Source organism: Streptomyces sp. NPDC093544 (assembly GCF_040683495.1).
Lineage (GTDB): Bacteria > Actinomycetota > Actinomycetes > Streptomycetales > Streptomycetaceae > Streptomyces.
Genome location: NZ_JBFBEA010000015.1, coordinates 179,591 through 235,566, shown reverse-complemented (window position 1 = coordinate 235,566; position 55,976 = coordinate 179,591). Strand labels below are relative to the sequence as shown.

General features: G+C 70.1%; 53 protein-coding genes, 1 pseudogene and 1 riboswitch (2 of these 55 running past the window's edge). Of the genes and pseudogenes, 15 read left to right on the top strand and 39 right to left on the bottom strand.

The window, feature by feature from the left end; genetic code table 11:
- A protein-coding gene (locus AB0N66_RS24050; RefSeq protein ID WP_365438585.1) for a PLP-dependent aminotransferase family protein crosses the window boundary here: on the bottom strand, nt 1-897 show its 5' portion. The gene continues 606 nt to the left of window position 1, outside the view; the window shows 897 of its 1,503 coding nt (coding positions 1-897); its start codon is at nt 895-897; the stop codon falls past the left edge of the window.
- A gap of 30 nt (nt 898-927) precedes the next feature.
- On the opposite strand from AB0N66_RS24050, the gene AB0N66_RS24045 reads away from it, so the two are divergent.
- From AB0N66_RS24045 to AB0N66_RS24030, 4 genes are all read left to right on the top strand, one after another.
- Nucleotides 928-1,686 (top strand): hypothetical protein, encoded by a 759-nt coding sequence (locus AB0N66_RS24045; RefSeq protein ID WP_365438583.1) that lies wholly within the window; start codon nt 928-930, stop codon nt 1,684-1,686.
- Nucleotides 1,683-2,450 (top strand): glycerophosphodiester phosphodiesterase, encoded by a 768-nt coding sequence (locus AB0N66_RS24040; RefSeq protein ID WP_365438581.1) that lies wholly within the window; start codon nt 1,683-1,685, stop codon nt 2,448-2,450. The genes AB0N66_RS24045 and AB0N66_RS24040 overlap by 4 nt, the downstream gene beginning before the upstream one ends.
- Before the next feature lie 42 nt (nt 2,451-2,492).
- On the top strand, nt 2,493-3,842 hold the full coding sequence (locus AB0N66_RS24035) for an MFS transporter (RefSeq protein ID WP_365438579.1): 1,350 nt from the start codon (nt 2,493-2,495) through the stop codon (nt 3,840-3,842).
- Nucleotides 3,843-4,099: 257 nt separating this feature from the next.
- Complete coding sequence (locus AB0N66_RS24030) at nt 4,100-4,474, top strand: RNA polymerase-binding protein RbpA (RefSeq protein ID WP_164314920.1); 375 nt, start codon at nt 4,100-4,102, stop codon at nt 4,472-4,474.
- Between the two features lie 189 nt (nt 4,475-4,663).
- Here the strand turns inward: AB0N66_RS24030 and fxsA are convergent, their stop codons facing one another.
- The 4 genes from fxsA to AB0N66_RS24010 all read right to left on the bottom strand — a co-directional run bounded on the left by fxsA (nt 4,664) and on the right by AB0N66_RS24010 (nt 8,868).
- Complete coding sequence (gene fxsA / locus AB0N66_RS24025; protein ID WP_365438577.1) at nt 4,664-5,239, bottom strand: FxsA family membrane protein; 576 nt, start codon at nt 5,237-5,239, stop codon at nt 4,664-4,666.
- 191 nt (nt 5,240-5,430) lie between these two features.
- Nucleotides 5,431-6,222, bottom strand: a complete 792-nt coding sequence (locus tag AB0N66_RS24020; RefSeq protein WP_365438575.1) for a polyprenol monophosphomannose synthase — start codon at nt 6,220-6,222, stop codon at nt 5,431-5,433.
- Between the two features lie 543 nt (nt 6,223-6,765).
- On the bottom strand, nt 6,766-8,379 hold the full coding sequence (locus tag AB0N66_RS24015; RefSeq protein WP_365438573.1) for an amidohydrolase: 1,614 nt from the start codon (nt 8,377-8,379) through the stop codon (nt 6,766-6,768).
- Nucleotides 8,380-8,427: 48 nt separating this feature from the next.
- Nucleotides 8,428-8,868 (bottom strand): Lrp/AsnC family transcriptional regulator, encoded by a 441-nt coding sequence (locus AB0N66_RS24010; protein WP_081223282.1) that lies wholly within the window; start codon nt 8,866-8,868, stop codon nt 8,428-8,430.
- Nucleotides 8,869-9,134: 266 nt separating this feature from the next.
- On the opposite strand from AB0N66_RS24010, the gene AB0N66_RS24005 reads away from it, so the two are divergent.
- Nucleotides 9,135-9,572 (top strand): hypothetical protein, encoded by a 438-nt coding sequence (locus AB0N66_RS24005; RefSeq protein ID WP_365438571.1) that lies wholly within the window; start codon nt 9,135-9,137, stop codon nt 9,570-9,572.
- Nucleotides 9,573-9,603: 31 nt separating this feature from the next.
- On the opposite strand, the gene AB0N66_RS24000 is transcribed toward AB0N66_RS24005, so the two are convergent.
- Nucleotides 9,604-10,752 carry a phosphotransferase family protein gene (locus AB0N66_RS24000; RefSeq protein WP_365438569.1) on the bottom strand — a complete coding sequence of 383 codons (1,149 nt, stop codon included), beginning with the start codon at nt 10,750-10,752 and terminating at the stop codon, nt 9,604-9,606.
- A 13-nt stretch (nt 10,753-10,765) separates the two neighbouring features.
- Entirely contained in the window at nt 10,766-12,016 is a 1,251-nt protein-coding gene (locus AB0N66_RS23995; protein WP_365438567.1) for a hypothetical protein, read from the bottom strand.
- A gap of 197 nt (nt 12,017-12,213) precedes the next feature.
- Between AB0N66_RS23995 and AB0N66_RS23990 the strand changes: the two genes are divergently transcribed.
- Complete coding sequence (locus AB0N66_RS23990; protein ID WP_365438565.1) at nt 12,214-12,477, top strand: hypothetical protein; 264 nt, start codon at nt 12,214-12,216, stop codon at nt 12,475-12,477.
- On the opposite strand, the gene AB0N66_RS23985 is transcribed toward AB0N66_RS23990, so the two are convergent.
- Nucleotides 12,440-13,612, bottom strand: a complete 1,173-nt coding sequence (locus AB0N66_RS23985; RefSeq protein ID WP_365438563.1) for an acyl-CoA dehydrogenase family protein — start codon at nt 13,610-13,612, stop codon at nt 12,440-12,442. The two genes, AB0N66_RS23990 and AB0N66_RS23985, sit on opposite strands and share 38 nt — an antisense overlap.
- A 348-nt stretch (nt 13,613-13,960) precedes the next feature.
- Here AB0N66_RS23985 and AB0N66_RS23980 point away from each other — a divergent pair, with 348 nt between their 5' ends.
- On the top strand, nt 13,961-15,232 hold the full coding sequence (locus AB0N66_RS23980) for a glycoside hydrolase family 18 protein (protein ID WP_365438561.1): 1,272 nt from the start codon (nt 13,961-13,963) through the stop codon (nt 15,230-15,232).
- 82 nt (nt 15,233-15,314) lie between these two features.
- On the opposite strand, the gene AB0N66_RS23975 is transcribed toward AB0N66_RS23980, so the two are convergent.
- Entirely contained in the window at nt 15,315-15,980 is a 666-nt protein-coding gene (locus AB0N66_RS23975; protein WP_365438559.1) for a TetR/AcrR family transcriptional regulator, read from the bottom strand.
- A gap of 120 nt (nt 15,981-16,100) precedes the next feature.
- Nucleotides 16,101-16,253: an SCO1431 family membrane protein gene (locus AB0N66_RS23970; RefSeq protein ID WP_365438557.1), complete on the bottom strand. Its 153-nt coding sequence runs from the start codon at nt 16,251-16,253 to the stop codon at nt 16,101-16,103.
- A gap of 224 nt (nt 16,254-16,477) precedes the next feature.
- On the opposite strand from AB0N66_RS23970, the gene AB0N66_RS23965 reads away from it, so the two are divergent.
- The gene (locus tag AB0N66_RS23965) at nt 16,478-17,959 is read left to right on the top strand and encodes a M1 family metallopeptidase (protein WP_365438555.1); all 1,482 of its coding nucleotides are present in this window, start codon (nt 16,478-16,480) and stop codon (nt 17,957-17,959) included.
- Between the two features lie 45 nt (nt 17,960-18,004).
- On the opposite strand, the gene AB0N66_RS23960 is transcribed toward AB0N66_RS23965, so the two are convergent.
- Entirely contained in the window at nt 18,005-19,396 is a 1,392-nt protein-coding gene (locus AB0N66_RS23960; RefSeq protein WP_365438553.1) for a peptidase C39 family protein, read from the bottom strand.
- A 245-nt stretch (nt 19,397-19,641) separates the two neighbouring features.
- Between AB0N66_RS23960 and AB0N66_RS23955 the strand changes: the two genes are divergently transcribed.
- Together AB0N66_RS23955 and AB0N66_RS23950 are read left to right on the top strand one after the other, a co-directional pair.
- Nucleotides 19,642-20,262, top strand: coding sequence for a hypothetical protein (locus AB0N66_RS23955; RefSeq protein WP_365438651.1), 621 nt, complete (start codon nt 19,642-19,644; stop codon nt 20,260-20,262).
- A gap of 434 nt (nt 20,263-20,696) precedes the next feature.
- Nucleotides 20,697-22,559, top strand: coding sequence for an AAA family ATPase (locus AB0N66_RS23950; RefSeq protein ID WP_365438551.1), 1,863 nt, complete (start codon nt 20,697-20,699; stop codon nt 22,557-22,559).
- A 138-nt stretch (nt 22,560-22,697) separates the two neighbouring features.
- Here the strand turns inward: AB0N66_RS23950 and AB0N66_RS23945 are convergent, their stop codons facing one another.
- The 10 genes from AB0N66_RS23945 to AB0N66_RS23900 all read right to left on the bottom strand — a co-directional run bounded on the left by AB0N66_RS23945 (nt 22,698) and on the right by AB0N66_RS23900 (nt 32,075).
- Nucleotides 22,698-23,795 (bottom strand): hemolysin family protein, encoded by a 1,098-nt coding sequence (locus tag AB0N66_RS23945; protein ID WP_365438549.1) that lies wholly within the window; start codon nt 23,793-23,795, stop codon nt 22,698-22,700.
- A complete protein-coding gene (locus tag AB0N66_RS23940; RefSeq protein WP_365438547.1) occupies nt 23,792-25,117 on the bottom strand; it encodes a hemolysin family protein in 1,326 nt (441 codons plus the stop codon). The genes AB0N66_RS23945 and AB0N66_RS23940 overlap by 4 nt, the downstream gene beginning before the upstream one ends.
- Before the next feature lie 199 nt (nt 25,118-25,316).
- Entirely contained in the window at nt 25,317-25,772 is a 456-nt protein-coding gene (locus tag AB0N66_RS23935; protein WP_365438545.1) for a PH domain-containing protein, read from the bottom strand.
- A gap of 14 nt (nt 25,773-25,786) precedes the next feature.
- On the bottom strand, nt 25,787-26,644 hold the full coding sequence (gene hisG / locus AB0N66_RS23930; protein WP_365438543.1) for an ATP phosphoribosyltransferase: 858 nt from the start codon (nt 26,642-26,644) through the stop codon (nt 25,787-25,789).
- 51 nt (nt 26,645-26,695) lie between these two features.
- Entirely contained in the window at nt 26,696-26,968 is a 273-nt protein-coding gene (locus AB0N66_RS23925; RefSeq protein WP_006378313.1) for a phosphoribosyl-ATP diphosphatase, read from the bottom strand.
- 34 nt (nt 26,969-27,002) lie between these two features.
- Nucleotides 27,003-27,488 (bottom strand): 6,7-dimethyl-8-ribityllumazine synthase, encoded by a 486-nt coding sequence (ribH, locus tag AB0N66_RS23920; RefSeq protein ID WP_365438541.1) that lies wholly within the window; start codon nt 27,486-27,488, stop codon nt 27,003-27,005.
- Nucleotides 27,489-27,516: 28 nt separating this feature from the next.
- Nucleotides 27,517-28,806, bottom strand: coding sequence for a bifunctional 3,4-dihydroxy-2-butanone-4-phosphate synthase/GTP cyclohydrolase II (locus AB0N66_RS23915; protein WP_365438539.1), 1,290 nt, complete (start codon nt 28,804-28,806; stop codon nt 27,517-27,519).
- Nucleotides 28,803-29,447, bottom strand: coding sequence for a nicotinamide mononucleotide transporter family protein (locus AB0N66_RS23910; RefSeq protein WP_365438538.1), 645 nt, complete (start codon nt 29,445-29,447; stop codon nt 28,803-28,805). The genes AB0N66_RS23915 and AB0N66_RS23910 overlap by 4 nt, the downstream gene beginning before the upstream one ends.
- Nucleotides 29,444-30,046: a riboflavin synthase gene (locus AB0N66_RS23905; RefSeq protein WP_365438536.1), complete on the bottom strand. Its 603-nt coding sequence runs from the start codon at nt 30,044-30,046 to the stop codon at nt 29,444-29,446. Before AB0N66_RS23905 ends, AB0N66_RS23910 begins: the two co-directional genes overlap by 4 nt.
- A 153-nt stretch (nt 30,047-30,199) precedes the next feature.
- A riboswitch (FMN riboswitch) is annotated at nt 30,200-30,330 on the bottom strand.
- Between the two features lie 503 nt (nt 30,331-30,833).
- Nucleotides 30,834-32,075 carry an ROK family transcriptional regulator gene (locus AB0N66_RS23900; protein WP_365438534.1) on the bottom strand — a complete coding sequence of 414 codons (1,242 nt, stop codon included), beginning with the start codon at nt 32,073-32,075 and terminating at the stop codon, nt 30,834-30,836.
- A 138-nt stretch (nt 32,076-32,213) separates the two neighbouring features.
- Here AB0N66_RS23900 and AB0N66_RS23895 point away from each other — a divergent pair, with 138 nt between their 5' ends.
- Entirely contained in the window at nt 32,214-33,422 is a 1,209-nt protein-coding gene (locus AB0N66_RS23895) for an MFS transporter (RefSeq protein WP_365438532.1), read from the top strand.
- Here AB0N66_RS23895 and AB0N66_RS23890 read toward each other — a convergent pair.
- Both AB0N66_RS23890 and AB0N66_RS23885 read right to left on the bottom strand, forming a co-directional pair.
- Complete coding sequence (locus tag AB0N66_RS23890) at nt 33,382-33,843, bottom strand: acyl-CoA thioesterase (protein ID WP_365438530.1); 462 nt, start codon at nt 33,841-33,843, stop codon at nt 33,382-33,384. The two genes, AB0N66_RS23895 and AB0N66_RS23890, sit on opposite strands and share 41 nt — an antisense overlap.
- A gap of 97 nt (nt 33,844-33,940) precedes the next feature.
- Nucleotides 33,941-35,206, bottom strand: coding sequence for an alginate lyase family protein (locus AB0N66_RS23885; protein ID WP_365438528.1), 1,266 nt, complete (start codon nt 35,204-35,206; stop codon nt 33,941-33,943).
- A gap of 121 nt (nt 35,207-35,327) precedes the next feature.
- Here AB0N66_RS23885 and AB0N66_RS23880 point away from each other — a divergent pair, with 121 nt between their 5' ends.
- Nucleotides 35,328-36,719 (top strand): solute carrier family 23 protein, encoded by a 1,392-nt coding sequence (locus tag AB0N66_RS23880; RefSeq protein WP_365438526.1) that lies wholly within the window; start codon nt 35,328-35,330, stop codon nt 36,717-36,719.
- Here the strand turns inward: AB0N66_RS23880 and AB0N66_RS23875 are convergent.
- Nucleotides 36,701-37,825, bottom strand: a complete 1,125-nt coding sequence (locus AB0N66_RS23875) for a glycoside hydrolase family 6 protein (RefSeq protein WP_365438649.1) — start codon at nt 37,823-37,825, stop codon at nt 36,701-36,703. The two genes, AB0N66_RS23880 and AB0N66_RS23875, sit on opposite strands and share 19 nt — an antisense overlap.
- Before the next feature lie 173 nt (nt 37,826-37,998).
- On the opposite strand from AB0N66_RS23875, the gene AB0N66_RS23870 reads away from it, so the two are divergent.
- Nucleotides 37,999-38,682, top strand: coding sequence for a DUF5995 family protein (locus AB0N66_RS23870; RefSeq protein ID WP_365438524.1), 684 nt, complete (start codon nt 37,999-38,001; stop codon nt 38,680-38,682).
- A gap of 17 nt (nt 38,683-38,699) precedes the next feature.
- Here the strand turns inward: AB0N66_RS23870 and AB0N66_RS23865 are convergent, their stop codons facing one another.
- The 7 genes from AB0N66_RS23865 to AB0N66_RS23835 form a co-directional block, all read right to left on the bottom strand.
- Nucleotides 38,700-40,394, bottom strand: coding sequence for an NAD(P)/FAD-dependent oxidoreductase (locus AB0N66_RS23865; RefSeq protein ID WP_365438522.1), 1,695 nt, complete (start codon nt 40,392-40,394; stop codon nt 38,700-38,702).
- A gap of 51 nt (nt 40,395-40,445) precedes the next feature.
- Nucleotides 40,446-41,234 carry a carbon-nitrogen hydrolase family protein gene (locus AB0N66_RS23860; RefSeq protein WP_365438520.1) on the bottom strand — a complete coding sequence of 263 codons (789 nt, stop codon included), beginning with the start codon at nt 41,232-41,234 and terminating at the stop codon, nt 40,446-40,448.
- Nucleotides 41,235-41,556: 322 nt separating this feature from the next.
- Nucleotides 41,557-43,038: an HAD-IA family hydrolase gene (locus tag AB0N66_RS23855; RefSeq protein WP_365438518.1), complete on the bottom strand. Its 1,482-nt coding sequence runs from the start codon at nt 43,036-43,038 to the stop codon at nt 41,557-41,559.
- A 51-nt stretch (nt 43,039-43,089) separates the two neighbouring features.
- Nucleotides 43,090-44,181 (bottom strand): ABC transporter ATP-binding protein, encoded by a 1,092-nt coding sequence (locus tag AB0N66_RS23850; RefSeq protein ID WP_365438516.1) that lies wholly within the window; start codon nt 44,179-44,181, stop codon nt 43,090-43,092.
- Nucleotides 44,182-44,185: 4 nt separating this feature from the next.
- Entirely contained in the window at nt 44,186-45,010 is an 825-nt protein-coding gene (locus tag AB0N66_RS23845) for an ABC transporter permease subunit (RefSeq protein ID WP_365438514.1), read from the bottom strand.
- Nucleotides 44,998-45,894 carry an ABC transporter permease subunit gene (locus AB0N66_RS23840; RefSeq protein WP_365438512.1) on the bottom strand — a complete coding sequence of 299 codons (897 nt, stop codon included), beginning with the start codon at nt 45,892-45,894 and terminating at the stop codon, nt 44,998-45,000. Before AB0N66_RS23840 ends, AB0N66_RS23845 begins: the two co-directional genes overlap by 13 nt.
- Nucleotides 45,891-47,045: an extracellular solute-binding protein gene (locus AB0N66_RS23835; RefSeq protein WP_365438510.1), complete on the bottom strand. Its 1,155-nt coding sequence runs from the start codon at nt 47,043-47,045 to the stop codon at nt 45,891-45,893. Before AB0N66_RS23835 ends, AB0N66_RS23840 begins: the two co-directional genes overlap by 4 nt.
- 211 nt (nt 47,046-47,256) lie before the next feature.
- Here AB0N66_RS23835 and AB0N66_RS23830 point away from each other — a divergent pair, with 211 nt between their 5' ends.
- Nucleotides 47,257-47,997 carry a GntR family transcriptional regulator gene (locus AB0N66_RS23830; protein WP_365438508.1) on the top strand — a complete coding sequence of 247 codons (741 nt, stop codon included), beginning with the start codon at nt 47,257-47,259 and terminating at the stop codon, nt 47,995-47,997.
- A gap of 92 nt (nt 47,998-48,089) precedes the next feature.
- Here AB0N66_RS23830 and AB0N66_RS23825 read toward each other — a convergent pair whose 3' ends face one another.
- From AB0N66_RS23825 to AB0N66_RS23810, 4 genes are all read right to left on the bottom strand, one after another.
- Nucleotides 48,090-48,542 (bottom strand): Lrp/AsnC family transcriptional regulator, encoded by a 453-nt coding sequence (locus AB0N66_RS23825; RefSeq protein WP_365438506.1) that lies wholly within the window; start codon nt 48,540-48,542, stop codon nt 48,090-48,092.
- Between the two features lie 10 nt (nt 48,543-48,552).
- Nucleotides 48,553-50,019: an amino acid permease gene (locus tag AB0N66_RS23820; RefSeq protein WP_365438504.1), complete on the bottom strand. Its 1,467-nt coding sequence runs from the start codon at nt 50,017-50,019 to the stop codon at nt 48,553-48,555.
- A gap of 347 nt (nt 50,020-50,366) precedes the next feature.
- On the bottom strand, nt 50,367-50,762 hold the full coding sequence (locus tag AB0N66_RS23815) for a hypothetical protein (protein WP_365438502.1): 396 nt from the start codon (nt 50,760-50,762) through the stop codon (nt 50,367-50,369).
- Between the two features lie 121 nt (nt 50,763-50,883).
- Nucleotides 50,884-52,323: a GuaB1 family IMP dehydrogenase-related protein gene (locus AB0N66_RS23810; protein ID WP_365438500.1), complete on the bottom strand. Its 1,440-nt coding sequence runs from the start codon at nt 52,321-52,323 to the stop codon at nt 50,884-50,886.
- Between the two features lie 475 nt (nt 52,324-52,798).
- On the opposite strand from AB0N66_RS23810, the gene AB0N66_RS23805 reads away from it, so the two are divergent.
- Nucleotides 52,799-53,704 carry a TIGR03620 family F420-dependent LLM class oxidoreductase gene (locus AB0N66_RS23805; protein WP_365438498.1) on the top strand — a complete coding sequence of 302 codons (906 nt, stop codon included), beginning with the start codon at nt 52,799-52,801 and terminating at the stop codon, nt 53,702-53,704.
- A 181-nt stretch (nt 53,705-53,885) separates the two neighbouring features.
- Here AB0N66_RS23805 and AB0N66_RS23800 read toward each other — a convergent pair whose 3' ends face one another.
- The 4 genes and pseudogenes from AB0N66_RS23800 to AB0N66_RS23785 all read right to left on the bottom strand — a co-directional run.
- Nucleotides 53,886-54,311, bottom strand: coding sequence for a barstar family protein (locus AB0N66_RS23800; RefSeq protein ID WP_365438496.1), 426 nt, complete (start codon nt 54,309-54,311; stop codon nt 53,886-53,888).
- Nucleotides 54,308-54,400 (bottom strand): annotated as a pseudogene (locus AB0N66_RS23795) (ribonuclease domain-containing protein); the annotation flags it as partial. The gene AB0N66_RS23800 and the pseudogene AB0N66_RS23795, both read right to left, overlap by 4 nt.
- 58 nt (nt 54,401-54,458) lie before the next feature.
- Nucleotides 54,459-55,115, bottom strand: a complete 657-nt coding sequence (locus AB0N66_RS23790) for a maleylpyruvate isomerase N-terminal domain-containing protein (RefSeq protein ID WP_365438494.1) — start codon at nt 55,113-55,115, stop codon at nt 54,459-54,461.
- A gap of 155 nt (nt 55,116-55,270) precedes the next feature.
- Nucleotides 55,271-55,976, bottom strand: the 3' portion of a protein-coding gene (locus tag AB0N66_RS23785; protein WP_365438492.1) for a sugar-binding domain-containing protein. It continues 338 nt past the right edge of the window; 706 of the gene's 1,044 nt are visible here — the last part of the coding sequence; its start codon lies beyond the right edge, outside the window; it ends in the stop codon at nt 55,271-55,273.

Here is a 55,976-nt window from a genome sequence, read left to right as displayed (position 1 = left end):
TTCGCTCATCGTCTCGTCCACGACGAGCACGGTCCCCGCGGACCGGGCCGCGTCCACCAGCACGCGCCGCCGGTCCTCGTCGGCAAGGGCGCCCGTCGGGTTGTGGAAGTCGGCGACGACATAGGCGAGCCGGGGGGCCGAGTCACGCAGGACCTGCCGCCAGCGGTCCATGTCCCACCCGGCGAGTCCCTCGGCCATGGCGACGGGCACCAGCCGGGCCCCGGCCTCGCGCATCAGCTGAAGGATGTTGGCGTACGAGGGCGACTCGACGGCGATCCGTTCGCCGCGCCCGGCGAAGAGATGACAGATGGCGTCGATCGCCCCCATCGCCCCGGTGGTCACCATGATCTGTTCGGGCATGGTCGGAATGCCGCGCGCGGTGTAACGCTCGGCGAGCATCGAGCGCAGTGCGGGCAGTCCGGCGGGATAGTCGCCGTGCGTGTGCGCGTACGGCGGCAGTTCCTCCAGAGCGCCCTGGACGGCCCGGGTGAGCCATGGCTCGGGTGCGGGCAGCGCCGCGCAGCCGAGGTCGATCATGGACCCCAGGGCCTCGGGCGGCAGCGGCTCAAGTCCGCGCGCGGGCAGCGGATTGCCCGCGGGCACGGCGGTCCAGCTGCCCGCTCCACGGCGGGACTCCAGGAACCCTTCGGAGCGCAGCGCCTCATAGGCCGCGGCGACCGTCGTACGGCTGACGGACAGCGACAGCGCGAGTTCCCGCTCCGCGGGCAGCCGCGCGGCGACCGGCACCCGGCCTTCGAGTACGAGCAGCCGGATGCCGTCGGCGAGTGCGCGATAGGCGGGCGGGCGCCGGGAGCCGGGCCCGGCGGGGCGCTCCTGTTGGGAGTTGAGCAGCCGGGCGAGCTGAGCGGCACCCACCGCCGAAGTCCACTGCGTCATGATTCCCAGTCCACCTTCCCTGAATTGGCCATGGATGCGATGACTTCTCAAGCCACAGAGTGTCATGTGTCAGGCCACGACGACCACCACAGGGGGCTTCTCTTGTCCACGCGCTCCACCCGCTCGGAACCCGGACTCCGCACGACCGGGCGGCTCCCGCGCCGGCTCGTCCAGCTGTACGCCGGCCTGGCGCTGTACGGCGCGAGCTCGGCCCTGCTCGTGGAGTCCGGCCTCGGCCTGGAGCCCTGGAACGTGCTGCACCAGGGTCTCGCCGAGCTGACCGGCCTGACGATCGGCGTGGTGTCGATCTTCGTGGGCGCGGCGGTACTGCTCCTGTGGATCCCGCTCCGCCAGCGCCCTGGCCTGGGCACGGTCTCCAACGTCTTCGTGGTCGGTATCGCCATGGACGGCACACTCGCCCTCCTGCCCGACACGCACACCCTGGCCGTACGAATTCCACTTCTGGTGGCGGGCATCGTGCTGAACGGCGCGGCGACCGGCCTCTACATCACCGCGCGTTTCGGTCCGGGGCCACGCGACGGCCTGATGACGGGTCTGCACCGGCGCACCGGCCGCTCGATCCGCCTGATGCGCACGGTCATCGAAGTGGCGGTCGTCGCGACCGGATTCGCCCTCGGCGGGACGGTCGGTGTCGGCACCGTGCTGTACGCGGTCGCGATCGGCCCGCTCGCCCAGTTCTTCCTGCGCGTGTTCGCCGTCCCCACGGCACCGGACGGCAGCACGGTGGTTGCCACCGGTCAACCGGGGCGCGCCATACTTCCCGGGTGAGCACGCGCATACGCCACCCGTATCTCGACCACCCCGGCCCGATCGCCTTCGCACACCGCGGTGGGGCGGCGGACGGTCTGGAGAACACCCTGGCCCAGTTCCGGCGCGCGGTGGAGGCGGGGTACCGCTACATCGAGACGGACGTACACGCGACGGCGGACGGCAAGCTCGTCGCCTTCCACGACTCGACCCTGGACCGGGTGACGGACGGGGCGGGCCGGATCGCGGACCTCCCGTGGGAGGACGTGCGCCACGCGCGCGTGGCGGGCAAGGAACCGGTGCCGCTCTTCGAGGAGCTGCTCGAAACGTTCCCCGAGGTGCGCTGGAACGTCGACCTCAAGGCCGAACCCGCCCTGCACCCCCTGCTCAACCTGATCGGCCGCACCGACGCCTGGGACCGCGTCTGTGTCGGCTCGTTCTCCGAGGCGCGCGTCTTCCGCGCCCAGCGGCTGGCCGGACCGCGCCTGGCCACCTCGTACGGCACCCGGGGCGTCCTGGGGCTACGGCTGCGCTCGTACGGCATACCGGCCGCGGTGCGCAGCTCGGCGATCGCCGCCCAGGTGCCGGTGTCCCAGTCGGGCGTGCCGGTGGTCGACCGGCGCTTCCTGCGTGCCGCCCACGCGCGCGGGCTGCAGGTCCACGTGTGGACGGTCAACGACGCGGATCGGATGCACCGGCTCCTGGACCTGGGAGTCGATGGCATCATGACCGATCACATCGACACGCTGCGCAGGGTCCTGGAGGACCGGGGTACCTGGGTCTGAGCCCTGCCGCGCGGTCCGTTCACGGAGAAGCGAGGGGCGCGGGTGGGCACTGACACCGTGCGGGCGGAGGCGGCCGACGAGGCCGCCGAGCGGCGGCGCGAGCAACACGGCTGGTACATGTACGACTGGGCGTGCTCCGTCTACTCGACGAGCGTGCTCACCGTGTTCCTCGGCCCCTATCTGACGTCGGTCGCCGAGGCGGCGGCGGACGTGGACGGTTTCGTGCATCCCCTGGGGATACCGATCCGTGCCGGTTCCTTCTTCGCGTACGCGGTCTCGGCATCCGTCATCCTGTCGATCTTCGTGATGCCGATGGCGGGCGCGGCCGCCGACCGCACGGGCCGCAAGAAGCCGCTGCTCGCGGCCGCCGCCTATGTGGGTGCCGCGGCCACCACGGGCATGTTCTTCCTGGACGGCGACCGCTATCTGCTGGGCGGCCTGTTGCTGATCATCGCCAACGCCTCGCTGGCCGTGTCGATGGTCCTCTACAACTCCTACCTGCCACAGATCGCCCCGCCCGAGGAACGCGACGCGGTCTCCTCCCGGGGCTGGGCCTTCGGCTACGGGGCGGGCTCACTCGTCCTGGTCGCGAACCTGATCCTGTTCACGGCCCACGACAGTTTCGGCCTCTCGGAGTCGACGGCGGTGCGCGTCTGTCTCGCCTCGGCGGGTGTCTGGTGGGGCGCCTTCACCCTCGTACCGCTCAAGCGCCTGCGCGACCGCCGTACGGCCCCTGCCGGGACAACGTCCACGCACGGATGGCGGCAACTGGCGGCCACCGTGCGCGACATGCGCGGCAAACCGCTCACCCTCTCCTTCCTGCTCGCCTACCTCATCTACAACGACGGCATCCAGACGGTCATCTCACAGGCCTCGATCTACGGATCGGAGGAGCTGGGTCTCGGTCAGTCGACGCTGATCGTCGCCATTCTGCTGGTGCAGGTGCTGGCGGTCGGGGGCGCCCTGGGCATGGGCCGTCTGGCCCGCAGGTACGGCGCGAAACGTACGATCCTCGGCTCGCTCGTCGCCTGGACCGTGACGCTCGGCGCCGGGTACTTCCTGCCCGCCGGCGCGCCCGTCTGGTTCTTCGTCCTGGCCGCCGGCATCGGGCTCGTCCTGGGCGGCAGCCAGGCGCTTTCGCGCTCCCTGTTCTCGCACCTCGTGCCGAGCGGCAAGGAGGCCGAGTACTTCTCCGCCTACGAGATGAGCGACCGCGGCATGAGCTGGCTGGGCCCCCTTCTGTTCGGGCTCACCTACCAGCTGACGGGAAGTTATCGGGACGCGATCATCTCGCTGGTGGCCTTCTTCGTCATCGGGTTCGTGCTGCTCGCGAGGGTGCCGGTGCGGCAGGCGATACGCGACGCGGGGAATCCCGTACCCGAGAGGATTTAGCGCCAGAGGCCAAAGGCCGGTAGTGTACGCGTTTGGCCTGCCAGGCGTACCGTTACTGCGCGTCAAGATACTGAAACGCCGGGTTACATCTGCTCTCAGATGTGACAAAGCGGGCGCAGGTGGGTACAACAAGGGGCGGCTACGACGGCGACGCATGGCCCGGAACGGGAATCTTTACCGCCGACCGGACGTTGACCGGATGACGACGACAGCGACAAAACCTGTCCTGTGGGCGACAAGCCCGGGAGGCACGATTCATGAGTGAGCGAGCTCTTCGCGGCACGCGCCTCGTGGTGACAAGCTACGAGACGGACCGCGGCATCGACCTGGCCCCGCGCCAGGCCGTGGAGTACGCATGCGAGAAGGGACATCGCTTTGAGATGCCCTTCTCGGTCGAGGCGGAGATCCCGTCCGAGTGGGAGTGCAAGGTCTGCGGGGCCCAGGCACTCCTCGTGGACGGCGACGGCCCTGAGGAAAAGAAGGCCAAGCCCGCGCGTACACATTGGGACATGCTGATGGAGCGACGCACCCGAGAGGAACTCGAAGAGGTCCTTGAGGAGCGTCTGGCGGTTCTGCGCTCCGGCGCGATGAACATCGCGGTACATCCGCGGGACAGCCGCAAGTCCGCGTAACCCCCTCCGGGGTTGGGCGGCATACCACGAACGCACGCAGCCGCGGGCGCCGTACCTGATGGGTACGGGGTCCGTGGCTTTGTGCGTTTCGGGGACGGCCGGAGGATGCGGGCCCTGACGCCCGGAGCGTGCGGGCTCGGACGCCCGGAGCGTGCGGGCCCCGGGGCGCGCAGCCCCAGGGCGAGCCACTCAGCCGTTCAGCGGCGGGCGCGGGCCCTGGTCCTGCCGACCCGCGTCGTCCCTGATGACCTCGCCCTGGACGACCTTGCCGTCGGGTTGGCGCATCCGCGCCTGCTGGAAGGCATCGCCCAGCGTGCCGGGAGGAGCCGCCGCGATCTTGCGCTCGATCGTCCGCTCGGCGTAGCGGCTGAGGGCCTTCTGGACCGGCGGGATCAGGAGGAGGAGACCGACGGCGTCGGAGATCAGGCCGGGGATCATCAGGAGGAGGCCGCCGAGCATCATCAGGCCGTTGCCGTCGCTCCTGCCGGTCCCGCTCGCGGGAGCCACCCCGCTCTGCTGCTGTTGCAGCGTCTCGCTGAGGTTGCGGAAGGCACGGCGCCCGGCCCGCTTGATGATCACGGAGCCGAGGATGAAGGCCGCGACCAGCAGCAGCAGGACCGTGAAGCCGCTCGCCGCCCCCGCGACCACGGTCAGCAGCCAGATCTCCAGCACCAGCCACACGGCGAGGCCGAGGGGCAGGAAGGTGCGCAGCCGCGAGCGCCGCGGGTGGGCGGGGTACGTGGGAGTCGGAGCGCCAGTCGTCATGTTCCCAGTGTGCCTGGAGGCGGCTCAGTACGGGATAAGCGGACGATCAACAGCACCTGTGGACCGAGGACGGAACCTGTGAAAGCCGGGGCGGACACGAGAAGCCGTACGCCTGTCGATGTGAAAGGCCGTACGCCTGTCGATGTGAAAGCTGGGGCGGCACAAGAAGCCGTACTCCGATCGAATCGCCGTCAGAGGGACTTGCGCCCCGTGATCCGCCCGACCCGCTCCCCCACGCCCCACGTGGTGACCCGCCACAGGGCCTCCACCAGGATGTCCTTGCTCATCTTGGAGTCCCCGAGCTCCCGCTCCACGAAGGTGATCGGGACCTCGACGACGTGATAGCCGGCCTTGACGGCACGCCGGGCCAGGTCGACCTGGAAGCAGTACCCCTGGGAGGCGACCTCCGTGAGGCCGAGGCCTTCGAGGGTCTCGCGGCGGAAGGCCCGGTAGCCACCGGTGACGTCGCGGATCGGTACGTCGAGCAGGACGCGGGAGTACAGGCTGCCGCCGCGCGAGATGAACTCGCGGGACTTGGGCCAGTTCACGACCCGCCCGCCCGGCACCCAGCGCGAGCCGAGCACGAGGTCGGCGCCCTTGAGGGCGGTCAGCAGGCGGGGCAGCTCCTCGGGCTGGTGGGAGCCGTCGGCGTCCATCTCCACCAGTACGCCGTAGCCGTGCTCCATGCCCCAGCGGAAGCCCGCGAGATAGGCGGCGCCGAGGCCTTCCTTGCCCTTGCGGTGCAGCACCTGGACCTGCTCGTCCTCGACGGCCAGCTCGTCGGCGAGTTTGCCCGTGCCGTCGGGGCTGTTGTCGTCCGCCACCAGAACGTGCGCCTCGGGCACGGCGTTGCGCACCCGGCCGACGATCTTCTTGATGTTCTCGGCCTCGTTGTAGGTCGGAATGATCACCAAGGCCGTACCGAGCGGGCCGAACTGTCTCCCCTGGGCTTCCGCGGCCAGGGTCCCGTCGCCGTCGTTCACTGCTGCCCCTTCGAGTACGTACGCAGAGGTCCACCATAGTGGCCGCAACCTGCACTGCCACGCCGTGGCGGTAGTACGGGGGTGTCGATTCGCCAGGAGGCGGGTGGGACGAAAACCCGCCTGGCGCAGCACGCGTGCTGCGGATCGGGGCCCGGCGCCCTTCGGGCCGACCAGGGACCCGCTGGCTGCGGGTCGACCAAAAGCCGTTGTCTACTGAACGTCCGGGCCCCACCCGGGTCGCACCTGCCGACTTGTCGGAACGTTTCCTTCGCCTCTCGCTGCGTGGGTGCTGGGCCTGGCTCCCAGTGGTGGTGCGCCGGTGCGGCACACCGCCCCTGACCCAGCGGCGCTTCGAGGCCGCGCGGAGGTTCCCCGGTCGGACGTCCGGTGGTGGACCCGGCCGAACCTACCCGCCACCTGCGGCCAACTGTCAACAGCCGTTTGACCTGCGCTTTTTCCCTCAAACGCCTGGTCAGTGCGGAGGATGCGCAGGTCGCGCGACGGGGCGGCGGGCGGTGATCCGAGCCGCGCCACCCCGGGACATCACTCGTTAGGCCGTACGAATACCGTCCGACCGCCCACCACGGTGCGCAGGCAGACGGGCAGGTCGTTGCCGGGGGTCAGATCCGGCAGCCCGGGGGTGCCGGAGCGAGGGTCGGTGGACCAGCGCGCGACCCGGTCGTCGGGGGCCTGCACGACGAGGTCCTCGGTGCGCCACACGGCGTAGTCCGCGGGCGCGCCCGGCACCAGGACACCCGCGTCGTCCCGTCCGACGGCCCGCCAGCCGCCGCGCGTATGCGCCGTGAACGCGGCGCGAACCGACACCCGGTGCTCGGGCGTGCGGTGGAAGGCCGCGGCGCGGAGGGTGCCCCAGGGGTCGAGCGGCGTGACCGGGCTGTCGGAGCCGAAGGCGAGCGGCACGCCGGTGCGCAGCAGGGCCGCGAACGGGTTGAGCGTGCGGGCTCGCTCGGCGCCCAGGCGCTGGGTGTACATGCCGTCCTCGCCGCCCCACAGCGCGTCGAAGGCCGGCTGCACGGAGGCGGTGAGCCCGAGTTCGGCGAAACCCGCGATGGTCTCCGGAGTGAGCATCTCGGCGTGCTCGACGCGGTGCCGGGCGCCGCGCACGCGGGCGAGGCCGACCTTCTCGGCGGCAGAACGCACACCTTCGACCACGGACGCCACTGCGGCGTCCCCAATGGCGTGGAAGCCCGCCTGAAGGCCCGCCTCGGTGCACGCGACGACATGGGCGGCGACGGCTGCCGCGTCGAGGTAGGCGGTGCCGCTGTGGTCGGCGTCGGCGTACGGCTGGTGCAGACAGGCGGTGTACGAGCCGAGAGAGCCGTCCACGAAGAGGTCACCGGCGGCGCCGGCCGCGCCCAGGGCCCGCGCCTTGTCGACATCCTGTTCGGCCCAGTAGCCCACGACCCGGGGGCCGGGCTCCTCGGCGGCGAGCCGCAGCAGCCCGGTGAAGTCGTCCTCGGAGGAGATGTCCGGGCCCGCGCACTCGTGGACGGAGCCGATACCGAGCGAGGCGGCGTGGGTGAGCGCGGCGCGCTGGGCCTGTGCGCGCTGCTCCCCGGTGATGGCGCCGAGGGCGGCCCCGCGGACGGCGTGGTGAGCATCGCGGGTCAGCGGACCGTCCTGATACCCGGTGCGTTCGGTGACCCCCGGCACGAGGTTCAGGAGCGCGGTGGTGACCACGGCGGAGTGCACGTCGATGCGGGAGAGGTACAGCGGGCGTCCGCCGGTCGCCTCGTCGAGTTCGGTACGTGTCGGAGGGCGCCCGCCGGGCCAACGGGCCGCGTCCCAGCCGTGTCCGAGGAGGACCCGGTCGGCGGGCCGGGCGGCGGCGAAGTCCCGTACGAGTGCGAGCGCCGCGTCCAGGGAAGGGGCGTCGGACAGGTCCAGGCCGGCGAGTGCGAGGCCGGTGGCGGTGGTGTGCACGTGTGCGTCGGTGAACGCCGGGGTGACCAGGGCGCCTTCGAGGTCCACGATCTCGTCGACCCCGTCCGCGAAGGCGTCGGCCGCACCTTCCGAGCCGACCCAGGCGACCTGCCCGCGTTCGACGACCATCGCGGTGGCGAAGGGATCGGCGGGACTGTGGACTTCTCCACCGCGCAGCAGCACGGTGTCCGACGAGGCGGTGCTCTCACTCATGGGGAACAGTCTCGCCCCTGTCGACACCCGCCCCGCGCCGGGGGCGGTTCAGATCCGGGGCGGCCGCGCCTCGTACGGCGTCGACAGCACCACCGTCGTCCGTGTCGACACTCCCGCCAGGCTGCGCAGCCTGGCGAGGAGCTCCTCCAGTTCGTGCGGGGTCGAGACCCGTACCTTGAGGATGTAGTTCTCGTCGCCCGCGACGCTGTGGCAGGCCTCGATCTCGGGGACGCCGGCGAGGCGTTCCGCGATGTCGTCGGGGGCGCTGGGGTCGAACGGTTTGACCGAGATGAAGGCGGTCAGGGGCAACCCGACGGACTCCGGGTCCACGACCGCCGCATAGCCGCGGATGACACCGCGTTGCTCCAGTCGGCGCACCCGCTGGTGCACGGCAGACGTGGACAGGCCCGTGGCCTTGCCCAAGTCGGTGTAGCTCATCCGCCCGTCCGCGACGAGCAGCTGCACGATCTGTCGGTCCAGCTCCTCCATGGCGCAGAACCTACAGGGCCCTTGATCCCCTCGGATACCTGAGCGGCGCAGGTCATACCCGGTTTGTGATGTGGCAGAGTGCGACTGGTAAGTCGGCCTGGGAACAAACACACCGGGCCGGGCACCTGCGGGCGGCATGTGACGAACGCCACATAGTCGGAACCGGGTCCGTGATGTTCTCGTGATTACCGCAGAGACGGGGCGGGAAGTGCTTGCTGTGGTCGAGGTCGCAGCGCCTTGTCGGCCCACCCAAGGGGGAGAAGCCCATGCAGAGTCTTAAGCGCCCTGGTCGTACCGCACCCAAGCGGCAGCAGCCGGTCGTCGACCCTGAGCCGGAGGGCGTCGAATCAGACGCCCTGGACGGTGAGGAGTTCGACGCGTACGACACCTTCGAGATGTACCGGGTGATCTGCCCGGACTGCGCGCAGCCCATCGCGCTCCTGGCGGACGAGGAAATCCTGCCCGAGCACGCGCTGTGCGCCTCGCCGTGGAACCCGTTCGGGCTCACGGTCTGCACCGGCACGGGCCGGGCCGCGGACGACGCACAGCCCGCGGACGAGACCACGGAACCTCAGGAGCAGCACACGGCCCTGCTGTTGACGCTCCCTCAGGGACTCGACTGGCGGACCCAGCCGTTCTCGCACGTCGGCGGCCCCAGCTCGCGCCCGATGCGGGTCCCCGAGATGCGGGGCCTGGCCGCCTGACCGTCTCGCACGCTGCGCGACTGACGCCCGGTCAACTCCAGTAGCTGCCCTGCACCATGGCTCGCAGGCTGTCATGGTGCAGGATCAGTGTGTCCGGATCCCGGGGGACGGTGACCTCGCCGAAGTGCGCCTGGCGGTAGGCGATGCGCAGCATCACGATCGCGTGGCGCAGGGCGGCGTACAGCGTGTAGAAGTCCATGTCCCGCGGTGTGTGGCCGGTGAGTTCGGCATAGCGCCGCTCCACCCGGTCGCGGCGCAGGAAGTCGGGCAGTCCCGCCTGGCCGAAACTCACGGTGAGGTCCTGGAAGAAGCGGTGCAGATAGACGGCCCAGCCGAGGTCGACCTCGCGCGGAGCCAGTGCCGCCATCTCCCAGTCGAGGACGGCGGCGGGTTCGAAACCGTCGTAGATGACGTTCCCGATGCGCGCGTCGCCCCAGTTGAGCACCGTCTCACCCTCGTCCCGCGGCCAGAGGTCATCGAGTCGGTCGAAGGCGCTCTCGATGAGGGGCGAGCGTGACAGCCCCTCAACCACCCATGCGTAGTAACCGCGTTGGGCCTCGACGTGCCGGTGCAGTGGGCTGCGGTCACCCTTCGAGGGCTTCAAGAATTTCGAGGACCGCGAGGACTTCGAGGACCTCGCGGACCTCGAAGACAGGAACTCCGCCTCCTTCAACGGGACTTGGTCGTGCAGCCGCGCCAGAAGTCCGATCGAGGCCGCCTCGAGGCGCTCGCGCTCCTCATCGCTCGCCGCGTGCAGCCAATTCCCTTCGTACGTATAGGGCATGACGTCCGGCGGCACGCGTCCCGCGACCCGTTCCATGACGAAGAACGGCGCCCCGAGCGGCCCCGGGTCCTCCTCCAGCCACAGCACGCGCGGCACCGGCAGATCGGTGTGCTCGGCGACCAGGTGCATCGTGCGGTACTGCCGGGGCATGTCGTAGACGGGGAAGACCGTGTACGCCGCCGGGTCCGCCGCCAGCCTCAACGCGCAGGCGGGCAAGGGCGGTTCGGGGTGCTCGATGTCGAAGAGCAGGGTTTCGCTGGAAAGGCCGTTGGACTCGGGGACGGATACGTTCACCGCCCTGGCGCCGGGGAGGCGGGCGGCGAGCCAGCCGGTCAGCTTGCCGGTCAGTTCCTGGAGGTCACGTGTCGTCGTACGTGGGCGGGGTGCCGTGGCCATCTCACCGCTCCCTTCAGCTCGCGACCGAGTCGAATCCGGTGAAGCCGCTGGGATCGTGGCGGCCGAAGGAGCCGTGCTCGAAGATCCCGTACCCGCTCCGCCCGTTCAACGTGAAGCGGGCGGCGTGGTCGATCACCCCGTACGCGGCCAGGGGATGAGCCGCCGGGTCGGAAAGGTCGTAGACGCGGCGGTCGGTCCAGCCACGGCCGCGCCAGGTGCCATGCTGCCAGTCGTCGGCGGGCGGGTAACCGGCGCCGACGGCCAGCGGGGAGGAGGTGAGTACCTCGACTCCCAGTTCCATCGGCTTGCGGTCCGCCGGATGTGTGAGGTGGACGACGGCGGACGTGGGGTGGCGGGTACCGGGTCGGTAGGTGATGTCGGCCTGGGGCCAACCCAGTTGGAGGTCGCGGTGCCCGTCTCGTACGAGTGTCGCGTCGTTGAGGGTGCGGTGCCCGTCCGCGTCCTCCTGGATGACGACCATCAGGAACCGGTCCTCGAAGCGGACCGGGCACCAGACCCAGTGGAACCCCTCGGTCGGGTTCTCCTCGGCCAGGCGCCCGCCCTCCTCGCCCGGGAGGGGCCGGACACCCCAGCTGCGGTCGCGGGTGCCGGTCCATTCGCCCGCCCGGACGGGTATCTCCTTACCGCCGACGCGGATCATCCCCTCGACGCTGCCCGCCTGCACGAAGCGGCACCCTTCCAGCGAGAGCCGGCCGCCGCGGCGCTGTACGTGGTGCGGCTCCCAGAGGGCCGGGAAGTCGGCGGTCCAGGTGATGTCGTACGACAAGGAACCCGGCGAATTGCCCGGCACGGAGACCGGCGACGAGACCGGCGCGGAGCCAGGCGAAGGGTCCGGCGCCGCGTCGGCCGATGAGCCAGGCGAAGAACCCACAAGGGAGCCGGAGCCCGCCGAGGAGCCCCGCAGCCCATCACCCTCCAGCTGAAGCCGAAGCCGGCGCAACGGCTCCTCGACCGTGATCCGCAGCGGTCCCACGGCGAGTTTCATCCGGTCGTCGCCGAGCGCGTCCGAGGCCCGTACCGCGTGCAGGCGGTTGCCGTCCCGCAGAGTGGCGTACGCGTCGATCACCCCGACGTTCGGATACACCCCGAGCCCCACGATCAGGAGCGCCTGCCCCTGGTGGTCGAAGACGTGGAAGATACAGCGGTCGTAGGCGTTCCGGTCGCCGGTCGCGACATGCCTCATGGACAGGGGCACCTGGTGTACCGGGTACTCGTCGAGGGCAACGGGGCGGTCGTCGGGCACGGCAAGCCTCCCTGGGCGCACGGCAGTTGACGTCGCCCGGAGGGGTACGGCCCCCGGCGGCGCAGTTGACGGTACGTCAGATGAACGTCATGGGCCAGATATCGGGACCCGGACGAAGCCCTCACGTGGGCCCGTCGCGAACTCACGGGCGATTCCAAGGGCCGGTGACCTGCCCGCCGCCCACGCGTTGCCCCGGTATGACCCCCACATATTCAGCGACCGGACGTCGGCGCAGGCCCGTCGCACAAGCGACCGCAGAATCGGTTCCGCGGCCGGTTCAGCAGACGCCGCCGCTCCCGGATCCCCCCATCTACCGCGCCCTCATCCGCACCTGGGCCGATCGTGGCCGCACACTGCCGGGGCGCCACGACCCGGAGTGGGTACGACTGGCGTCGCCCTCGGCGATGTACGGCCACGGGCAGCTCAGCGCGACTCGGGACCCGCGAGGTGACGGGCGATGACCATCCGCTGAATCTGATTGGTGCCCTCGACGATCTGGAGGACCTTGGCCTCGCGCATATAGCGCTCGACGGGGAAGTCGGCGGTGTAGCCGTACCCGCCGAGGACCTGGACGGCGTCCGTGGTGACCTTCATCGCGATGTCCGTGCACAGCAGTTTGGCCATGGCCGCTTGCTTGGAGAACGGCCGGCCCGCGTCGCGCAGGCGTGCGGCGGCGAGGTAGAGCGCCCGGCCGGCCTCGATCTGCGTCGCCATGTCCGCGAGCATGAAGCGCAGCCCCTGGAAGTCCGAGATCGGCCGCCCGAACTGCTGCCGGCCGGTGGCGTAGGCCAGGGCCTCGTCAAGGGCCGCCTGGGCCACGCCGATCGCACAGGCCGCGATGCCGAGCCGCCCGGAGTCGAGCGCGGACAGGGCGATCGCGAAGCCCTGGCCCTCCTCGCCGATCCGCCGGTCGTCGGACACCCTTACGCCGTCGAAGTGGACCTGCGCGGTGGGCGAGCCCTTCATGCCCATCTTCTTCTCGGGCGCCGCGGCGCTCAGCCCCTCGGCATCGCCCGGCACCAGGAAGGCCGTGATGCCGCGGGCACCCTCGCCGCCGCTGCGCGCGAGCACGGTGTAGAAGTCGGCGATTCCGCCGTGGGTGATCCAGGCCTTGGTGCCCGTGATCACCCAGTGGTCACCGTCGCGCACGGCCTTCGTCCGGAGTGACGCGGCGTCCGATCCCGAGGACGGTTCGGAGAGGCAGTACGCGCCGAGGAGGCCGCCGGTGAGCATCGCGGGCAGGTGCTCGGCCTGCTGTTCCTTGGTGCCGTAGTTCGCGAGGGCGTGGCAGGCGAGGGAGTGCACGCTGACGCCGAGGCCGATGGTGAGGCGGGCCGCGGCGAGCTCTTCGAGGGCCTGGAGGTAGACCTCGTACGGCTGGTCGCCGCCGCCGTACTCGGAGTCGTACGGCAGTCCGAGGAGTCCCGACTCGGACAGCAGGCGGAAGACATCGCGCGGGAAGTGCCCTGCGTCCTCCTGTTCGGCCGCCTGCGGGACGATCTCGCGCTGCGCGATGTCGCGGACGAGCGAGATCAGCTCCCGGGCCTCGTCCGTGGGCAGTTGACGGTCCACCGGCTGCGGGGCGCGGTCGGGCATGGCGACGCTCTCCTCCCTGTTGGGCACTGGCGGGCGCTCACCTTGGGTGGGGTGACTCCCGCCGGGTCTCACTGGCCTCAGCCGATGCTGCCGTCCCGGGTTACGGAACCGGCTGATCAGCGGCGGTGGCGCTGTAAGCATGCCCGATCGGAGGCATCGAGTCACCAGTTAACGACCGCTTACTAAAAGAAAGGGAAATTGGTCCGAACCATTGACCGAACTGGTCTAGTCCTCCTAGGGTTCCTCCAACGTCACCGCGTTCATGCCAAACAGACATGTACGTGTGACAGTGCTCAGCAGGTCCCAGCACCACGCCCCCACGCTCCCCTCCCCCACGAGGAGACATCGATGCGCAGACCGCATCTCCCCCGCGCGCCCTTCCGCGCGCTCCTGTCCGCCGCCTGTTGCGCCATTCTCGGCGCGGGGCTCCTGGCAGGCGCGGGTACCGCGACCGCCACCACCGAGTCCGCCCCCGCCGCGGTCGACGCCCAGGCCGGCACCGCCACCGCCGCCGCGGCCGGTTCCAAGGTCGTCGGGTACTTCACCGAATGGGGCACCTACGACCGGAAGTACTACGTCAAGAACATCGAGACCTCCGGCTCGGCGGCCAAGCTCACCCACATCAACTACTCCTTCGGCAACGTCGTCGACGGCAAGTGCGCGATGGGTGACGCCTACGCCGCGACCGACCGGACGTACACCGCGGCGGAGTCCGTGGACGGCGTCGCCGACACCTGGGACCAGACGCTGCGCGGCAACTTCAACCAGCTCCGTGAGCTGAAGAAGCTGCACCCGAACCTCAAGGTCCTCTGGTCCTTCGGTGGTTGGACCTGGTCGGGCGGATTCGGTGCGGCCGCCGCGAACCCGGCCGCGTTCGCCCAGTCCTGCTACGACCTGGTCGAGAACTCCAAGTGGGCCGACGTCTTCGACGGCATCGACATCGACTGGGAGTACCCCAACTCCTGCGGCAACACCTGTGACACCAGTGGCAGGGAGTCGTACAAGAACCTGTTGGCGGCGCTGCGCGCGAAGTTCGGCACGAGCAACCTCGTCACCTCGGCGATCACGGCCGACGCCACCACCGGCGGCAAGATCGACGCGGCGAACTACGCGGGCGCCGCACAGTACGTCGACTGGTACAACCCGATGACGTACGACTTCTTCGGCGCCTGGGCCACCACAGGACCGACAGCCCCGCACTCGCCGCTGACCTCGTACACCGGCATACCGACGGCCAACTACTACACCGACGCGACGATCGCGAAGCTCAAGGGCCTCGGTATCCCGGCCTCGAAGCTGCTCCTTGGCATCGGCTTCTACGGGCGCGGCTGGACCGGCGTCACCCAGTCGACACCGGGCGGCACGGCGACCGGCGCGGCGGCGGGTACGTACGAGGCGGGCATCGAGGACTACAAGGTGCTCAAGACGAAGTGCCCTGCCACCGGCACGGTCGCGGGCACGGCGTACGCCAAGTGCGGTACCAACTGGTGGAGTTACGACACCCCGGCGACCATCGCGACCAAGATGACGTACAAGAACGCCCAGGGCCTGGGAGGCACGTTCTTCTGGGAGCTGAGCGGTGACACCACGAACGGCGAACTGATCAAGTCGATCAACTAGCCCCACTGGTAAGTCACTCGGGGCGGGGGTCCGGCGGCCCCCGCCCCTTCCTCATGTGTCCGTGCGGCGGGCGCCGGGGCCCTCATGCGTCCCGGCGTGCGGGCGCCGGGGCCACGTACGAGGGGTCCAGCTCCTCGACCGCACGCATGGCGCCGCCCAGCATCTTCACCAGCAGCTCGCGCATGGTGTCGCGCGGCAGCACCTGGTCCTGGTGGCCGATCCAGTCGAGGGTCGCCCCCTCGACGCCGCAGAGCCAGCCGAGCAGGGCCATCCTCGGCAGCGGGGCGACCTTGCGCCGCCCGTACGCCCCTTCGGCGATGGTCTCGACGATGACCTCGCGTACGCCGTCCCGGATGGCGTGCACCTCGGCGTCGAAGCCGACACCGCCACTGATGATCGTGCGGTACGCGGACTGGTTGTGCTCGGCATAGCGCAGATAGCCGTCGATGGTGCGGTGCACCCGTTGCGCCGGGGGGAGTTCGAGGCCGCTCGCCGCCCGGGAGACCAGTTCGGTGACCGAGTCCTCGATGATGGCGAGGTAATAGCCGCGCTTGGACTTGAAGTAGTAGTAGATCAGCCCCTTGGCGACATGCGCGTGTCGCGCGATGTCGTCCATCGACAGCGCGTCGTAGGACGTGTCGGCGAACAACTTCCGTCCGATGACGATGAGTTCGGCGCGGCGCGCCAGTGAGCGATCGGTACCGCGAGCCCGTGGGCGCTCGACGCCGTGCTGTTGACTGCTATTCAATTTCGGTCCTGGTCTCCGGCTGCCGGCGGGACATCCGCAGTATGGCAGACCGGCACCACCTGCTCGTTCGAGTCTCATCGACCGCACAGGCGTCCGCCGGAGGCGCCGCCCGGGGTCAGCTCACAGCAGGCCCAGCTGAGTGACGAGCATGGCCAGCACCACGACGAAGGTCCAGCCCGCGACGTGCTCCAGGATCCTGGGTCCGTCGTCCTTGGGGCCGCCCGTGCGGGCGCGGACAGCGGTGGCGGTGGCGGTGGCAGAGGTCGCGGTCATGGCAGCTCGCAGACGTAGTGGTGCGGTGGACTCCCCCGCCTCCCGCCGGCTCCCCACCGACTCGACCAACTTTGCCACCGGAAAGGGTTTCAGTGGTGGAGACCTTGGTCACGCCCGGCCGCCCGACACTTCGATCAGCTTCGAATGCCTCTGCTTCCCACAACGGTGCGAACAGGGTGTGCGTCTCATCACAGGCAAGTGGTCAGCCAACCGAAAGGCCCTAGATGAGCACGTTCCGGACGCCCCGCCGCAGCGCCCGCCTCGCCCTCGCGACCGCGATCACCGTGGCTGCCGCCCTGACGGGTCCGGTCTCCCAAGCCGCTTCCGTCGGCTCCGGTGCCGCGTCGCCCGGTGCGGCAGGGCTCGGCGACCCGATCTTCCCGCTCGACGGCAACGGCGGCTACGAGGTGAACCGCTACACCCTTGACTTCGACTGGCAGGCGCCGAAGACGCCCTTCGAGGCCTCGACGACGATCAAGGCCACCGCGACGCAGGCCCTGTCCCGCTTCAACCTGGACTTCGCCGGCAACACCCTGCACACGGTGACCGTGAACGGGCGGGCCGCGGCCGCCGTGCGCGACGGCGACGAGCTGGTGATCACTCCCGCGAACGCCCTCGCCCGGGGCAAAGCCTTCACCGTCAAGGTCACCTACACCGCCGACCCGACCCAGATCCGCCATCGTGACGACGCCATCGAGGACTACGGCTGGATCCCGACGCCCGACGGTATGGTGCTCTACCCACAGCCCAACGGCGCCAAGATGATCTTCCCGTCGAACGACCACCCGAGCCGGCGGGCACCGATCACCTTCCACATCACGACCCCCGCGGGTCTGTCGGCCGTCGCCAACGGCAAGCTCACCGACCGCACCGAGCAGGCCGACGGACGCGTGCGGTGGACGTACGACTCCGAACAGCCGGTGGCGGCGCAACTCGCGCAGCTGGCGATCGGCAAGTTCACCTTCGTCGACAGCACCGGCCCGCACGGGCTGCCGATCCGCGATGTGGTCCCGGACGACCTGGTCGCGCCGACCGAGCAGTACCGCAAGCTCACCGCCGAGCACATCGCCTGGCTGGAGGAGCAGCTCGGCCCCTACCCCTTCAACCGGTACGGCCTCCTCGTCGGGGACACCGACCTGGCCGTCGCCCTGGAGACACAGACGCTCTCCCTGATCCCGAAGGCCGACCTGCTCGGCGACCGGGTGAGCGCCGAGCGGAACCTGGTGCACGAGCTCGCCCACCAGTGGACCGGCGACAGCGTGGGCATGAAGACGTGGTCCGACCTGTGGCTGAGCGAGGGCCACGCCCGGTTCTACGAGCGGCTGTACTCGCAGGCGCACGGCGGCGACAGCTTCGAGGCGACCATGAAGACGGCCTACGAGAACCACGACCAGTGGCGCCACGACTACGGGGCCCCCGCCGAACCGACCGAGCCGAACCTCTTCAAGCGGATGCGGTACGACGGCTCGACGCTCGTCCTGTACGCGCTGCGCGAGCAGGTCGGCCAGGAGACGTTCGGGAAGATCGAGCGCGCCTGGGTCACCAAGTACCGCGGAAAGACGGCGAGTACGCAGGACTTCGTCGATCTGGCGTCGAAGGTCGCGGGCGAGGATCTCGACGGCTTCCTGCACCCGTGGCTGTACGGCGCGAAGACGCCGCCGATGCCGGGCCACCCCGACTGGATGGTCAATCCGGTCCAGGGCTGAACCGACGGGCGGCCCCTTCACGGGGGTGAGGGGCCGCCCGTCTCCTCAGCGGACGCCCACCGCCGCGAGCGCCGCGAGCTGCCGCGCCGACGGGTGGGCCGGGAAGTACAGGTAACAGACGCCACCGGTCCCCGAGGCGACGTTCCCGGCGGCGTTGTACCGCTTCGTGCGCAGCCAGATGTTCTCGAACTCGCGCCGCTGGTAGACGCGGCGCACCGCGCTGTTGCTGGGCGACGCCGGGTCGTTGGCGATCACGTCACCGTCGGCGGTGAATCCGATGACGGTCATGAGGTGGCCGGAGGTCCCGTAACCCGCCCCCGTCAGCTCGGACTTGAGGAACGACTGGGATGTTATGGCCGGGATACCGGCGGCGATCAGCGTCTCCAGCTCGGTGAGCGAACCGAGCCGGGTCACCACACCCTGGAGGTCCTTGTACGTCGCCGCGTACGCGGAGTTGAAGGGCCAGTTGCCGCAGCCGGCGTACTGGTAGTCGTACGTGTAGCGGGCCGCGTGGCACACCTGTGGGTCCGTGAAGTCCGGGTCCACCCAGGCCAGTTGGTCCGCAGTCGGCTTGCGTCCCCAGTACTCGACGATCATCTGCGAGGAGGTGGGGCTGCACCAGGCCTCGCCGCCGTTGTCGTACTGGGGGTACTGGCCCGCGTGGGTCTCCTGCGAGTAGCGCGGGACCTTCAGCTCCTGGGCGAGACCGGGTGTGGAGGCCGGGACGGTGAACCGGTCCGGGACGTCGGAGCCCATCACACCAAGGCGCCACACCGTGGGCGTGACCTTGGTGCCCGGGGTGCGGTACAGCGTCAGTCGCAGCCGGTACGAGACCAGGCGCAGGCCCGAGGCCGCGTCGTCGATGGAGAAAGTGTCGGTCCAGATGCTGCTCTTTCCGTCGCTCTGGTCGTCGACGGAGGTCCGCTTGATGTCCTGGTCGCCGGCCGCCCAGCGGCCCAGCACGTACCAGGGGGTGTCGGTGCCGTCCGAGTACGTGCCCGTCAGCTCGACCTGGAGCCAGGTCCCGGCCGGGGTGTCGGCGTTCCAGGAGGCGACGGCCTCGGTGGCGGGGACCGCGAGCTTGTGGACAGTGGAGGTCCAGGTCGCGTACTCCCACAGGGCGGTTTTGTTGGTGTGCGGGTCGGTGTACGTCCTGGTGCCGGCCGAGGTCGCGATCATCAGGCCGGGACGGACGCCGGGCACGGCCCGCGCGCCCTTGACCGTGCCGCCACGCCAGTCGGCGTAGGAGACCCAGGCGCGGTTGTCCACGAGGCCGGACGGCGCTTTCGACGGGACTGCCGACGACGCTTTCGAGCGGGCTTTCGCCGGGTGCTCGGGCGAGTCCGCGGCGACCGCCGGACTCACGGCGCCCGCCGCGGCCGCGACCACTGCCGCGGTCAGGACGGTTCTGCGGGACGGCTGTTCAGCTCTGGGCATGGGTGGGTGACCCCCGGGTGTCCGATCCGAAACGGGCAGGTCCAATGCGCGGGTGTGCGCCAACTATGGATGCCTCCCCCGGCTTCTGCCAGCAATTTCGACCTCGCGGCGCCCACCAATATTGGTCCTGACCCTTGGCATGACCAGGAACGCGGCAGCCCGGACGCGGGAAGTGGCCCGGTATAGAGTTTTTTCTCAGGAATACCCTGATAAGACACCCGTTACCAGCCCTCCCAGGAACTCCCATTCACCACCTCGTCCCACATCTGCACCGGCTGCCGCCCTCCTGCGGCCCGGTCCGCCTGGTCGGCGTCGACGGGCACGCCGGCTCCGGAAAGAGCACCTTCGCCGGGCAGCTGGCCGCGGAACTGGGCGGCGCACCCGTTCTGCACCTCGACGACATCGCGACGCACGAGGAGCTCTTCGACTGGACCGGGCGGCTGCTGCGCCAGGTGATCGAGCCGCTGCGGCACGGCGAGACGGCGCGTTACGCCCCGTACGACTGGACCACCCGGGCCTTCGGGCCGGTCCGTGAGCTGCCGCCCGCTCCCGTGGTCCTCCTGGAGGGCGTCGGTGCGGGCCGCCGCGCACTGCGGCCGTTTCTCGCGCGGCTGCTGTGGATGGAGTTGCCGCAGGAGGATGCCTGGACGCGTGGGCGGCGGCGGGACGGCGAGGCGCAGGGCGAGTTCTGGGCCGAGTGGGTCTCCGCCGAGCGCCGGCACTTCGCGGAGGACCCCTCAAGGCCCTTCGCCGATCTTCTGGTGCGGCAGTGTTCCGAGGGATACGAGGTGCTTCCGGGGCCCGCAGGGGTTCCTGGACCGGACCAGGACCTCACTCACGGTGACGGACCATCCGCAGTGTGCTGAACTTGTGAAGACCCTTGCCCGAGAACTTCCTTCAGTGCTTCAACTCGGCTTGACCGGGGGGCCGTACAGGTCTTACGTTCTGAATGTGCGGCCGTTCGAGGCCGCCCCGCAGACGCGAAGCCCCCGGTTGTTCCCCCGTGATCGGGGGCTTCGTTCTGCCCCGGACGTGTTTTCCGGACGCTGCGAGGCGTGATTCGCTCACCCTCGGTCACCAGACCGAGTGCGCCCCATCTGCTTCCACCTCGTGGAACGGGGTGTGCTGCACCCTCGGCCCGGCACTCCCTCGCAGGTACGATGCCTCTCGGTGCGATATTCGGACGGCTGCTCTGCGCACCAGTGCAACTCCCGTCCGCGGCACAGCGGTTCGACCAAGGCTGCCGACGGGCACCGGCCCGGCGGAGGACCATCGGGGGCACGGTTTGTGGGGGGACGGGATGGACTTCGGCACGCAGGGCCCGGAGGCCCCGGCCGACCTCGCCTGGCTGCGGGGGGTGGACGCCTACACGATGGGCGCCTATCCGCAGGCGGAAGAGGAATTCCGTATCGCGGTACGGATGGATCCGGGCATGGCGGACGGCTGGCTCGGACTACACGCGCTGCGGGTGGACACGACGACCGCACTGCTGAGGATGTTCCGGCACCGGGAACGCTTCGGGGAGCAGCGCACCCGCCATCGCCGCACGCTCAACTCCTGGTACTGGCTGGGCTGGTGGGTGCAGCCGGTCCTTGAAAGCCCGCGGGACCTGCTGCTCGCGCACGCCTCCCACTGGCTGGACGGCCGCCATGTCCCCGAGCTGGACCGGGCGTTGGCGGGTCTGCCGCCGGTGGACACCGACCCGCAGGTGCGCTTCCTGCACGCCTGCCGCGCCTATCTGGTCAAGGACTGGGAGCAGTTGGTCCGGCACACGGATCCGCTGATCCACGATCCGATGCTGGGCATCGAGGCCGGTCTCTTCGGCGGCATGGCCCGGGTGCGTCTGGAGATGTTCGGGCAGGCCGAGCCGCTCCTGTCCTCCGCGCTGATGCGCTGTCGCAGCGAGCAGCCGCAGCGCAAGGAGCTGCGGTACTGGCTGGCGCGGGCGCACGAGGGCACCGGGCGCTCCGCCGCCGCCCTGCCGCTCTACCGGGCGGTGCACCGGGTCGACCCCGCCTTCATGGACACTTCGGCGCGGCTCGCGGCGATCTCGGAGGGCGACGGGTACGACGAGGTCAGCGACCTCGCGGCGATCACTCTCGCCGGGGTCGGGCAGGACATGATGGAGGGGCCCGACGGTATCGATCCGCTCTTCGGCAACGATGGGCGGGATCTGAAGCTCTCGGAGCCCGGCTTCGTGCCGCCGGGCGCACTGCCGCCGGAGACCGACGCGGTGCGCGAGAAGGCAGTGCTGCCGGTGCAGCCGCTGCCGCCGGGGCCGACCGACCCCGCTTTACTCGACGAGGCGCTCGCCGAACTGGAGCGGATGGTGGGCCTGGAGCCCGTGAAGCGCCAAGTGAAGGCGCTGTCCGCGCAGTTGAACATGGCGAGGCTGCGCGCCGGGCAGGGCCTCCCGGTGCAGCCGCCCAAGCGGCACTTCGTCTTCTCCGGCCCCTCCGGCACCGGGAAGACCACGGTGGCCCGCATCCTCGGCCGGGTCTTCTACGCTCTCGGGCTGCTCGGCGGCGACCATCTGGTGGAGGCACAGCGGGCAGATCTGGTCGGCGAGTACCTCGGCCAGACAGCCGTGAAGGCCAACGAGTTGATCGACTCGGCCATCGGCGGTGTCCTCTTCGTGGACGAGGCGTACTCGCTCTCCAACTCCGGTTACGGGAAGGGCGACGCGTACGGCGACGAGGCCCTCCAGGTGCTCCTGAAGCGGGCCGAGGACAACCGCGACCACCTGGTCGTCATACTCGCCGGCTATCCGGAGGGCATGGACCGCCTACTGACCGCCAACCCGGGCCTCTCCTCGCGCTTCACCACGCGCGTCGACTTTCCGTCCTACCGGCCGCTGGAACTCACCTCCATCGGCGCGGTGCTGGCCGCCGAGAACGGTGACGTGTGGGACGCGGAGGCGTTGGACGAGCTGCGGTCGATCGCCGGGCACGTCGTCGACCAGGGGTGGATCGATGAGCTGGGCAACGGGCGGTTCCTTCGGACGCTGTACGAGAAGAGCTGCGCCTATCGCGATCTGCGGCTCTCCGGATATCCCGGAGTGCTGTCGCGCGACGACTTGTCGACACTGCGGCTGCCGGATCTGATGCAGGCGTACGGCGAGGTGCTGTCGGGGCGGGGGCCGCAGGATCCGGCGGCGATGTGAGTGGGGGCGGGAGCTTCGGGCAGTTTTTCGCCCCCCGCCCCCACCCTTCCCGTTCCTGGGGGCTCCGCCCCCAGACCCTCTTCGCGCAGTTCCCGGGCCCCTGAGGGGGCGCGGGGAACTGCGCGACAAACCCGGTGCTCAGCTCGCCAGTGCCTGTGCCTCCTCCGGGGCCTCGCTCGCTCGGGGTTCCGAGACCCGTACCGCCGCTGCCGGAACTTCCCGGTGCGCCGGGTCCCGTACCTCGCCGACAAGGAGCTCCAGTACGTCTTCCAGCGCGACCAGGCCGACGACCTTGCCGGACGCGTCGGCGACCTGGGCGAGGTGCGTCGCCGCGCGGCGCATCACGGTGAGGGCGTCGTCCAGGGGGAGTTCGGCCCGCAGGGTCGTCATGTGGTGCCAGTTCTGCTGGGGCACCGCCCGGTCCGACTCCTCCAGGTCCAGTACGTCCTTCACATGCAGGTAGCCCATGAAGGCGCCGTTCTCCGCGACCACCGGGAAACGGGAGTACCCGGTGCGGGCGGTGAGCGCGACGACCTGGCCAGGGGTGACCGAGGGGCCCACGGTCACCAGGGAGCCGGAGTCGAGGAGGACGTCCGTGACCGGGCGGGAGCCCAGTTCCAGGGCGTCCTCGAGGCGCTCCTGCTCCTCGGGGTCCAGCAGGCCCGCCTGTCCGGAGTCCTCGACCAGGCGGTTGAGCTGTTCACTGGTGAAGACCGCCTCGACCTCGTCCCTGGGCTCCACGCGGAACAGCTTGAGGATCACCCGTGCGCAGGCCCCGAGGCCGACGGTGACCGGCCGGCACAGGCGCGCGAACGCGACCAGTCCCGGGCTGAGCCACAGAGCCGTCTTCTCGGGCGCGGCCATCGCCAGGTTCTTCGGCACCATCTCGCCGATGACGAGGTGGAAGAAGACGACCGAGGCGAGCGCGATGACGTACCCGAGTGGGTGGATCACGCCGTGCGGCATGTGGACCGCCTCGAAGAGCGGCTCAAGGAGCTGTGCGACGGTCGGCTCGGCGACCGCGCCGAGCGTCAACGAGCAGATGGTGATGCCGAACTGGGCCGCGGCCATCATCTGGGGCAGTCGCTCCAGGCCGTACAGCACCTGTCGCGCCCTCGCGGTCCCCAGCGGTTCGATCTGACTGCGCCGTACGGAGACGAGTGCGAACTCGGCGCCGACGAAGAAGCCGTTGGCGAGCACCAGCAGGGCGGCGAAGAGGAGTTGGAGCACGCTCATCGGACGGCCTCCGCGACGGGCACGGTCCGCACGAGACGGACGCGTTCGGCGCGGTAGTGCCCGACCTGGCGCACCAGCAGCCGCCAGCCCGGCAGTTCGGCGCTGTCACCGGCGGCCGGGATGCGGCCGAGCAGATCGGCGACGAGGCCCGCCACGGTCTCGTACGGGCCCTCGGGCACGTCGAGGCCTATGCGCTGCAGGATGTCGACCCGGCAGCTGCCGTCGGCCTCCCACGCGGGCTTCCCGTCCTCGGGCGGCGCCGCCGCGAGTTCGGGCAGATCCTGTCCGTCGTGCTCGTCACGGACCTCGCCGACGAGTTCCTCGACGATGTCCTCCAGGGTGACGACGCCCGCCGTACCGCCGTACTCGTCGACGACCACGGCGATCGGCTGCTCGCTGCGCAACTGCTCCAGGAGCGGCCGCACCGGCAGCGTCTCCGGGACGAGCAGCGGCGCCTGGGCGATCCGGCCGACGGGGGTACGCAGCCGGTCGCGCGAGGGCACCGCGAGGGCGTCCTTGAGATGGACCATGCCGACGATCTCGTCGATCCGCTCCCGGTAGACGGGGAAGCGGGACAGACCGGTGGCCCGGGTGAGGTTGACTACGTCCTCGGCGGTCGCCGACGACTGCAGGGCGCTGACCTTCACGCGCGGCGTCATGACGTGCTGCGCGGTCAGATCGGCCAGCGACATGGTGCGTACGAAGAGATCCGCGGTGTCCTGCTCCAGGGCGCCGGCCCGCGCGGAGTGCCGGGCGAGGGAGATGAGTTCGCCGGGGGTGCGGGCGGAGGCCAGCTCCTCGGTGGGCTCGACGCCCAGGGCTCGTACGAGCCGGTTGGCCACCGCGTTGAGCGCGGCGATCACCGGACGGAATGTGCGGGCGAACATGTGCTGCGGGCCCGCGACGAAGCGGGCGACCTGGAGGGGCTTGGACACGGCCCAGTTCTTGGGCACGAGTTCGCCGATGACCATTTGCACGGCCGCGGCCAGCAGCATGCCGACCACCACGGCGACGCCGGGCACGGCGCCCTCGGGCAGACCGGTCGCCGTGAACGGTCCGTGCAGCAGCTCGGCGAGCGCCGGTTCGGCGAGCATGCCGACGACGAGTGAGGTGATGGTGATGCCGAGCTGGGTTCCGGAGAGCTGGAAGGACAGCTCCTTTAGCGAGTTGACGACTGTCGCAGCCCGTCGGTCGCCTTCGGCGGCCGCCTTCTCGGCGTCGGGCTTCTCGACCGTGACCAGGCCGAACTCCGCCGCGACGAAGAATCCGTTGGCGAGGATGAGCAGGAATGCCGCCCCAAGGAGCAGCAGGGGGATGATCATGCCGCCGCCTCGATATGTCGGAAGGGGGCGGCGCAGGTACTACAGGACGATCCGTCCATCGCTGGAGGGAGTCACTCCTCGGGTAGCTGGGGGCCTCTGAATACCGGCTGGTACATCAGTGGCGGAGGCGCGATGAAAACGCCTCCGCCAACAGATTAATCAAGACATGGGCCCGTGCGGCAGGGTGGAAGGCTGAGAGTCAGCCCTGATGTTCCTCGGGGTGGCCCGTGGAGCGGGCTTCGGCGAGGGCTCGAAGGGCGCGAGCGTCCTCGATCGCGCGGTGTTTGGCGATGCCCGGCTGGATGCCGAGCGCGGGCAGGCTGGTGCCGTCACTGAGGTTGAGGAACACCCAGGGGTCGCCCGGGCGCAGGTTGACCTGGAGGATCTCCGCCCAGGCCAGGCGCCTGCTGCTGGCGATGTTGACGACGGTGACGCCGCTCTCGTCGGCGACGACCTTGGGCCGGGCCAGCATCAGGAGCACTCCGAAGATCAGGACCCCGGTGAAAATGAAGCTGAGTTTTTCGCCCGGGTTGAGCTGCTCCAGGAGCATCACGATTGTGGTGAGGACCACAAGGATCGCCACACCGGTGCCGACCAGGACGGCCCGGGTTCGGGACGGCCGGAATGTGACGGGCAGAGCGGGAAGTTCGGACATGGTCGTGAGGTCCCTCAGAGCCGGCAGGCGTGGATGGCCGTGGTCAGGATGGCCCGCGCACCGAGCTCGTACAGATCGTCCATGATCCGCTGAGCCTCCTTGGCCGGCACCATCGCGCGGACGGCGACCCAGCCCTCGTTGTGCAGCGGCGAGATGGTCGGCGACTCCAGGCCGGGGGTGAGCGCGACGGCCTTCTCCAGGTGCTCGGCGCGGCAGTCGTAGTCCATCATCACGTACGTCCGTGCCACCAGGACGCCCTGGAGGCGGCGCAGGAACTGCTGCACCTTGGGCTCGGCGTCCTCGGCGGCGTCGGCTCCGACGCGGCGGATGACGACGGCCTCGGACTTCATGATCGGGTCGCCGAACACTTCGAGGCCCGCGTTGCGCATCGAGGTACCGGTCTCGACCACGTCCGCGATGACCTCGGCGACGCCCAGTTCGATGGCGGTCTCGACGGCGCCGTCGAGGTGGACGACGGAGGCGTCGATGCCGTGGTCGGCGAGGTGCTTGGCGACGATGCCCTCGTACGAGGTGGCGACGGTCTTGCCCGCCAGGTCCTCGATGCCGTTCGCCGTGCCGGGCTTGCTGGCGAAGCGGAAGGTGGAGCGGGCGAAGCCGAGCGGAAGGATCTCCTCGGCGCCGGCGCCCGAGTCGATGAGCAGGTCGCGGCCGGTGACGCCGATGTCGAGACGGCCGGAGGAGACGTAGATCGCGATGTCGCGGGGGCGGAGGTAGAAGAACTCGACCTCGTTCTCCGGGTCGACGATCCGCAGTTCCTTGGACTCCCGGCGCTGCTGGTAGCCGGCCTCATGCAGCATCGCCGCCGCAGGTCCTGACAGGGAACCCTTGTTGGGGACGGCGATGCGCAGCATGAGGTCGGCTTCCTTTGTTAGTTCGTACGTGCAGGGGTGCGGGGCTACGGCTCAGAGGTGGGCGTACACGTCATCGAGGGAGATCCCGCGCGCGACCATCATCACCTGGACGTGGTAGAGCAGCTGCGAGATCTCCTCGGCGGCGGCTTCCTTGCCCTCGTACTCGGCGGCCATCCATACTTCGGCGGCCTCTTCGACGACCTTCTTGCCGATGGCATGGACACCCTTGCCGACCAGCTCGGCGGTGCGCGAAGTGGCGGGATCGCCGGTGGCGGCCTTGTGCTGGAGCTCGGTGAAGAGCTCCTCGAACGTCTTATTGGACATGGTGCCGCCCACCCTATTGCACTTAATAGTGTCTCTAACGCCACGGTTCAGATACTGAGCGGAGGGTGGCCGCGGTCGCCACGGCGGCTGTCACCGCCTCGTGTCCCTTGTCCTCGTTGGAGCCCTCGATGCCCGCCCGGTCGAGGGCCTGGTCCTCGGTGTCGCAGGTCAGTACGCCGAAACCGATGGGGACGCCGGTGTCGATGGAGACCTGGGTGAGGCCCTGGGTGACGCCCTGGCACACGTACTCGAAGTGGGGAGTGCCGCCGCGGATGACGACGCCGAGCGCCACGATGGCGTCGTATCCGCGGCCCGCGAGGACCTTCGCGACGACCGGGAGTTCGAAGCTGCCCGGAACCCGCAGGAGGGTCGGCTCGTCGATTCCCAGCTCGTGCAGGGCGCGCAGCGCGCCGTCGACGAGACCGTCCATCACCTTTTCGTGCCACTGTGCCGCGATGACCGCGACGCGCAGGTCGCCGCAGTTGCGTACGGACAGTTCAGGTGCACCCTTGCCGCTCACGTCTCTCCTCAGTGCTGTTCTTGTGCTCTTACTGGTTGCCGCAGGCCGACACGGTGGCCGTGTCCAGCCAGGGCAGGTCGTGGCCCATCCGGTCCCGCTTGGTGCGCAGGTAGCGGAGGTTGTGCTCGCCGGCCTGTACGGGCATCGGCTCCCGGCTGGTGACCTTGAGGCCGTGCCGGACGAGCGCGTCGGTCTTGTCGGGGTTGTTGGTCATCAGGCGGACGCTCGTCACCCCGAGGTCGTCGAGGATCTGGGCGCTCGCGCCGTAGTCGCGGGCGTCGGCGGGCAGGCCCAGCTCCAGGTTGGCGTCGAGGGTGTCCCTGCCGCGCTCCTGGAGCTCGTACGCGCGCAGCTTGGACAGCAGGCCGATGCCGCGTCCCTCGTGGCCGCGCAGGTAGACGACGATGCCCCGGCCCTCGGCCTGGATGCGCTCCATGGAGGTCTGGAGCTGGGGGCCGCAGTCGCAGCGCAGCGAGTGGAAGACGTCGCCGGTGAGGCACTCGGAGTGGACGCGGACGAGGACGTCCTCGCCGTCGCCGATCTCGCCGTGGACGAGAGCGACGTGCTCGACTCCGTCGACGGTGGAGCGGTAGCCGTACGCCGTGAACTCGCCGAAGGCGGTGGGCAGTTGGGTCTTGGCCTCGCGGCGGACGGTGGGCTCGGCGGCGCGGCGGTAGGCGATCAGGTCCTCGATGGAGATGATCGTCAGGCCGTGCTTGCGGGCGAAGGGGATCAGTTCGGGGAGGCGGAGCATGCGGCCGTCCTCCCCCGCGATCTCGACGATCGCGCCGGCCGGGCGCAGGCCGGCGAGGCGGGCCAGGTCGACGGCCGCCTCGGTGTGGCCGTTGCGGACCAGGACTCCGCCGGGCCTGGCGCGCAGCGGGAAGACGTGGCCGGGGCGGACGAAGTCGTCCGGCTGGGCGCTGCCGTCCGCGAGGAGCGCGAGGGTGGTGGCACGGTCGGATGCCGAGATGCCGGTGGTCACACCGTGCGCGGCGGACGCGTCGACCGACACGGTGAACGCCGTTTTCATCGACTCGGTGTTGTCGTCGACCATCTGCGGGAGCCGGAGCCGGTCCAGTTCCTCGCCCTCCATGGGGGCGCAGATCAGGCCGCGGCATTCGCTCATCATGAAGGCGACGATTTCGGGGGTCGCCTTCTCGGCGGCGATGACGAGGTCACCCTCGTTCTCCCGGTCCTCGTCGTCGACGACCACGATCGGGCGGCCGGCCGCGATGTCGGCGATCGCCTTCTCGACGGGGTCGAGGGCGAAGTCCTCGATGTTGTCCCTGCTGTACCAGACCGGCGCTGATGTCATGCCGGGGCTCCTTCCAGGACGGGCTGCCCGGCCTTGCGGGAGCGCAGCCACCAGTCGCGCATGCCCCACAGGACGAGCGCGCCGTAGAGGACGTAGACGAAACCGGAGAAGGCGAAACCGTTGGCGAAGTTCAGCGGGACGCCCACCAGGTCGACCAGCAGCCAGGCGAACCAGAACTCGACCATGCCGCGCGCCTGGGCGTACATGGCGACGACCGTGCCGACGAAGATGTACGCGTCCGGCCAGGGGTCCCACGACAGTGTGGGGAAGGCGGTGAACAGGCTGCCGACGGCGAGGGTGCCGACCACGGCGGCGCCCACCAGGTAGGCGCGTTCGCGCCAGGTGGCGAACCGTACGGCGACGGAGCCGTCCTGCGCCTGCCCCTTGCCGCGGTTCCACTGCCACCAGCCCCACGCGGCGACGACCATGACGACGACCTGCTTGCCGGCGCTGCCGGACAGGTGCGCCGTGGCGAAGGCGGCGAGGAGGATGACGCCGGACAGGAACTGGGCGGGCCAGGTCCATATGGAGCGGCGCCAGCCGAGCGCGAGGGCGATCAGACCGATCGTGTTGCCGATCATGTCCGACCACTTGATGTGCTGGTCGAAGAGCGTGAATGCCTCGGAGTTGAGCCAGTTCACCGTGCGGCCTCCTTGGTGCCGAGGAGGCGCTCCACGTACTTGGCGATGATGTCGACCTCGAGGTTGACCGGGTCGCCGGGCTGCTTGAGGCCGAGCGTGGTCAGCGCGAGGGTGGTGGGGATGAGGCTGACGGTGAAGTAGTCGGAAGCCGCCTCGACGACGGTCAGGCTGATGCCGTCGACGGTGATGGAGCCCTTCTCGACCACGTAGCGGGAGAGGTCCGCGGGGAGCGAGACCTTCACGATCTCCCAGTTCTCGGACGGCGTGCGCGCGATGACCGCGCCCGTGCCGTCGACATGGCCCTGCACGATGTGCCCGCCGAGACGCGCGCCCACAGCGGTGGGGCGCTCCAGGTTGACCCGGGAGCCGACGGACAGGGCGCCGAGGCTGGAGCGGTCCAGGGTTTCCGCCATGACGTCGGCGGTGAACTCGTCGCCCTCGTGTTCCACGACCGTGAGACAGACGCCGTTGACGGCAATGGAGTCGCCGTGCTGCGCACCTTCGGTGACTACAGGGCCACGAAGTCGGAAGCGTGAGGCGTCGCCGAGGTTCTCGACGGCGGTGATCTCACCCAGCTCTTCGACGATTCCGGTGAACACTTCCCGGGTCCTCCTGCCTCATAGGGCACGGACTCCGGGGCCTGTCGATGACGACAGAATGAAACGGACTGCGACACCGGGAACGATGCCGAATGGGACTCGCCCCGTCAGGACAAGTCGAAACAAACGGCAGCGCGCACGAATGCCCGCCCGCCGCGCACTGCCTCCCATCCGGACTTTAACCGTCGGTCCAGGAATTTCACCTGGTCAACCGGCCGCTGGAAGCGACCGGGTCGCGGACTGTAACCGCCGGTTCGGACTTTCACCGACCCCGGAGTGCGCTGCTTCTGGTACATGGCCAGTGTGCCACGTCTGATCGACGGCCATGCGGGCGAAGAACTGTGGGCTGGCTCACAGGCCGTGTGGATGGACTTCTGGACGGACGCAAGGGGACACAACACCGGTCAACTCGGCTGGTACCGCGCATGCTTGACCCTACGGTCCACCCCATATGGCCGAGGCTGGTCCATACCTATTGACCTCACTGGTCTAGTCCTCCTAGGGTCGCGATCATGGCTCGGCGACATCGGCTGAGCGTTCACGACGTGTCGCATCCGCCCCCCGATCGGCCCGGCGGCGGTGACGGAGGCCCTTGCCCCGCCGCCGGGCCTTCAATCCGGCCCGTCCGGGCCGACGGCGTGATGACGAGCCCCGCCGCCGGAGCTCGGGGCGGAGAAGGCGAAAAGTCCTAACGACCCGGCGCCGCGAACCCGCCACCGTCCCGGCGACGCGAAACCTCTACCGTCCCGGCGACGCGAATCCCCTACCGTCCCCGCGGCGCGAATCCCTACCGTCCCGGCGGCGCGAACAATTCGTCCTGAGCGCCCTCGCGCGCGGTCAGCAGCGCGCCGCGCAGCACCGCGCTCCCGCCCAGCGCACTCGCGCGCACCTCCACGGGCAACGGCGACATCCGCGCGAGCCGCTCCTCGACGCGCGAAGCGAGCACACCTCCGCCGGCCTGCCCGACCTCGCCACCCAGGACCACACAGCCAGGGTCGAGCACGGCGACGACGGAGGCCGCGCCGATGGCGAGCCGGTCGGCGAGGGCGTCGAGGAAACGGGAGGCGGGGGTTCTCGCAACCGCCGCGCCCCCACGCGCGCCCACCCGGACGTCCACCCGCGCGTCCCCGACCGATCCCACCGCCTCCCTCACCAGCGCAGCCGCATACGGCTCATGCGGTGCCCCCTCCGCCACGACGCCGTACTCAGCCGCGAGCCCCGCGATCGCCACCGCCCCCGCGAGGGAGTGGAAGCCGCCCTCGCAGTCCGTCGCCGACGGCAGCTTCACGGTCCCCGGCACCGGCAGGAAGCCGATCTCGCCGGTACCACCGGAGGCACCGCGGCGGAGAGAGCCGTCGAGGACGACAGCCGCGCCGGTGCCGTGGCCGAGCCACAGCAGAACGAACGTGTCGCGGTCGCGGGCGGCGCCGTCGCGCTGTTCGGCGAGGGCGGCGAGGTTGGTCTCGTTCTCGACCAGGACGCGAGCGGCGGGGAGGCGTTCCTGGAGGGCGGCGACCAGCCTGCGGTGCCACTCGGGGAGACCTGAGGAGTCGCGGAGCTCGCCGGTGGCGGGGTCGATGAGGCCGGGGGCGCCGATGCCGACGGTGTGCAGCCGCTCGGCCCCGGCTTCCTTGGCGGTGCGCTCCACCAGCGCGACCGCCTGCTCGACGGCGGGCCCGGTACCCGCGTCGTCCGTGATGGGCACCGACGCGCGGGCGAGTTCGAAGCCGAGGAGGTCGGAGACGACGACGGAGACGCCCTCGGTGCGGACATCGAGGGCGGCCAGGTGCGCCCGGTCGGCGACGATCCCGTACAACCGCGCGTTCGGGCCGCGCCGCTGCGCCCCCGACTCCCCCACCACCGCGATCAGCCCGGCGACGGTGAGGCGCTCGACGAGGTCGGCGACGCTGGGCCGGGACAGTCCGGTGAGCTGCTTCAACTGCCCTGCCGTCAAGGGGCCCTCCTGCTGCATGAGCTGCAGGGCGAGCCGGTCGTTGATGGCCCGGGCGGTGCTCGGAGATGCGGGCATGCCGGGATCCTTCCAGATCAGTGAGGGCGCGGAGACCTCGCCCGGTTCCCCTGCCGTAAATTATCTATTTATCAGGCAGGGTTCCTGATAGTTTACGTCAGCAGTACGCGGAGGACGTCCGGGAGGGGCAGCGGCACCATGAGTCAAGTGGTCTACGACATGCGCGAGTTGAAGCGCGCACGATACGCCGTGGCCGCCGTGTTCGCGGTGCACGGCGCGGTCACCGGGTCCTTCGCGACCCGCGTGCCGTGGATCCAGGACCATGCGGGGCTCAGCACCGGCCAGCTGGGATTCGCGCTCGCCTTCACGGCCTTGGGCGCGTCCGTCTCGATGCCGCTGGCCGGCCGGATCAGCCACCGTTTCGGTTCGCGCACGGCCCTGCGCGGCCTGCTGGCGCTGTGGACGCTCGCCCTGCTGCTCCCGTCACAGGCACCGAACCTGCTCAGCCTCTGCCTGGCGATGTTCACCTTCGGCGCCACGGCCGGCATGGCCGATGTCGCCATGAACGCACTCGGCGTCGAAGTCGAGCGCGGGCTCAACAAGTCGATCATGTCCAGCCTGCACGGCATGTGGAGCGCGGGCGCCCTGGTCGGCTCGGCGGCGGGCACCGTCGCCGCACACCTGGGCACGGACGCGCGCCTCCACCACTCCTTGGCGGCGGTGGCCCTCACCGTCCTCGGACTGGTCGCCTGTCGCTGGGTGCTCGATCTGCAGGCCACCGAGGACGAGGAGCCGCCGCGGTTCGCGCTGCCGCCCCGGTCGGCGCTGCTGATCGGCGCGGTCGGGTTCTGCGCGGTGTTCGCGGAGGGCGCGAGCCTGGACTGGTCGGCGGTGTACCTCCAGGACGAGCTGGGCAGTTCGGCGGGTCTCGCGGCGGCGTCGACGACCGGCTTCATGCTGACCATGGCGGTGGCCCGGCTCGTGGGCGACTCGGTGGTGAACCGCTTCGGCGCGGTACGCACCGTACGGGTGAGCGGCGTCCTGGCCGTACTCGGCGGGCTGCTCATCGTCGTCGCGGACCACCCCGCGGTCGCGATGACCGGTTTCGCACTGCTCGGCCTCGGCATCGCGATCGTGGTCCCGCTGTGCTTCGCGGCGGCGGGCCACAGCGGTCCCAACCCCAGCCAGGCCATCGCGGGCGTCGCCACCATCACGTACACCTCGGGTCTGATCGCGCCGAGCGCGATCGGCACGCTGGCGCAGGCGACGAGCCTGATGGTGTCGTTCGGCCTGGTGACGGTGCTGGCCTGCGGGGTCGCCGCCTTCGCGGGTGTGCTGCGCGCCGGCGACCGGGACCGCCCGAAGGTCAGTCCGCCGGCCGCAGCAGTTCCCGGCCCACGGCCCTGAACCGGTCGCTCCAGGACGTCGGGCGCAGCGTCCCGGCGTCCAGCCTGACGATAATCCGCGTGCCGTGCGCGTACGTCACCGCGCCATCGCCCGAGCAGAAGCGGAAGCCGGACGTCAGTCCGGTGTTGCCGAGCCGCTCCAGCCAGAGGTGGACGGCGTACGCGCCCGGCCGCTTCACCGGGGCCTCATAGCTGATCCGCAGCTCCTTGACCGCGTTGCAGAAGTCGCCCGCCGCCTCCCAGTCGCCCTCGAACCCGCCGAAACCGCGCTCGTTCCAGAAGGCTGTCCAGGCGCGCTCGACCATCACCGGGTAGCGGGCGTTGTGGAGCAGTCCTAGCGCGTCGAGGTCGTCGAAGTGGACGGTGACGGGGATGAGCCGCCCGTACGCGAGAGCGGGGACGGGCGGGGCTTCGGCGGTCACGGGCGGGGCTCCTGAGCGTGCGGACGGGGCGGTGGGGGCACCCCATCCTAAGCAACCGCTCAGGAGCCCCTGATCAGGGGTTGCGTACGGCGTCGGCTCAGCCCGCGATCGAGTCCAGCTGCTCGGCGGCGGGACGCAGTGCCCACAGGTCCCCGCCGGGCGGCGTTTCGAGCTTCGGGACCGCGGCGCGCGCGGCCTTGTCACCGGCGTCGGCCGCCGCGTGCACGATGTCGCTCGCCGCGAACCGGTAGAACTCCAGCTCCGGGTAGGCCCATGGCGCGGCTCCGGTCGCGGCGGGCAGCAGATGGTCGACCGCCTTGAACAGGCTCTGACCGTCCGGTCCCTTGTACGACCACAGGTTCACGCCGACGTGCCGGCCGATGGCCGCGAGCCGGGTGTAGGCGACCAGGTCGAAGGTCGAGTAGTGCCAACTGCGGGTGCGGGCGAGCTCCTGGGGCTGGCTGCCGTCGGCGGCGATCTGCGGGTCGATCCGCTTGGCGCGCGCGTCCAGGACGGTCTTGCGCGCGAGGTCCTTGTCGTCGGTCGCGTACGCCAGGCCGGCGAGCAGCATGTCGTAGAAGGTGCCGTGGTTGTTCTTGGCGGCGCCCTCCTCCTTGCCGAAGGCGCTGTCGGCCAGCCAGTCGCGGAAGTCGGTGTTCCAGGCGAGCATTTCGGAGCGGTCGGTCTTCGACCAGCCGGGGGCGCCCGTGTTCAGGATCGCGATGGCGTCCAGGACGCTCGTGTAGGACTGCGAGAAGTCGATGATGCCGATGGCCCGGCCGTCGTACTTGCAGGGGATGAACTGCCCGTGGTTCAGGTTCGGGTTCATCCGGGTGCCGGGGGCGAGGAACCAGGTGCGCAGGACGGCGGCGGCCTTCTCGGCGTACTGCTTCTTGCCGGTGTAGTACCAGGCGAGGGAGAGGTCGTACGTCGAGTCGAAGACCTTCTCGACGTCCTGGCGGTCCGTGCCGGTGTCGACCTCGGGGTTGCGCTGGCCGTCACGCTGGACGTAGGGGCAACCCCAGGGGTTGTCGGCGGTCTTGGGCTGGGAGGGCCACCAGTAGGGGGCCTGGCTGAGGTAGTCGTGGACGTCGCCGCCGGGGGCGGGTCTCGGCTTGTCGACGACCGTCCAGGGGCCCTGGTCCAGCCAGTTGTCGGCGCGGGCCGTCAAGTTCTTGACGGTGCCCCGGAGTTGGGGATCGCCACGGTCCAGGCGCACCTTGGTCTGCTGCAGTCGGGCCCCGTCGAGGACCGCGGTCTTCGGCGCCTTCGGCGCGGTCTGAGCCACCGCGGAGGGGACGACGACGGCCGCCAAGGTGACCACGGCCGCAAGGAGCACGCCCAGTCGAGGGCTTGCACTCATCAGTCACTCCGATCAGAAATGTGAACGCAGTTCATGAGTAGGATCGTGCGAGCGTAGGGCCGCTGGCCAACCCTGACAATGGTCCGGACAGATTCACGTACAGAGAAAGTGAAGCCTCACCATGGACCTCGGTGTGCGCTGGAAACTGCACGGCGACGGGCGAACACCCGCCCCCGGAGCGGTCGTCCGCCCCGACGAACGACTCTCCTGGCCGCGCACGTTCGGGCTGGGCGCCCAGCACGTGGTGGCCATGTTCGGGGCGTCCTTCGTCGCACCCGTCCTGATGGGCCTGGACCCGAACCTCGCGATCATGATGTCCGGCGTCGCGACGGTCATCTTCCTGCTGGCGACCCGCGGCCGCGTGCCCAGTTACCTCGGCTGCTCGCTCTCCTTCGTGGGCGTCGCCGCGGTGATCCGCGCGCAGGGCGGCACCAGCGCGACGGTCACGGGCGCGGTGTTCGTCGTGGGCATCGCGCTGTTCCTGGTGGGCGTGGCCGTGCAGCGTTTCGGCGCGCGGATCATCCACGCCGCGATGCCGCCGATCGTGACGGGCGCGGTCGTCATGCTGATCGGCTTCAACCTGGCGCCGGTGACCGCGTCCACGTACTGGCCCCAGGACCAGTGGACGGCGCTCCTTGTGATGGCGTTCACCGGTCTGGCCATCGTCTGCCTGCGTGGTTTCTGGTCACGGATCGCGATCTTCCTGGGCCTCATCTTCGGGTACGGGATCTCCTGGGCCTTCGACCGGATCTTCGGCCGCATCCACTCGGTGAACGCGAGCGGCAGGCTCACCGACCACTGGCGGCTCGACCTCTCCGGCGTCGGCAAGGCGGACTGGATCGGCCTGCCCACCTTCCACGGCCCGTCCTTCCAGTGGTCGGCGATCCTCGTCGCACTGCCCGTGGTCATCGCGCTGGTCGCCGAGAACGCGGGCCACGTCAAGGCGGTCGGCGAGATGACCGGCGACCCGCTGGACGACAAGCTGGGCACCGCGATCTCCGCGGACGGCGTCGCGTCGATGCTCTCCACCGCTGTCGGCGGCCCGCCCAACACCACGTACTCCGAGAACATCGGCGTGATGGCCGCGACCCGCGTCTACTCGACGGCCGCCTACTGGGCCGCCGCGGGCTTCGCCCTCCTCTTCGGCCTCTGCCCCAAGTTCGGCGCGATCGTGGCGGCGATCCCGGGCGGCGTCCTCGGCGGCATCACCGTCATCCTGTACGGCATGATCGGCCTGCTCGGCGCCCAGATCTGGCTCAACGCCCGGGTGGACCTGCGCAATCCACTGAACCTGGTGCCGGCCGCCGCGGGCATCATCATCGGCGTCGGCAACGTGACCCTGACGTTCACGGACACCTTCTCGCTGAGCGGCATCGCACTCGGCACGCTCGTCGTGATCATCGGCTACCACGCGCTGCGGGCGATGGCTCCGGCTCACCTCAAGACACAGGAGCCGCTGCTCGACGAGGGCACCTCGTCCTACGACGAGGACTCTCAGGTCGCCAAGTCGTAGGCGTACGAGGGCGAGAAGGTCCCCGGAGTGCCCTTGCAGCCGTCCGACTCGCCCGGCAGCTTCACCCACAGATAGGCGTCGATCCGCGCCTCTCCAGTGTTCAGGGTCGGCGCCTGTCCGATCCTGCGGCCCGCCGGATCGCACCACTCGCCGTCGGTCGGGGCGCCGTTGCCGTTCCGGCTGGTGTCGATGACGGCGCCCAGGCTCGCGGGGCCGCCGAGAGCGGACAGCACCTCTCGGGCGTACGTGATCTCCGTGCTCGTACGGTGGAAATTGGACACGTTCGTGAAGATGCCGTCGGAGGAGGCGGCCGAGGCGGCGCCCGCCTGTTTGAGGAGCGCGGCCTGGGTGGCGGCCTGGTTCCAGGCGGAGTGGCCGGCGTCGTAGTACACGCGGGCCCTGGGGTTCGCGGCCTTGAGGACGCGGCCCGCGCGGGCCAACGAGGCGAACCGGTCCGCGCGTTGGCCCGCGGAGAGGCAGTTGGCCTGGGCGATCGAATCGGGCTCCAGGATGACGATGACCTCACGGGAGCCGAGCCCCGCCGCGAAGTTGTCGATCCAGCCGTCGTACGCGTCGAGGTCGGGTGCCCCGCCCTCCGAGGCACCGCCGCAGTCGCGCCCCGGGATCGTGTAGGCCACGACGACCGGGACCCGGCCCTGCGCGGCGCCGCCCGACGTGACCGCCCTGACCCGTGCGGTGATGGTGGACGGCGTGAAGTCGGCGAACCAGACCGCGGCCGGGCGGTCGGCTATCCGGGACTCGATCACCGAGCGCCGGGAGTCGCCCGGATGGGCCGCGACCCAGTCGAGAACCTGGGACTCGGGGTGCCGGTAGAGCCCGGCGGAGGCAGCCACGGTCGTGGGTTTCTCCTTGCTGGTGGAGGGCTTCGGACTCGGCTTCGGTGACGGGGACGACTTCGACGGAGACGGTGCGGCCGAGGTCCTGGTCGGCGAGGGAGTCGGAGTCGGTACTGCGGGCAGTGGCAGGAGGCTGGGCGCACGGGTCACCAGGGGTTTGGCGTCGTCTGACGGGGGCCCGTCGCCGAGCGCGGACATCATTCCCGTGACGCTGCCGACCGCGACCACGACCGAGGCCGCCGCCACCATGGCACCGCGCCGGGCGGCCCGGCTGCGCTCGGCCTTGCGCGTGGCCGCTCGCTGGGCACGTGAGCCTGACACGTACTGCTCCCCCCACTCCCGCCACGGACGTGTTCCCCCGTTCTGGGGAAGCGTCCGGCTCGGCGGCACTCCGGTCAGCCTAGGACTGGGACGCTGCCCCCATGGCGTTGTTGGAACTCTTCACCAATCCCGTGTACACCGTGGACGCGGTCGTCTCCCGGATGCGCGCCCTGGACGCGACCCTCCCCGAGCGGGACGGGATCGCGGTGTTCAACCGTGTCTACCTCGCCGTCACCGAGGAGGTCGACCGGCGCCTGGACGCCGGGGAGTTCGCGGACCCCGCCGCCGCGATCACGCTGGACGTGCGGTTCGCGGAGCGCTATCTGAGGGTGGCCGAGGAGGGGGATCCGCCCGCCTGCTGGCGGCCCGTGCTGCAGTTCCGGCGGCATCCCGGTGTACGTCCGCTGCAGTTCGCTCTCGCGGGCATCAATGCGCACATCGGACACGATCTGGCGCTCGCGGTCGTGGACGCCTGTCGTACGCTCGGCTGCGAACCGGCCGAGCTGGAGGACGAGTTCGACCGCGTGGGCGATCTCCTCGTGGCGCTGGAGGAGCGCATCCGCGAAGAGCTGATGCCGGGTCCCGATCTCCTCCAGATCGCCGATCCGCTGACTCATCTGCTCGGCGCGTGGAGCCTCGACCGGGCCCGCGAGGCCACCTGGTCGGCCGCCCGGGCCCTGTGGGCGCTGCGTGGACTCCCCGATCTCGCCGAGGAGTTCGCCGAGCGCCTCGACGCGGCGGTGGGCTTCGCCGGGCGGATGCTGCTCACGCCGATGCGGGACTGATCACTCAGCAGGCGACGTCAGTCCTCCGGAAGCTCCACCGGCGCGATCTCGTCGTAGACGTCGCCGGGCCCGGGGTTGGTCGGGTCGGTCGCGCCGCCCAACTGGTGCATGACGCCCCAGACGGCGTTCAGCGCGGTCTGTACGGCGCCCTCGGCCCAGCCGGCGGTCCAGGAGATGTCGTCACCCGCGAGGAAGATGCTCCGCTTGTCCGCGGGCAGCGCGTCCTGCATGAAGTGCGTGAACAGGCGCCGCTGGTAGCGGTAGTGGCCGGGCAGGTTCGCCTTGAACGCACCCATGAAGTAGGGCTCGTTCTCCCAGGACACCGTCACCGGGTTGCCGATGACGTGCTTCCTGATGTCGACCTTCGGGTAGATCTCGCCGAGCGACTTGAGCATGACCTCCATCCGCTCGTTCGCGGACAGCGGCAGCCACTTCAGGCTGTCGTCGCACCAGGTGTACGAGAGACAGATGACGGCGGGTTTGTCCGGACCCTCGTCCAGGAGGTAGGTCCCGCGCGTCATACGGTCGGTGAGCGTCATGGACATCACGTCACGCCCGGTGTGCTCGTCCTTGTCGAGCCAGAACGGCCGGTCGACCGGCACGAAGAGCTTCGAGCTCTCCATGTAGTGGGTCCGCTCCATCGCCGTCCAGTGGTCGATCGGGAAGAGCGAGTCGTCGCAGGCGATCTTCGAGAGCAGCAGCCAGGACTGGGCGGTGAAGATCGCCGCCGGGTAGGTGCGGATGTCTCCGTTCGCGTCCGTCACGGTGATCCGGTTGCCGGACGTGCGGTTCAGACGGGTCACCGCCGGGCGCGGGGCGCCGTCGTGCAGCGTGGCCAGCGAGGTCCCGTACGGCCAGTGCACGATCTTCTCCGGCTCGCGCTCCCACAGCCGCAGTGGCAGTTGCTGGGAGCCGCCGACGATGCCGCGGTGGTGGTCGTCGGCCTCGGTGTAGACGACGCGCAGGATTTCGAGGATGGAGTTCGGGAAGTCGGTGTCCCAGCCGCCCGTCCCGAAGCCGACCTGGCCGAAGATCTCGCGGTGCCGGAAGGACTTGAAGGCCTCCGAGTCGCAGAGGAAGCCGTAGAAGGTCTGGTTGTCGAGCTTCTCGACCAGCTGGGACCAGATCTCGCGGATGCGCGGGACGTCGCGCTCGCGCATGGCCTGGTTCATGTCGGAGAAGTCGGCGCCCTCTTCGAGGCAGGCGTTCCAGGCGGTGGCGACGTCACGGTAGACCTGCGGCAGGTCCTCCACCGTCTCGGCGTAGTGCGACTCGCCCTTGAGATCGACGACGGTCGAAGGCGTGCACTCCGCAAGGGGGTTGGGGAACGGCCGGGTCTCAAGACCCACCAGGTCGATGTAGTGCTGAAGGGCCGTCGAGGAGGGCGGGAAGCGCATGGCGCCCATCTCGGCGGTGAGCGAGGGGTCGCACCCGTCGAAGCCCACCGTCCGCAGCCGTCCGCCGATCTGGTCGGCCTCGTAGACGACGGGCTTGAGCCCCATCTTCATCAGCTCATAGGCCGCCACGATGCCGGACAGTCCGCCGCCGATGACCGCGACCTCCGTGCCGTGCTCGGTCGCGGGTATCTGGCCGAGGCCCGCGGGGTGCGCGAGGAAGTCGTCGTACGCGTACGGGAAGTCCGGGCCGAACATGGTGATCGGCGGCTGCTGCACGTCGGCGTGCTGGACGGCGTTGGGCACGGTGGACGTCATGGGGTACGGACTCCTTGCGGGAAAGCTGTGGGGGAAGGCGAGGGGCGGACGTCAGACGAGGGACCCGTAGAGGCCGGGGCGGCGGTCCTTCAGATACGGGTTCGCCTCGCGCGAGGCCGCGAGGAAGGTGGGGTCGGCGTCGGCGAGGACCAGTTGCTCGCCGCGGCCCGCGCGGGCCCTGGCCACTCCGTCGGGCCCGGCCAGCGTCGAGAGCCCGACGAAGTCGAACTCCCCCTCCTGACCGGTGCGGTTGACGTACGCGACGTACATCTGGTTCTCGAAGGCGCGCACCGGCACGACGGACTCGGCGACGAACTGGAACGGGTGCATCTGCGCGGTCGGCACGAGCAGCAGGTCGGTGCCGGCGAGGGCGTGCGCCCGGACGTTCTCCGGGAACTCCACGTCGTAGCAGATCATGATCCCGACCCGCAGCCCGCCGAGCTCGGCCTGCACCACCGGCTGCTCGCCCGGCGTGAAGTGGTCCTGCTCGAAGCAGCCGAAGAGGTGGGTCTTGCGGTAGTTCGCCAGACGGGTGCCGTCGGCGGAGATCAACTGCGCCGAGTTGAAGACCGCGTCGCCGGAGCGCTCGGGGTAGCCGTACGCGACGGCCACGCCGTGGCGGTCGGCGATCTCCGCGATCGCGTCCGCCGAGTCGCCGTCGGCGGCCTCGGCGAGGCGGGCGATGTCGTCGCCGATCGCGTACCCGGTCAGGAACATCTCCGGCGCCACGAGCAGCCCGGCGCCCGCCGCCGCGGAACGGCCCGCGGCCTCGTCGAGGACCTTCAGGTTCCCGACGACCGACCCGGGGCGGCCGGAGCTCTGGAGCAGGGCTGTGCGCATGCGTGTTCCTTGCCGGTACGGAGGGATTTGGGGGGCCAGATAGACGGTACGGGCGGGGGGCTCGGGGGGACAAGGCGGAGCCGTTGCGCGTGCGCGGACGAATCGTTGCGTACGGGGTGGGGCTGGCGGCGATTCGTTGCGCGGGGGTGGGTGGTGTGTTTTTCGCCCCCTCCGCCCCTACCCGTCCCGTACTTCCGGGGCTACGCCCCGTTCCAGCCCGTCCGGCGTTTGAGGACGAGCGCGTTCAGCGCGAAGGCGGGGGTCTGGGGGCGGCAGCCCCCAGGAACAAGGGACGGGAAGGGGCGGAGGGGGCGAAAACCCCCTACCCCAGCCCGAACGTCGTGATCACCGCAGCATGGTCCGAAGGCCAGGCGTTCCCCGCAACGTCAGGCCAAGCCCGCGGCGACCCGCAGACGAAAGTCCGCGAATCGAGCACCCGCAGGACCCGCCCCCGATACAGCACATAGTCGATCCGGTCCTGCGGCTCGGCCCGCCCACTCCCGTCCTCATGCTCGGCATGCACCGGAGACCAGGTATGCCCTGGATCACGCACGGGATCGGGATGAACCTCGCGATACGAGTCCCGCAGCCCCGCCTCCTCCGCCGCCTTCGTGACAGGCCACTCGACATCGGGCCAGTCCAAATGCGAAGGAGCGTTGAAGTCCCCAAGGAGCAGGACGGGCAAACCGGCGTCCGAAGAGTCCGCGATCCCCCGGAGGATCTCCCGCATCTGGGCGAGCCGCACACCCTCGTGGGCGATCAGCTCAGCCGCCGCGAGCCCGTCGAAGCGCGCCTCGTACGGCCCGTACGGCGTGTAGTCGAGGTGGGCGCTCCAGACGGCCACCTCCTGCCCGCCGTCGAGACGGATCCGCACCCCGGTGCCTCCGTAGAAGCCGACGTCCGGGTCGCCGAGGCGGGCGGTGATCGGGTACCTGCTGATGATGCCGAGGTTGCCGCCGCTCCGGTGGTGGTGCCAGCCGAGCGCGTCGGCGAGTTCCTGCGCCGCGGTGCCGTACGTCTCCTGGAGGGCGACCACGTCCACGCCCGTCTCCGCGATGATCTTGAGCTGCTTCTCCCGGTGGTCGTCGACCTTCGTACCGCCGTACCAGAGGTTCCAGCTCATCACCCGCAGCTCGGTCGGCGCGACCATGGCCCGCAGCCGCGCGGGGGTCACTTCTTCCAGGCTGGTGAGGACAGTACGTCCGCGGGCGGGGGCGATCGGCGCGAGCGAGGGGACGGCGAGCACGGCGCAGCCCGCGGCCTCGGCGGAGCTGACGCCCGTCTGGGTGTCCTCGACGGCGACGCACGCGGCGGGGTCGACGCCGAGGGCGTGGCAGGCGGCGAGGTAGGGATCGGGCGCGGGCTTCGTGCGCTCGGTGTCGTCGGCGGTGACGGAGACGGCGAAGCGTCCGGCGCCGAGGGCTTCGAGGACGGTGTCGGCGACCGCGCGCGGCGACGCGGTCACCAGTGCGGTGGGTACGCCGTCACGGGCCAGGGAGTCGAGCAGTGCGAGCGCGCCGGGGCGGGGCACGATGCCGGTGCGGACACGGTCGGCGAACTCCCGGTGCAGCTCGTCGGCGATGCCCGTCACCGGGGTCCCCGTGATCCCGCCCAGCCAGGCCGCGGTGTACTCGACCGGGCGCCCGAGCACCTCCGGCTGGTCGGCCTCCGTCAGTCTTCGCCCGAGCCCGTCGGCCACCTCTTCCACCGCCTCCCACCACAGCCGCTCGGTGTCCACGAGCGTGCCGTCCATGTCGAACAGGACGGCTTGGAGGGTGAGTTGGGGGGTGGCGCGGTGAGTCACGGAACTCTCTTTCACTCAACAGGAGCCCGAGGGGCTCGACCGGGGGGTGGTTCAGTTGGTGCGCGCCGCGACGAGCACCGGCCGCTCCGGCAGGCTCACCGTCACCGCGGCCCCCGATCCGAGCACCGCGGCCTCGTGCGTCGGCACATCGGCCTTGACCTCGGTGGCATCGGCGAGCCGCACGGTGACCCGGGTGGCCGCCCCCAGGAACGCGGTCGCGACGACCCGGGCGTCACCGGCGCCGTCGGCCCGCACCCGTACGGCCTCGGGTCGTACGAGCACATCCACCACATCTCCCTCCGCCACGACCGGCGCCTCTCCGTCGACCGGAAGCCGCTGTCCGAGCACCTCGACCAGGCCTCCGCCCAGCCGTCCCGGAATCCGGCTCATCGTGCCGACGAACTCGGCGACGAACGCGGTGGCCGGCCGACCGTACAACTCGGCGGGCGTGGCGCACTGTTCGAGCTGCCCGGCGCGCATCACGGCGACGCGGTCCGCCATGGACAACGCCTCTTCCTGATCGTGCGTCACGAACAGTGTGGTGATGCCGAGTTCCTGCTGAAGCCGGCGGATCTCCTCACGGAGACTGAGCCGCACCTTGGCGTCGAGGGCGGAGAGCGGCTCGTCGAGCAGCAGCACGCGGGGGCGCAGGGCGAGTGCGCGGGCCAGCGCGACGCGCTGCTGCTGGCCGCCGGAGAGCTGGTGGGGGAAGTTCTCCCCCTTGTCTGCGAGGCCGACCAGGTCGAGCAACTCGGCAGCGCGGGAGCGCCGTTCGGACGTACGGACCTTGCGCATCCGCAGTCCGAAGGCCACGTTGTCCAGCGCGCTCAGGTGCGGGAAGAGGCTGTACGACTGAAAGACCATCCCTGCGTCGCGGCGGTGCGCCGGGACGCGTGTGACATCTTCGCCGTCGACCAACACCTCACCGGAGTCGGGATGTTCGAACCCGGCGAGCATGCGCAGCGCGGTGGTCTTGCCGCACCCGGACGGGCCGAGCAGCGCGAGGAGTTCACCGGGCTGCACGGTGAGGTCGAGCCCGTCGAGGGCCACGGTCGATCCGAACTCGCGGCGCAGGCGCCGGAATTCGACGGTGGCGGCCTTCTCGGACTTCTCGGACGTTTTCTGAAGGGTGGTGACAGTCATGAGTTCATCCCCGGGAGGCCGATGCGGATGCTTTGTAGGAGCGGCCGCCGAACACGGCGAGCGAGAGGAGCAGCGCCCACGTGACGAGCAGGCTGAGTACGGACACCGCGACGGACAGCTGCGCCTGCGAGCCGCCGACGCTGTAGATCCACACGGCGAACGGCTGGAAGCCAAGGAGCTGCGCGACCGTGAACTCGCCGAGGACCAGCGCGAGTGTGAGGAAGGAGGCGTTGAGCAGCGCCCCGCGCAGATTGGGCAGCACGACCCGGATCAGCGCCTGCGGCCAGGGCGCACCGCAGCTGCGGGCGGCCTCGACGAGGGTGCGTATGTCGACCGCGCGCAGCCCCGCGTCCAGCGCCCGGTACACGAACGGCAGCGCCATCACGACGTACGCGAGGACGAGTACGAACGGGAAGCTCGGGTTCTGGATCGCCACGAAGGTCTGGAACAGCGGCGTACGGGAGAGGTGTTCGGGCCCCCACTTGAGGACCGTGGAGATCCCGGCGACGAACGCGATCGGCGGGACGACCAGCGGCAGCGAGCACACCACCTCGACGACGGGCCGCAGCCGGGGCGCGCCGAGCCGCAGCGCGACCATCGCGGGCACCATCAGGAGCAGCACCACGGCGATGGTGGCGAGGGCCAGTTCCAGCGAGAGCAACAGGCTGGAGGTGAAGCCCTCGGTGGAGACGATCTCGCTGTACGCGTCGAAGGTGATCCCCTGCCCCGGCACGTCCACGGTGAAGATCACGGACGCGGCAAGGGGTACCAGGAAGTACAGCGCGGCAAGGGCCAGCACGACCCACCGCCAGAGGTTCAGGCGAGCCATCGCGCGCTCCGTCGTTGCAGGGGCAGGTACACGGCCATCACCACGCCCGCGATCAGCACCATGTCGAGGCTGAGGGCGAGCGCCACGTTCTCCTGGCCGACCAGGACGTTGCCGGAGATGGCGTCGGCGATCTGCAGGGTGACCAGCGGGACCGAACTGCCCACCATGGCCGCCGCGGTGGCGTACGCGGCGAAGGCACTGCCGAAGAGGAGTACGAGTCCGCCGAGCAGCGAGGGCGCGAGGACGGGGAGGGCGACGTGCCGCCAGTACTGCGCGGAGGTGGCGCCGTTGTTCTGCGCGGCCTCACGCCACTGGGAGCGCAGTCCGTCGAGGGCGGGTGTGATGGTGAGGACCATCAGCGGGATCAGGAAATACAGGTAGACGATGACCAGACCCCAGAAGCTGTAGAGGTTCCAGCCCTTGTCGGTCAGGCCGAAGTGCCGGGTCAGGACACCCGCGTTGCCGAGGGTGGCGACGAACGCGAAGGCCAGCGGGACACCGCCGAAGTTGGCGAGGACGCCGGACGCGGTGAGTACGGCCTCGCGCAGCGCGCGGAAGCGTGAGGTCACCACGGCCTGGGCGAGCGGCAGTCCGAGGACGGTCGCGATGGCCGCGGAGACGGCGGACAGCTTGACGCTGCCGACCAGGGCGGTGAGGTAGGCGCCCTGAAGCGAGTCGGTCAGATTGGCCGCGCTGTAGGAACTGGCGCCGGTGGCCTGGTCCTTGACGGTGAAGGCGCCGTTCAGCATGGCCAGGGCGGGGATCCCGAAGGCGATCGCCACGAAGACCAGCAGCGGGGCGACGGGAAGCCAGCCGCCGACGCGGCGCCCGCGCTTCGAGGAAGCGGCGGGCACCACGTCGACCGGGGTGAGAGTGGCGGTCATCCGGAGACGGCCTTGCCCCAGCCCTGGGCCAGGACTTCCTTGGCCTTGGCCTGCTGGTCCTCGGTCGGGAAGCTGGGCGTGCCCGAGACCGCGGGGAGCTTGGCGGCGGCGGTCTTGTCGAGCGTGCCGGCCGTCTCCATGGAGGTCATCAGGACCGGGCGGGCGAACCCTTCGAGCCAGAGGTTCTGGCCCTCGGTGCTGTAGAGGTACTCCTCCCACAGGCGGGCGGCGGCCGGGTGCGGGGCGTCCTTGTTGATGGCCTGGGAGTAGTACTGGGAGAACTTGCCGTCCTCCGGAACCGTGACCTTCCAGTCGACGCCCTTGGACTTGAACTCCGCGGCGTACCCGGCGTTCAGGTAGTCCCAGTCGATGCTGATCGGCGTCTCGCCCTTCTCGACCGTGGCCGGTGTCGACTCGACCGGCGTGTAGTTGCCGTTCTTCTTCAGCTCGGCGAAGAAGTCCAGGCCGGGCTGGATGTCGTCGAAGGAGCCGCCGTTGGCGAGGGCCGCCGCGTACACGCCGCCGAAGGCCGAGCCCGACTTGGTGGGGTTGCCGTTGAGGGCGACCTGCCCCTTGTACTCCGGCTTCAGCAGGTCCTTGAAGGTGGTCGGGCAGGTCTTGACGCGTTTGGCGTCGCAACCGATGGAGATGTAGCCGCCGTAGTCGTTGTACCACTGCCCCTTCGGGTCCTTCTGGCCCTCGGGGATGTCACCGAAGGACGCGACCTGGTACGGCGCGAGCAGCCCCTGCTGGGCGGCGCTCAGAGCGAAGGAGCTGCCGAGGTCGAGGACGTCGGGGGCGCGGTCCTGGCCCTTGCGGGAGGTGACGGCGTTGATCTCGTCCTGGCTGGAGCCGTCCGGGTTCTCGACCTCGACCTTGATGCCGTACTTCTTCTCGAAGCCGTCGATGATGGCGCCGTAGTTGGCCCAGTCCCTGGGGAGCGTGATGGCCTGCAGCTTGCCCTCCTTCTTCGCCGCCGCCACGAGGGCGTCGAGGCCACCGAAGTCCTCGGCCGAGGTCGCGGTGGCCGCGCTCTTGCCGTCGGCGGTGGTCGACTCTTCGGGGGCCGCGCCACAGGCGCTCAGGGCCAGTGCGGCGACGACGGCAAGGCCGCCGGTGAGGACTGCGGTCCTCGGCAGGAACACGGACACGGTCACTCCAGGATTACGCACGAGGGTGTGGTGGAACGGATAACTTGTCTGAACAAGTTGGCCTCAGTAGGCCCGCCGATGATGTCCTGTTCGTAAACACTGGAATAACCCTGACCCCTGATTCCTTGGACAATCCCCACCCACACGGGTCAGTTCCACACCTCGACTAGGGTGATTACTCTGTGCACAGACACCTGATCAGAGGGGAAGCATGCCGGCGCGACACGAGGAGATCGCCGAGGCGCTGCGGCGGGCGATCGACCGCGAGGAGTACACGGTCGGCAGTCTGCTCCCGGCGGAGACGGACCTCGCGGCGCAGTACGCCGTCTCGCGCGGCACGGTCCGCCAGGCGGTCGCGGCCCTGACCGCCGAGGGACTCATCGGCTCACGCCAGGGCGCCCGCCGCGTGGTCCTGGCCGGCCGCCGCAGCCAGAGCTTCGCCGAACTGCGCAGCTTCGCCCAGTGGGCGCGCGCGATGGGGCGGGAGGCGACGGGCGAGGTGGTCGTGCAGGAGTACCGCCCGGCGACTGCGGAGGATGCCGTACGGCTCCAACTGCGCGAGAACACCACCGTGTTGCACGTGCTGCGCGTCCGCGGCCTGGACGGCGAGCCGGTCCTCCTGGAGCGGACCGTCTACGCGGACTGGATCTCCCCCGCCGTCGAGGCCATCGAGCCCGGCTGCCCCTCCGTCACCCAACGCCTCTTCGAGGACACGGGCCTCGTCTTCGCCTACGGCGAGCACCTCATCGACGCGGTGGCGGCGGGCGCCCAGGACGCCGAACTCCTGGACGTCCGCCGCACCAGCCCACTCCTGCGAGTCCGCCGCGTCACCACAACCCGCGAAGGCCGCCCGGTGGAGTGGTCCGACGACCGCTACCGCTCGGACGCGGTGAGCTTCAGCGTGCACAACTCGATAGGAAACAACGCGCTGGCGAGGAAGACAGCGGAGTAGCAGCGACTTGGAAGCGCCCCGTCAGGGGCGCGGGGAACTGCGCGACCAGCCCCACGCGCCCGCAGCTGAGACCCGCGTCCCCAGCGGAGCGACTACGTAGGCGACCCGGAAGAAAATCGGCGCAGCAAAGGCGACAGAACCAGCACCGACTTCGTCCGCTCCACGAACGACTCCCCCGCGATCCGCTCAAGCACCCGCTCGAAGTGCCGCATGTCCGAGGCGAAGACCTGCACCACCGCGTCCGCGTCCCCGGTGACGGTGGACGCGGCCACCACCTCCTGGTACCGCTCAAGGCCCCGCTGAATGGTCTCCGGCGAGGTATTGCGTCGGCAGTAGATCTCGACGAACCCCTCGGTCTCCCACCCCAGCGCGGCCGGATCCACCCGCACGGTGAACCCGGTGATGGCCCCGCTGGAACGCAGCCGGTCCACCCGGCGCTTCACGGCGGGCGCGGACAGACCGACCTGCTGCCCGATGTCGGCATAGGAGCGCCGCGCGTCCTCGGCGAGGGCGTGCACGATGCGTTCGTCGAGATTGTTCAGCACTGCGGGTGGTTCACTTCTCTACGGTGGCGATACGGGACCGGCGATAGCCGTAACTGAAGTAGAACACGAGCCCGACGGCCATCCAGACCCCGAAGACCACCCAGGTCACGGTGTCGAGGCTGCCCATCATCCAGACGCAGAAGGCGAAGCCCAGCGCGGGCAGTACCGGCGACAGCGGCACCCGGAACGTACGCGGCATCTCCGGACGAGTCCGGCGCAGCACCACGACCGCGATGTTGACCAGCGCGAAGGCGAAGAGGGTGCCGATGCTGGTGGCGTCGGCGAGCTGGCCGAGCGGGATCGCGGCGGCGAGCACTCCGCAGAACACCGAGACGATGAGGGTGTTGGCACGCGGCACACCGCTCTTCGGGTGAACGCGCGAGAACACCTTGGGCACGAGCCCGTCGCGGGACATGGCGAAGAGGATGCGAGTCTGCCCGTAGAGCACGGTCAGGACGACGCTGGCGATGGCGATGACGGCACCGGCGGCGAGCAGCGTGCCCCAGACGGCGTCGCCCGTGACGTCCTCCATGATCCCGGAGAGCGCCGCCTCCGAGTCGGTGAACCGCTGCCAGGGCATCGCGCCGACAGCGACGGCCGCGACCAGGACGTACAGCGCCGTGACGATGATCAGCGAGAGCATGATCGCGCGCGGCAGGTCGCGCTGTGCGTTCTTCGCCTCCTCACCGGCCGTGGAGGCGGCGTCGAAGCCGATGTACGAGAAGAAGAGCGTGGCCCCGGCGGCGCTGACGCCCGCCATGCCGAGCGGCATGAAGTTCTCGTAGTTGCCGGACCGGAAGCCCTGGATGCCGATCGCGCAGAACAGCAGCAGCGCGGCGATCTTCACGACGACCATGATCATGTTGGCGCGGGCCGATTCCTGGGCGCCGCCGAGCAGGAACGCCATCGCGAGCAGGACGACGATCAGCGCGGGCAGGTTGAAGATGCCCCCGTCGCCGGGCGGCGCGGAGAGCGCGTCGGGGATGGTGACGCCGATGGTCCCGTCGAGCAGTTCGTTGAGGTACTCGCCCCAGCCGACGGCCACGGCGGCGACCGACACGCCGTACTCCAGGACCAGACACCAGCCGCAGATCCAGGCGATCAGCTCGCCCATCGTTGCGTACGCGTACGAGTACGAGGAACCGGCGACCGGAATGGTGCCCGCCAGCTCGGCGTAGGAGAAGGCGGAGAACAGCGCCGTCAGACCGGCGATCACGAAGGAGAGGGTGACCGCGGGACCGGCCTTGGGGACGGCCTCCCCCAGGACCACGAAGATGCCGGTGCCGAGAGTGGCACCGATGCTGATCATGGTCAGCTGCCACAGCCCGAGGGAACGCCGAAGCGACCCTCCCTCACCCTGACCGCCCTCGGCGACCAGAAGTTCCACCGGCTTGCGGCGCATGAGGCGTGCGCCGATGCCCGGGGACGGCGGGGCGGACGAGGGGCGGGACTGCGGGGGTGCGCCTTGGTCGAGCACGCGTTGGCTCCTTCATCGCTGCCGGTCGGAAACGGCGGGAACCGGCGGCACCCCTGACAGCAGGGACCCGCCGAGCGGAGTCCCCGCCACACTCTGTACAGCGCTTGACCCTACGAGTCCTGCCTTCACGGGCGTAATGCAGCAACCTTGCGCACCTCCGCAAGATCATTGCGTTCATCGCAGCCCGGCGGGTGTTCGTTGCGCGGGGCCTTTCGATGGTTGCGCGGACCGCCTTTCAGCCCTTGGGCGCGGCTCCGCGAGCCGGTGAGGGCCGGCCGCCTACGGCTTCGCGAGCCAGTGGGGGCTGACCGCCTGCGGCTTGGCGAGCCGGTGAGCGCGAGCCGCCGTCAGCTCTCCTCCGGTCCCCCAGCGACGGCCCGTGCCCGCGCCGCGTCGTCCTCGTCGAAGCCCAGCTGCCCGGGCTGCCCGTACGACGCCGCCTGCCCGTCGATCCAGCGGGTGTGCGCCTCCCAGGCGGCCTGCTTGCTGGTGCCGAGGGCCGCGCCGATCTGGGACCAGGAGGCACCTGACTCTCTCGCCGCCCGGACGGTGAGTTGACGTCCGTACGCCGCTTTGCGGGCCACCACCTCGCTCAGCGCGAGAAGTTCGAGAAGGCCTGCCCGGTCGAGCGCCTCGGCGTCACTCCCGGCCCCGGCGAGCGACTCCCGCACACGCAGCTCGTCGAGACGGGCCACGGCGGTCAGCAGGGTGTACTGCGGCTCGATGCTCTGTGGTGTCGTCATGCACTCAGCGTCGCGTCAAGTCAGCTTGACGTCAAGATGGCCTGACGTTCCCTTGCTGCCAAACGGCCACGGCCCCCGCGGTCGCACCACGGGGGCCGTACGAGAACGAGTAGGCGTGCCGTTACCAGCTGGCGTGCAGCGGCTTGCCCTCGGCGTAGCCGGCCGCGCTCTGGATACCCACGATCGCCTTCTCGGCGAACTCCTCCAGGGAGTTGGCGCCCGCGTAGGTGCAGGAGGAGCGGACGCCCGCGATGATCGAGTCGATCAGGTCCTCGACGCCCGGGCGGGACGGGTCGAGGAACATGCGCGAGGTGGAGATGCCCTCCTCGAACAACGCCTTGCGGGCGCGGTCGTACGCCGACTCGTCGCTGGTGCGGTTCTTGACGGCACGGGCGGACGCCATGCCGAACGACTCCTTGTACAAGCGCCCGTTGGCATCCTGCTGGAGGTCGCCCGGGGACTCGTACGTGCCGGCGAACCACGAGCCGATCATGACGTTGGACGCGCCCGCGGCCAGCGCCATCGCGACGTCGCGCGGGTGCCGTACACCGCCGTCGGCCCACACGTGCTTGCCGTACTTCTTGGCCTCGGCGGCGCACTCCTTCACCGCCGAGAACTGCGGCCGGCCGACGCCGGTCATCATCCGGGTGGTGCACATGGCACCGGGGCCCACACCGACCTTGATGATGTCCGCGCCGGCCTCGATCAGGTCGCGCACGCCTTCCGCCGCGACGATGTTGCCCGCCGCGATCGGCACCTGCGGGTCGAGCGCGCGCACCGTCCTGATGGCGCTGATCATCGACTCCTGGTGACCATGGGCCGTGTCGATGACGAGCGTGTCGACGCCCGCGTCGAGGAGTTGCTTGGCCTTGCCCGCGACATCGCCGTTGATGCCGACGGCGGCGGCGATGCGCAGCCGGCCGTTCGCGTCGGTTGCCGGCGTGTAGAGCGTGGCGCGCAGGGCGCCCTTGCGGGTGAGGATGCCCGCGAGCCTGCCGTCCTTGTAGACGGCGGGGGCGTAGCGGCGGTTGGCGTGGTCCAGCCTGTTGAAGGCCTCACGCGGCTCGATGTCCGCGTCGAGGAGGAGCAGGTCCTTGGACATGACTTCGGACAGCTGGGTGAAGCGGTCGACGCCGGTGAGGTCGGCGTCGGTGACCACGCCGACGGGACGGCTCTCCTCGTCCACGACGACGCCCGCGTTGTGCGCGCGCTTCGGCAGCAGCGCCAGCGCGTCGGCGACGGTCTGGTGCGGGGCGAGGATGATCGGGGTGTCGAGCACCAGGTGGCGTCCCTTGACCCAGGAGACGACCTCGGCGATGACCTCGATCGGGATGTCCTGCGGGATGACCACGAGCCCGCCGCGACGGGCGACGGTCTCGGCCATCCGGCGGCCCGCGATCGCCGTCATGTTGGCGACGACCAGCGGGATCGTGGTGCCCGTGCCGTCGGGAGAAGCGAGGTCCACACCCTGACGCGAGCCGACCGCGGAGCGGCTGGGCACCATGAACACGTCGTCGTACGTCAGGTCGTACGGGGGCTGGATGTCATTGAGGAAACGCACGTGCTGCACATCCCAGTCGATCAGAGGTGGCCCCCGGACAGGTCAGCCAGGGGGAAGAGCACGTACTTCATTCTCCCACGACGCCATGGATATGCGGCCCGGACCGATCCTCCAGACAGGGGGACGCCCGATTCGTGGCATCCTCCGACATCACGCTGCGGACCGCTCGCCGGATCATGCGGGCGGTCAGCGGATCTACCCGTCTGTTCCGATGCGGCAGACCCCGGTGTCTGGCCCATGGTCCGGCTGAACGTGTCGATGAACGCACTGGCCGTGGCCCATCCGCACTGTCGTCCCGTCTCGCGGACGCTTGCAGGCACAGCCTCCGTCCCCACCGCCGCACCCCGGAGCCGCACACCAGCCGTAGGGCTCAGCCCCCCGCTACGCTGCGCGGAAGAGCCGCCCGCGGTGGGCGCTCCTGACCGGGCGACCCGGCACGTATCGACGTCACCTATCGCGTATGGAGATGCACAGCATGACAGTGGCTGAAGAAGCAGGGCTCGGGCGCGTGGGGATCTGGACAGGGAGCCTGGACACGGTGTCGCCGGCGGCGGCCGGGCAGATCGCGGCCGAGCTCGAAGCCCAGGGCTGGGGCACCCTGTGGTTCGGCGAAGCCTACGGCCGGGAGGCCTTCACCCAGGCAGGGCTGCTGCTCGCCGCCACCGAGCGCATGCGGGTGGCCACCGGCATCGCCAATATCTGGGCACGCGACGCAGTCGCGGCCAACGCGGCATCCCGCACCTTGGCCGCGGCCCACGGCGGGCGGTTCGTCCTCGGGCTCGGAGTCAGCCACCGGCCACTGGTCGAGCGGGTGCGCGGGGGCAGCTACGCCAAACCGGTTGGCGCGATGCGCGAGTACCTCACGGCGATGGCGGGAGCGACGTTCTCCGCCGCGGAGGCCGACGAACCACGCCCGCCCGTCCTGGTCGCCGCCCTTGGTCCCCGGATGCTGGAGGTGACCCGTGAGCTCGCAGACGGCAGCCATCCCTATCTGGTGACACCGGCACAGACCGCTGAGGTGCGGGCGGCGCTGGGACCGGACAAGATCGTGGCCGTCGAGATGGGCGCCGTGCTCACCTCGGACCGCGAGACCGCGCTGCGCCGGGCACACGCCCACCTGGACATTTACACCGGTCTGCCGAACTACCGCAACAACTGGCTGCGGGGCGGCTTCGACGAAAAGGACCTCGTCCGCGGCGGCTCCGACCGGCTGGCCGAAGCGCTCATCGCGTGGGGCGACGAAGCGGCGATCCTCAGTCGCGTACGCGAGCATCTCGCCGCCGGGGCCGACCACGTCTGCGTCCAGGTCCTGATGGAATCGCGCCTCGACGTGCCGACCGACCCCTGGCGAGAGCTCGCACCCGCACTCGTAGGCGCATGACGAACGGAACTCCCTCCGTGCGTTCGGGCACAGGGGGAGCTGTCCGTCCGGTTGTCGCCGCGTTGTCGTGGCGAGTGGCCGCGGCCCGGGCCTGTCTGAGAGTGGACGGCTTGCTCCAGGCAGCGGTGACGCGAGGGCCGCGGGATCGGCAGGCCGCCGACACCGCGCCGGGGACCGCTAGCTACCGGGGCTCCGCCAGCGCCATCACCACGGCCAGCGGCGTGTCCGTCCCCCGCCAGTGCGCCGCCGCGTCGGCGAAGATCTCCTGAAGGACGCGCCAGTCCGCGGCCGCGGCCGCCGCGTACTCCTGCCAGTCCTGTACGAGGATCAGCCGGCCGTGCAGCGCGGGCCACCATTCGAGGTCGACCAGGCAGTCGGCGAGGGCGTCCCAGTTGGCGCCGAACCAGTCCGGCAGCCGCAGCGCGGTGGCGCACGCCGCCATGAGCCCGGCTTTGTCGGAGACGCCCGCGAGGTCCAGGACCGCGGTCTCCCAGCCCGCCTTCCGCGCGGCTTCGAGCCCATGCTCCACAGGCAACTGGGCGGGCCAGGAGAGGACACCGGCGGGTGCGCTTCCTTCGAGCACCGGCGCGAGCGGGTTGTCCGTCATCTCAGCACCGCCCTGACTGATTTGTTGTGATCATCGCTGTAGTAGATCTCGCCACCCCGCCCGGTGACAATGCGGCACGCTCCCCGATCGCACTCGCGGAAATTCTGGCCGTGTATTCGCGACAGTTCTGCCGAAGGAACTGGTCGATTATCCAAGGACGAGCGGGAGTTTCGTGGCCAGCTCGCCCAGTTCGGCCTTCTCGGCGTCGGTCGGGGCACGTCGTCCGGTGCCGACCAACAGCGCGTCCTTGTCGGAGAACGACGCGGGGAACGCGGCCTGGGCGATCTTCTCCAGCAGCTCGCGGGTCCGCGCCAGCCCCTCCGCGGGCGGGTCCGCCGCGTCGGGGAGGTGTGCGACCAGGTCGAGGTGGTGCAGCGTCCACTCCAGGACGTACGCGGAAAGATAGTCGCCCGCGGTGAGAACCTCGTCGCGGGTGCCGACCCGCAGGCCCGGGTCGGCTAGTTCCGCGGCGCGGCCGGCTGCGGAGCCGACGTCGTCGAGATGGAATTTGAGCAGCCAGGGCTCCTGGTACGCGGCGGCCAGCCGGACGGTCAGCGCGTCGAGCGGGTCTGCGCCGGTCGGCGGCGTTTCGGCGACCTCCCAGTAGGTCACCGCATCGCGGGTCGGTTCCGTATCGGCCGGGGTCACGAGGGTGATCAGGACGTCCTGAGCGTCGATGACCAGGTGGCACACCAGGTCCCGTACGAGCCAGCCGGTACAGCCGGACGGCCGCGCGAAGTCCTCGTCCGAGAGCTCGGCGACCGCCGTGCGCAACGCTGTCCAGGAGCGTGAGAAGAGATCCACATCAGCAAGGTAGTGCGGTGCCGCAACGGCGGACAAGCGCATGTGGAACAACCGGTCAGCAGCGCCGCGAGGCGGCAGGACCGCCCTCCCACGCGCGGGGAACATGATCCCGACGCCGTCATGGCCGCCCCGCGCGCGGTGCCTCGCACAAGCTCTCAGATCCCGTCAGGATCCTCGCGGTTCAGCGCCGGACGCGGTGTCGTTCCCGCCGTCATCAGGTAGTCCGCGGCGGACGTGTCCGTCACCAGGCTGGTGACGAGCCCGGACCGCAGCACCGCGTCGATGGCGGCGGCCTTGCGCTGACCGCCCGCGATCGCGACGACCTCGGGGATACGGCGCAGCCGGTCCGTCTCGACGGTGATGCAGCGCTCACCGAGGTCCCGCCCGACCCGGCGCCCCTCGGCGTCGAAGAGGTGCGCGGACATCTCCGCGGCGACACCGAGGGTGGCGTAGTGGGCGCGCTCCTCCTCGGTGAGCATGTCGTGCACCGTCGAGATGCCCGCCTCCCAGGAGCCGATGGAGACACAGGCGACCGTGACCTTGTCGAAGTACTCGAAGGCACGGGCGATCCCGGTCTGGTTGCGCAGCGCGGCCGCGGTGGCCGCGTCGGGCAGCAGCATCGGCGCGTAGATCGGGTGGGCGTCGCCGCCCGACACCTGGGCGGCACGGCGTACCGCCTCCACCGAACCGCGCTCGGCGGTCCCGGCGTCGTACACCCCCGTCAGCTGCACGACCGTGCACGGCGGCAGCCGGTCGAGCGCCGCCGCCATGTGGATGGTGGAGCGGCCCCAGGCGAGGCCGAGCACATCACCCTCGTTGACCAGCTCGCCGAGCAGGTCCGCGGCGACCTCGCCGAGATTC

Bases quoted from the DNA above. Each gene is read 5' to 3' on its own strand.
- AB0N66_RS23885 (WP_365438528.1), bottom strand. From the start codon at position 35,206: ATGAGTGCAAGCCCTCGACTGGGCGTGCTCCTTGCGGCCGTGGTCACC.
- AB0N66_RS23870 (WP_365438524.1), top strand. From the start codon at position 37,999: ATGGCGTTGTTGGAACTCTTCACCAATCCCGTGTACACCGTGGACGCG.
- AB0N66_RS23960 (WP_365438553.1), bottom strand. From the start codon at position 19,396: ATGCCCAGAGCTGAACAGCCGTCCCGCAGAACCGTCCTGACCGCGGCA.
- AB0N66_RS23900 (WP_365438534.1), bottom strand. From the start codon at position 32,075: ATGCCCGCATCTCCGAGCACCGCCCGGGCCATCAACGACCGGCTCGCC.
- AB0N66_RS23915 (WP_365438539.1), bottom strand. From the start codon at position 28,806: ATGACATCAGCGCCGGTCTGGTACAGCAGGGACAACATCGAGGACTTC.
- AB0N66_RS23980 (WP_365438561.1), top strand. From the start codon at position 13,961: ATGCGCAGACCGCATCTCCCCCGCGCGCCCTTCCGCGCGCTCCTGTCC.
- AB0N66_RS23840 (WP_365438512.1), bottom strand. From the start codon at position 45,894: ATGACCGCCACTCTCACCCCGGTCGACGTGGTGCCCGCCGCTTCCTCG.
- AB0N66_RS23850 (WP_365438516.1), bottom strand. From the start codon at position 44,181: ATGACTGTCACCACCCTTCAGAAAACGTCCGAGAAGTCCGAGAAGGCC.
- AB0N66_RS23830 (WP_365438508.1), top strand. From the start codon at position 47,257: ATGCCGGCGCGACACGAGGAGATCGCCGAGGCGCTGCGGCGGGCGATC.
- AB0N66_RS23880 (WP_365438526.1), top strand. From the start codon at position 35,328: ATGGACCTCGGTGTGCGCTGGAAACTGCACGGCGACGGGCGAACACCC.
- AB0N66_RS23845 (WP_365438514.1), bottom strand. From the start codon at position 45,010: ATGGCTCGCCTGAACCTCTGGCGGTGGGTCGTGCTGGCCCTTGCCGCG.
- AB0N66_RS23935 (WP_365438545.1), bottom strand. From the start codon at position 25,772: ATGTCCGAACTTCCCGCTCTGCCCGTCACATTCCGGCCGTCCCGAACC.
- AB0N66_RS23950 (WP_365438551.1), top strand. From the start codon at position 20,697: ATGGACTTCGGCACGCAGGGCCCGGAGGCCCCGGCCGACCTCGCCTGG.
- AB0N66_RS23865 (WP_365438522.1), bottom strand. From the start codon at position 40,394: ATGACGTCCACCGTGCCCAACGCCGTCCAGCACGCCGACGTGCAGCAG.
- AB0N66_RS24045 (WP_365438583.1), top strand. From the start codon at position 928: ATGGATGCGATGACTTCTCAAGCCACAGAGTGTCATGTGTCAGGCCAC.
- AB0N66_RS24030 (WP_164314920.1), top strand. From the start codon at position 4,100: ATGAGTGAGCGAGCTCTTCGCGGCACGCGCCTCGTGGTGACAAGCTAC.
- AB0N66_RS23805 (WP_365438498.1), top strand. From the start codon at position 52,799: ATGACAGTGGCTGAAGAAGCAGGGCTCGGGCGCGTGGGGATCTGGACA.
- AB0N66_RS23970 (WP_365438557.1), bottom strand. From the start codon at position 16,253: ATGACCGCGACCTCTGCCACCGCCACCGCCACCGCTGTCCGCGCCCGC.
- fxsA (WP_365438577.1), bottom strand. From the start codon at position 5,239: ATGACGACTGGCGCTCCGACTCCCACGTACCCCGCCCACCCGCGGCGC.
- AB0N66_RS23965 (WP_365438555.1), top strand. From the start codon at position 16,478: ATGAGCACGTTCCGGACGCCCCGCCGCAGCGCCCGCCTCGCCCTCGCG.
- AB0N66_RS24015 (WP_365438573.1), bottom strand. From the start codon at position 8,379: ATGAGTGAGAGCACCGCCTCGTCGGACACCGTGCTGCTGCGCGGTGGA.
- AB0N66_RS24010 (WP_081223282.1), bottom strand. From the start codon at position 8,868: ATGGAGGAGCTGGACCGACAGATCGTGCAGCTGCTCGTCGCGGACGGG.
- AB0N66_RS23925 (WP_006378313.1), bottom strand. From the start codon at position 26,968: ATGTCCAATAAGACGTTCGAGGAGCTCTTCACCGAGCTCCAGCACAAG.
- AB0N66_RS23940 (WP_365438547.1), bottom strand. From the start codon at position 25,117: ATGATCATCCCCCTGCTGCTCCTTGGGGCGGCATTCCTGCTCATCCTC.
- AB0N66_RS23875 (WP_365438649.1), bottom strand. From the start codon at position 37,825: ATGGTGGCGGCGGCCTCGGTCGTGGTCGCGGTCGGCAGCGTCACGGGA.
- AB0N66_RS23800 (WP_365438496.1), bottom strand. From the start codon at position 54,311: ATGACGGACAACCCGCTCGCGCCGGTGCTCGAAGGAAGCGCACCCGCC.
- AB0N66_RS23985 (WP_365438563.1), bottom strand. From the start codon at position 13,612: ATGCCCGACCGCGCCCCGCAGCCGGTGGACCGTCAACTGCCCACGGAC.
- AB0N66_RS23860 (WP_365438520.1), bottom strand. From the start codon at position 41,234: ATGCGCACAGCCCTGCTCCAGAGCTCCGGCCGCCCCGGGTCGGTCGTC.
- hisG (WP_365438543.1), bottom strand. From the start codon at position 26,644: ATGCTGCGCATCGCCGTCCCCAACAAGGGTTCCCTGTCAGGACCTGCG.
- AB0N66_RS23895 (WP_365438532.1), top strand. From the start codon at position 32,214: ATGAGTCAAGTGGTCTACGACATGCGCGAGTTGAAGCGCGCACGATAC.
- AB0N66_RS23990 (WP_365438565.1), top strand. From the start codon at position 12,214: ATGACCCCCACATATTCAGCGACCGGACGTCGGCGCAGGCCCGTCGCA.
- AB0N66_RS24005 (WP_365438571.1), top strand. From the start codon at position 9,135: ATGCAGAGTCTTAAGCGCCCTGGTCGTACCGCACCCAAGCGGCAGCAG.
- AB0N66_RS23945 (WP_365438549.1), bottom strand. From the start codon at position 23,795: ATGAGCGTGCTCCAACTCCTCTTCGCCGCCCTGCTGGTGCTCGCCAAC.
- AB0N66_RS24000 (WP_365438569.1), bottom strand. From the start codon at position 10,752: ATGGCCACGGCACCCCGCCCACGTACGACGACACGTGACCTCCAGGAA.
- AB0N66_RS23815 (WP_365438502.1), bottom strand. From the start codon at position 50,762: ATGACGACACCACAGAGCATCGAGCCGCAGTACACCCTGCTGACCGCC.